Source organism: Streptomyces sp. NPDC002588, from assembly GCF_040295925.1.
Taxonomy (GTDB): Bacteria; Actinomycetota; Actinomycetes; order Streptomycetales; family Streptomycetaceae; genus Streptomyces.
This window is the reverse complement of record NZ_JBEOWF010000036.1, coordinates 30,852-87,446: the sequence shown is the minus strand read 5'-3', so window position 1 is coordinate 87,446 and position 56,595 is coordinate 30,852. Positions and strand designations below refer to the sequence as shown.

Here is a 56,595-nt window from a genome sequence, read left to right as displayed (position 1 = left end):
GAGCTGTGCTCCGAGCCCCACCCACTCGGAATCGTGGCAGAAACAAGGCGTTCAGGGGACGTCTTCGGCTCCCTGTGTCCGGTGGTTTTGATCGCACGTCCCCGAGAAGGTCCGCGGGCAACTCACCAGCACACTCGTTGCGGCCACTGCGGATCGTACGCGGCTTTCCCGTGCGGCCAAGCATGCCCACCCCCACCGCCACGCGGGACGGTGGCGATCTTCCCCGAACGTCCCAAGTGCCGTACGCCGACGAGCCGATCGTTCGGCTACCAGCGGAATGTGCGCATGCGCATCGCGTGGCGCAGCCGGGCGCTCTTGGCGCGGCGGGGCTGGACCCGGTCGCGCAGTTCGCGTGCCTCGGTCAGCTCGCGCAGGAACCTGTCGCGGCGCCGGCGGCGCTCGGCGTCGGTCTCCCTCGGCGCGCCGGACGGCTCGGTCGGCGTCGGCGCGTCGCGCTCTGGCGGGTCAGGCATAGGCTCACCACCCAGGTCCGTCCCCACCACTTTCCCTCGGTAGAGCGGTTTGATGCCAGCAAACGGCCCAACCGGACCCGCGGCAGGTTCACGGAGTGTGTGGGCGCCGGGCGGGGTGGGCCCGGTTAGTGTTGTGGACATGCGCCTCCACGTCGTCGACCACCCCCTGGTCGCCCACAAGCTCACCACGCTGCGCGACCAGCGCACGGACTCCGCGACCTTCCGCCGTCTGGCCGACGAACTGGTCACCCTGCTCGCCTACGAGGCCACGCGTGACGTGCGCACGGAGCAGGTCGACATCGTCACGCCGGTCGCCGCGACCACCGGCGTGAAGCTCTCCCATCCGCGTCCGCTGGTCGTGCCGATCCTGCGCGCGGGCCTCGGCATGCTGGACGGCATGGTCCGGCTGCTGCCGACCGCCGAGGTGGGCTTCCTCGGCATGATCCGCAACGAGAAGACGCTCGAGGCGTCCACGTACGCCACGCGCATGCCGGAGGACCTCTCCGCCCGTCAGGTGTACGTCCTGGACCCGATGCTGGCCACCGGCGGCACGCTCGTCGCGGCGATCCGGGAGCTGATCAGGCGCGGCGCCGACGACGTGACCGCGGTGGTGCTGCTGGCCGCTCCCGAGGGCGTGGAGCTCATGGAGCGGGAACTCGCGGGCACCCCGGTGACAGTCGTGACGGCCGCCGTCGACGACCACCTCAACGAGCACGGCTACATCGTCCCGGGCCTCGGCGACGCGGGCGACCGCCTGTACGGCGCGGCCGAATAGCTCTCCCGCACGGGCGGGGCTGTCAGCAGCCTTTCTTCGTGCTCGCGCTCGCCGTCGGCTTCGGCGCGGTCAGGGCCGTGAGGGCCTTGGCCGCGTCCGCCTGGGTGCTGAGCGCCTTGAACTCGTCGCCGATGATCAGATCCACCTCGGCGCCCTTGCGGGCCGCGTCGGTGCGGCGCTCCGCGCCGGTGAGCTGGGTGGCGAGGACCGGCAGCGAGGTGTTCAGCGAGGCGGCGGGGCCGAGCAGTATCCCGGTGCCGCCGACCTTCTTGTCGTACTGCTTGCTCGCGTTGCCCACCTCGCCGATCTTGAAGCCGCGCTTCTCCAGCTCGTCCGCGGTGGTCTTCGCGAGCCCGCTGCGGGTGGTGGCGTTGAGGACGTTCACGGTGATCTGCGCGGGCTTCGGGAGCGCGGCCGGTGAGGCGGAGGCCGAGGGGCTCGCCTTGGCCGACTTCACTGCGCAGGACGCGTTGGACCCGGCCGCGGAGGCCGTCCCCCCGCTCCCGGTGAAGACGTCGATGAGCTGCAGCGTGCCCCAGCCCGCCACGCCGAGCGCGGCACCGCAGGCGACGACCACGACGAACAGCCTGCCGCGCCGTCGATGGGGGCGCATACGGGGGTACTTGTCCCCCGTGATCCGGTACTTGCCGCCCATGCCGGGGGGAGTCAGCATGCTCATGGGCGCAGCGTAGTGCGCCTGGGCGGCCGTGACTAATAAAGGATCATCCGACATCGCCCTGGAGAGCGGAAAGAACCCGAAAGGGCCAACCCCGCCGCGGCGGGAGGCCTGCCTCAGTCCAGTTCGAGCACGCGCGCGTGCAGTACCTGACGCTGCTGGAGTGCCGCCCGCACCGCGCGGTGCAGCCCGTCCTCCAGGTAGAGATCGCCCTGCCACTTCACGACATGCGCGAAGAGGTCGCCGTAGAACGTCGAGTCCTCGGCGAGCAGGGTTTCCAGGTCGAGCTGCTGCTTGGTGGTCACCAGCTGATCGAGGCGGACCGGGCGCGGTGCGACGTCCGCCCACTGCCGGGTGCTTTCCCGGCCGTGGTCGGGGTACGGCCGGCCGTTTCCGATGCGCTTGAAGATCACACGGAAAGCCTACCGGCCCAGACCTTCCGGGCGCAGCCATGGCGACGGAGTGCGGCGCCGGAAAAGGCGTGATGAACGCGGGCAAAACGGAAGACGAGGGATCCGTCGAGGAGTGGTGCCTGCGAGATCGTCGCCGGGTACGCCTTCGCCGGTCCGGCCCTCGGTCCGGGCACCCTCCTCCGGGACGGTGCCGGGGATCTCGGTGCCGGGCGCGGCGAACGGCCGGGTACGGGGGAGGGCGGGCGAAGTCGGCCGGAAATGGACGGTGACCGGCCTCCCGGCGGAGTTCCCGCGGGCGGCCGCCGACGGGCGCGGAACCCTCTCGGTCCTCGAGCCGTCCGCCGCCCAGGACGAGCCGCGGCTCTTCTCCGCCGTCCTGATACGGCTGCTCGTCGATTCGCTCGAAAGCGGTAGGCGTGTTCTTCGTCACGCAGTCGTGATGGGCCCCGTCGGCGCCGCCGAACTCGGCCGGGCGGTGTCGGTCTCGCCGTTTCGCGGGCGGTATGCACAGGCTGTGGACAGAGAATCGGTGTTCGAGAGACCGACGGCCGAGCGGGAGGAACCCGGGGCCGCCGTCCGGCGGATGCGGGGCCCGCCGGTCTCCCGCCGGGCCCCGCCTCCGCCCGTCGGTCAGCGGCCTCGTCCCTCCGGCGAAGGCGAAGGCGAAGGCGAAGGCGTCGGTGTCGGCGTCTGCGTCGACGCGGACGTCTGCGTCGGCATCGGCATCTGCCGCGGCTTCGGTGTGCTGCGGACGGCCTCGGCGCGCAGGAGGGCGCGCAGGACCGCGTACGGGTCGGTGGGCATTGCTGTGCTCCTTGTGTCGTGCTGACTGGCCTGTCGTGGGGCCGGTCAGCAGCGCAGGACCACAGTGCGCAGGACCACAGAACGCAGAGTGAGCAGGGCGTACGGCGGTGTGGACGGCGCCGGTCGCGCCGGTGCGGCAGGCCCGCCGGACGCCGGGGCCGGTCTGGGTGCGGGGCGGGGAGGCGCGGCGGGCCGCGGGGCGCACGGAGCCGGTCCGGGGGCCGCCGCCGCGGCGTCGTACTCGACGGTCTCCCCGGCGACGACGGGTGCCGCGGCGAGCTCGGCGGGCGCGCCCGGCAACAGCAGGGCGAGCAGCAGCACGAGCGTCCGCAGCCAGGCGCGGCTGCGGGACGGACGTGCTGTGGTGCTCATGGAGGGTCATCTGCCCACGACACGCCCGTGGTTCAGCACGGTGGGCGCCTGATACGCCCGATCGGCGGACAAGCGGTGCGGGGGTTCACACCGTGTGGGGGACGCGGCGGGCCCGGCTCCGGATGCGCAGCGCCGTGATGGTCTCCACCACGCCGACCGCCACCAGCCAGATGCCGCCCACGAGGGTCAGCACCGTGACCGACTCGAAGGGGGAGTCGATCAGGACGATCCCCGCGACGAAGGTGACGATGCCGAGGAGGATCTGCCAGCCCCGCGCGGGCATGGCGGGGTCGTGGGCGGCGGCGAGGACCTGGGTGACGCCCCGGATCAGCCAGCCGATGCCGATCCACAGGGCGAGCAGCAGGACGGACTGCATGGGGCCGCGGAAGCAGAACAGGCCCAGCAGCAGCGACAGGGCGCCGCTGACGAAGGCGAGGACGCGCAGCGAGGTCGCCTTGTGGGTGCCGAAGGCGGCCGCCAGCTGGAAGACGCCGCTGATCACGAGGTAGAGGCCGAAGAGGATCCCGGCCGCGAGGAGCGTGGCGTCCGGCCAGGCCAGCACCAGGACGCCGAGGACCAGGGAGGCGGCTCCGGTGCACAGGACGACCTGCCAGGCGGCGCGGGACAGGGCGTGCAGGGGGCCCTCGAAGGGCGGTTCGGGCTCGTGTCCGCGGGTGGCACGCGGCGGGGTGTGGACCTTGCGGTCGTCGAAATCCGGCCCCCACGGGGAGCCGGCCGGGGGTTCGGTCATGCACCCCAGCTCAGACCGGGCGCCGGAGGCCCGCCACCCGGCACGGCCAGATGAACCACCTCCGCACTACTTCTCGGCCGTCTTCACTGTCTTCACCGTCTTCGCTGTCCTGGTCTCCTTGGCCGCCTTGGCCGCCGCCTTCATCTCCTGCTTGTGCGCCCGGACCTTGGTCAGCGAGTCCGGGCCGGTGATGTCGGCGACGGACCGGAAGGACCCCGCCTCGCCGTAGGCACCGGCGGCCTCCCGCCAGCCCGTGGGCCGCACGCCCAGCTGTTTGCCCAGCAGGGCCAGGAAGATCTGTGCCTTCTGCTTGCCGAACCCGGGCAGTTCCTCCAGCCGCTTCAGCAGCTCCTTGCCGGTGCCCGCGTCCTTCCACAGGGCCTCGGCGTCACCGTCGTAGTGCTCGACGAGGTACTGGCACAGCTGCTGGATGCGCCCCGCCATGGAGCCGGGGTAGCGGTGCACGGCCGGTTTCTCGGAGAGCAGGGCGGCGAACGACTCCGGGTCCCGGGCGGCGATGTCGTGCGCGTCGAGTTCGTCGGCGCCGAGGCGGTCGGCGATCGTGCGGGGGCCCTTGAACGCCCATTCCATCGGGACCTGCTGGTCCAGCAGCATGCCGGTCAGCGCGGCCAGCGCGGAGCGGCCGAGCAGTTCGTCGGCCTCGGGGTCCTGGGCGAGATGAAGGGTGACGTCCATGCGTCGATGATCCCGCGCGGGCTCTCGGCTCGCGCGCCGGTACCCCAGGGCGTGTGTGCGCTGCCTGGGAACGTACGATTCCCTCGACAGTTGATTAGGTAAGGCTAACCTAAAATGCAAAGGGGTCAGGGTGAGCGCCGAGGTCCACAGAGACGCGTGGGGCGTCCCCCATCTGCGCGCGGACGGGGTGCGGGAACTCGCCCGAGCCCAGGGCCTGGTGACGGCCCGCGACCGGGCCTGGCAACTGGAGGTCGAACGGCACCGCGCCCAGGGGACCTCGGCGTCGTTCCTCGGTCCCGAGGCCCTGGCCTGGGACGTCCTCGCCCGCCGGGCCCGGCTCGCCGACACGGGCCGCCGCTGCCTCGACCGGCTGGAGCGGGAGGACCCGCAGACCGCGGAGTGGATACGGGCCTACGTCGACGGCGTCAACGAAGGCCTGCACGCCACCCCGGAGTTCGGCCGGGCCGGCCTCGCCCCCGGCCGCTGGGAGCCCTGGACCCCCCTCGCCGTCTGGCTCTCGGTCCACATCCTGTTCGCCGGGTTCCCCGCCAAGCTGTGGCGCGAGGAGGCCGTCCGGCACCTCGGCCCGGACGCGGCCGGCCTGTTCGCCACCGACGGCCCCGGCACCTCCGGCAGCAACGGCTGGCTGGTCAGCGGCGCCCGGACCGTCACCGGGCAGGCGGTCATCGCCGGCGACCCGCACCGCTTCATCGAGGACCCCGGCGTCTACCAGCAGATCCGCCTCGCCTGCGACGAGTTCGACGTGGTCGGGCTCGCCGTGCCCGGCATCCCCGGCATCGCCCACTTCGGCCACACCGGCACGGTCGCCTGGGCCATCACCAACGCCATGGCCGACTACCAGGACCTCTACCGAGAACGGCTCCGCCGCACCGGCGCGGGAGTGGAGGCCCTCGGCCCCGACGGGGTCTGGCAACGCGCCGCACGGCACACCGAGACCGTCGAGGTGGCCGGGGAGGACCCGGTGGAGATCGAGGTGATCGAGACACCCCGGGGCCCGGTGATCGCCGGCGGCCCGGAGGGTCTGGAAGGCGGGGTGGTGCCGGAGGGCCCACCCCACGCCTCCGGATCCTCGGCCGTCGCCCCGGCCGCCCCTGGGGAATTCCCGCTCGCCCTCGCCCTCCGCTACCCGCCCCGGGTCACCGCGGACCTCGGCTTCGGCGCCCTCCTCCCCCTCCTCCGGGCCCGCCGGGTCGCCGATGTCGACGCCGCCTTCGACGCGTGGGCCGAACCCGTCAACGTCGTTCAGGCCGCCGACACCGAGGGCGGGCTGCTGCACCGGGTCGCGGGCCGGGTGCCCGTGCGCGCCGAGGCCAACGGCATCCGGCTGGTGCCCGCCTGGGAGCCCGGCCACGAGTGGACCGGCTGGCACGAGATGCCCCGCGCCGGCCTCACCGACGGCGTCGCCGTCATGGCCAACCAGCGCGGACCGGCCGCCGGCCTCGGTGTCGAGTTCGCCCCGCCGCACCGCGCCGACCGGATCCGCGCACTCCTCGCGGAGAAGGAGCGATGGTCCGGCGCCGGCATGGCCGCCGTCCACACGGATACCCACCTCGGATCAGCCGCCTCCCTCCTCGGCCGCCTGGCCGCCCTGGACGGCCTCACCGCCCCGGCCGCCGCCCTCCGCGACCGCCTCCTGGGCTGGGACCGGCGCATGGACGCCGACAGCGAGGACGCGGCGGGGTTCGCCGCCGTCCGCGGCGCCCTCGTCCGCCGGCTCGCCGCCCACCCCGCGCTCGCCGCCCTGGCGACCCCGCCCGCCTACCCCGAGGTACTGCTCCCCTGGCTGGCCCTCCTTCCCCGCGTCGGCTTCGCCCTCGAACACCTCCTGGCCGCCGAGGACCTGTACGGCATCGACCGCGCCGCGCTCGTGCGGGAAGCCGTCGAGGAGGCCGCCGGACGGCCCGCGGCCCGCTGGGGCGACACCCACCGCCTCGCGGCCTGGCGCGCCCTGCCCGACCCGTCGCACGAGGACGAGGGCCCGGCGCTGTCCGGCGACCACGACTGCGTGCTGTGCACCACGACCGTCCCCGGCTGGACCGACCTGGCCGCGCGCGGCCCCGCGGCCCGTTACGTCTGGGACCTGGCCCGCCGCGAGGACAGCCGGTGGATCGTCCCGCACGGCGCGTCCGGCCACCCCGACAGCCCCCACCACCACGATCAGCAGCCCCTCTGGCTCAGGGGCGAGCTGCTCCCGGTCGTCACCGACTGGGCACAGCTGACCAAGGAGAGCGATGTCTGACGTCCATGTCCACGAGGAGGTCGCCGACGGGTTCGGCACCGTCCGCCTCCGTCCGCTCGACCCCGCCGCCGACGCCGCCGTCGTCCACTCCTGGGTCCGAGAGGAACGCGCCGTCTTCTGGGGCATGAACGGCCTGACCCGGCACCAGGTCGCCGAGATCTACGCCCACCTGGCGGGCCTCGACACCCACCACGCCTACCTGGCCGAACTGGACGGCACCCCGGTGGCGCTGCTGCAGACCTACGAACCGGCCGAGGACCGGGTCTGCGAGGTGTACGAGGTCGAGCCCGGCGACATCGGCCTGCACGTCCTCATCGCGCCCCCGGGCGACCGGGGCGCGCTCCCCGGCTGGTCGGCGGCGCTGATGAGCGCCTTCGCGGCGTACGTCCTGCTGGGCCTGGACCGGCGACGGGTCGTGGTGGACCCGGACGTGCGCAACGAGAAGGCCATCGCACGCTTCCTGCGGCAGGGCTTCGAGGCCGGACCGCGGGTCACCCTCCCGGAGATCGACCTGCCGGACGTGCACCTGCCGGAGAAGCGGGCCCAACTGGCGTTCCTGAGGAGGGAGGTAGCCTTCCCGGGGTGACTCCGGATGACCTCGTCGCGCACTACGCACTCGAGCCGATCCCCCGCGAGGGCGGACTGTTCCGTCGAACCTGGGAGGGTGCCGAAGGGCCGGACGGCCGTCCCGCCGGAACCGCCATCGTCGCGCTGATCACCACCGGCGACCACTCGGCCCTGCACCGGCTGCCCAACGACGAGATCTGGCACTTCTACCTCGGCGACCCCCTGGAACTGCTGCTGCTCGCCCCCGACGGGACCTCCCGCACGGCGGTGCTCGGCCCGGACGTCCTCGGCGGGCAGCACCCGCAGCTCACGGTCCCGGCGCACACCTGGATGGGCGCGCGGACCAGGGGCGACTGGACCTTCTTCGGCTGCACCATGGCGCCCGGCTTCACCTACGAGGACTACGAACACGGGGAAGCGGCCGAACTGACGGCGCGTTACCCGGACCGGGCACGTCAGATCGCGGCACTGTGCCGTCCATGACCTTGCTGACGGGCCGGGTGGCCTTGATCACGGGCGCGGGCGGCGGCGTCGGCCGGGGCATCGCGCTGCGTTTCGCGCAGGAGGGCGCGGCGGTGGCGCTGCACTGCCGTACGGCGGTGGAGGCGGCACGCGCCCTCGCGGCGGAGATCGGGGAGACCGGTGAACGGGCCGTCGTCCTGCCCGCCGCCGATCTCACCGCCGAGGACGAGTGCCGCAGACTGGTGGCGCAGGCCGCCGAGTGGGGCGACGGACGGCTCGACGCTCTGGTGAACAACGCGGGCATCCAGCCGGTGCAGGCGCTGGAAGGGATGACGGCGGCGGACTGGCGGGCGGTCGTGGACACCAACCTGACCAGCGTGTTCGCCTGTACCCAGGCGGCGGCCGAGGTGATGAGGGGGCACGGCGGCGGGAGCATCACCCATATCGCCTCGGTCGAGGCGCGGATGCCCGCGCCGGCCCACGCCCACTACTCCGCCTCCAAGGCGGCGGTCATGATGCACGCCCGCGCGGCCGCGCAGGAGTACGGCCCGTACGGCATCCGCGTGAACACCGTCTCGCCCGGCCTGATCGAGCGGGAGGGGCTGGCGGAGGCCTGGCCCGAAGGGGTGCGGCGGTGGCGGGAGGCGGTCGCGGTCGGCCGGCTGGGCCGCCCGGAGGACGTCGGCGACGCCTGTGTGTTCCTGGCGTCGCCGCTGGCCTCCTGGGTGACCGGGCACGATCTGGTGGTCGACGGCGGGGCCACGGCACGGCCCACCTGGTGAACCGGATGCCGTGTGCATCCGTACACAACCCCGAGCACACGACTTACGAGTCTCGGGCAAGACGGAGCGGTGACGTGAGCGAAGGGCGCGATGACGGACGAGACGGCAGTGGACGACGGCGACTTCAAGGGCTGGTGCTGCTGGGCACCGTGCTGGTCCTGCTCCTCCTCGGAGGCGGGCCGGCCTCGGCGCACGCGGCCCTCCGCTCCACCGACCCTGCCGACGGAAGCGTCGTCAAAACCTCCCCACGCAGCATCACCCTCACCTTCACCGAGTCGGTAGGCCTGCTCGACGACTCCTTCCGGCTCCTCGACCCCAAGAACCAACGCGTCGAACTGGGCGGTTCGGCGCACGCGGAGGACCGTGCGGACACCGTGCGGGTCCAGGTGCCGAAGAAACTCGGCACCGGCACCTTCACGGTGGCCTGGCGGGTCGTGTCGGCCGACAGCCACCCCGTGTCCGGCGCGTTCACCTTCTCCGTCGGCAAGGCCTCCCCGACCACTGCGGTGCTGCCCAGCGGCGGGAGCGACAACCCGGCCACCGACGGCCTCTACAACATCGGCCGCTACCTCGCCTACCTGGCGGCGGCCCTCCTCGTCGGTACGGCGGCCTTCGTGGCCGTGTGCCGCCCGCCGGACACCCGGCCCCTGCGCAGGCCGCTGCTGATCGGCGGCTGGGCGCTGACCGGGTCGACCGTCTTCCTGTTCTTCCTGCGCGCCCCCTACGAGGCGGGCACCGGCCCGGCGGGGGCCCTGGACCCGTCCGGCCTGACCCGCACCCTGGACGGCCGCCCGGGCCTCGCCCTGCTCGCGCGCCTCCTGCTGGTGGCCGCCGCGGCCGCCCTCCTCCTGCGACAGCGCAAACGCCCCGAGCCGACCCCCGCGGCCCTGGTGCTGGGCACGGTCCTCGCGGTGGCCCTCGCGCTGACCTGGGCCGGCGCCGAACACGCGTCGGCCGGTATCCAGGTCCCGCTGGCGATGACCTCCTCGGTGCTGCACCTGCTGGCCATGGCGGTGTGGCTCGGCGGTCTCGTGGCCCTGATCACCCTGCTGCCCCGCGCGTCCGTCCCCTCGCGCGTGGTCACCCGCTTCTCCCGGGTGGCCGGGATCGCGGTCACCGTCCTGGTGGTGACCGGCGTCTACCAGTCCTGGCGCGGCCTCGGCTCGGTCTCGGCGCTCACCGGCACGACGTACGGCCGGGTGCTGCTCGCGAAGCTGGCGGCGGTGATCTTGTTGCTGGCGGCGGGGGCGTGGTCCCGGGCCACGGTAACCCGGCAGGTCAATCTGACGAGGGAGCGGAGGGTGACGGTGGAGGCGGCCGCACAGAAGGAGGCCAAGGTGCTGGAACCGGTACGGGTGGGCCGAGCGTCGGCCGCCGAGGAGTCGTCGGACACCGTTGTGTCGGAGACAGTGCCGGCCACCGCCGGTTCCCCCGAACCCGCGGGCGCCGCCGACGCGCCGGAGCCCGCGGCCCCGCCCGCCGGACCCGGGCCGAAGACCCCGCCCCTCACGCCCGCCGAGTCCGCCCACAGCAGGGCCCTGCGGCGCTCGGTCCTCCTCGAGGTCGCGGTCTCCGTCGTCGTCCTCGTTCTCACCACGATCCTGACGGGCACCCTGCCGGGCAGGGCGGCGGCCGAGGCGGCGACGACGCAGGCGACCGGCGGGCTGCCCGTCGCCTCCGTCACGACGATCCCCTTCGACCTCGGCAAACCCGGTCTGCGCGGCAAGGTGCAGATCACCCTCGACCCCGGCCGGGTCGGCGACAACTCCGTCCAGGCGGTCGTCTACGGGCCCGACGGCGGCTTCGTCACCATCCCCGAACTGCGGCTGTCCTTCACCCTCCCCAGCCAGGACGTCGGCCCCCTCGACGCCGAACTCACCGACCGCGGCGGCTACTGGGCCTCCGACGATCTCAACCTGCCGATCCCCGGCATCTGGGAGATGAAGGCGACGATCCGGGTCTCGGACATCGACCAGATCAGCGAGACGGCGGACGTACCCATCCAGCGCTGACCGACCGGCCCCCGACCGCGGGGGCGGGCGATCAGGCGGCCGTGGAAGACCTGGGCGGTGTGCCACGCGCGGCGGCCAGCCACGACGGGATCGGCTCCCGGTTGCGGTCCGATGAGCATCCCCACCTGCTGGATCTCGGCCCGAGCCGGGTGGACTCCCGCCCCGGCCGCACACCGAGCCGCCCCGGCTGAGGTCACCGCACGGGGAAACCGAAGGAGTAACCCTGCTGCTTCAGCCACGGCAGGATCTCGCGCAGGGCGGCCACGGTCTCGGAGCGGTCGCCGCCCGCGTCGTGGAAGAGCAGGGTCGGGCCGTTGGGGAGTTCGCTCTTGACGGTGGCGATGATGGCGTCCGTACCGGGGCGCTCGAAGTCCTTGGAGTCGACGTTCCAGCCGAGCGGACGCATGCCACGGGACGCGGCGAGCCGACGGCTGTAGGGGGTGAAGGCGCCTCCCGGGGCCCGGTAGTACATCGGGCGGACGCCCCCCGACGCCTTGGTGATCATTTCTTCGGCGTCCAGGATCTGCTGTGACTGGTAGGCCTCGGACTGCTTGTCCATGGTGACGTCGTGCGAGACCGAGTGGTCACAGAGCCGGTGCCCGGCCGCCACGACCGCCTTGACCATGTCCGGGTGGGCCTGGGCCTGCGTGCCGACCATGCAGAACGTGGCCTTCACCCCGTTCTCCCGCAGCACCTCCAGCACCTGCGGAGTCCAGGAGGGGTCCGGTCCGTCGTCGATGGTGATGTTGACGCTACGAGCGCCTCCGTCCGAGGCGTGCACTATCTCCGCCGACACAGCCTTCAGGTCCTTCGTCCCGGTGTGCGACTTGGCGGGATGGGCGGAGGCGCCCGCCCGGGCGGTCCCCGTCTCGGCGGAACTGAGCTGCGCGCCCCCCACCGAGGCGATGGCGGCCACCGCGGTCACCGCGACCGCCGTCGCGAGCACCTTGCCGTACCAACCCCGCCCGCCGCTTCGCCTCATGTCCTCTGTTCCTTTGTTCCTTGCCGCCGCTGTCGTCCGTGCATTCGACAAGACGGAGCAGGTGGGCCCCCGGATCCCGCCGTTACCGATCACGGACGATTCCGCGGGGATCTCGCGACGACCGATGGCAACCGACGACACAACGGCCCCGATCGACGACCACGTCGTTGCCGCGGGTCCAGCAGCCGCCGATCGCCGGGGCGGCGGGCGGTCAGGACGTCCCGTGACTCGGGTGAGAGCGGTGTGGGCGATGTTGCCGGCGGCGCGCGATGTCGGTGAAGGTCCGCTCCCCGCTTCCGATGGCCCGCAGAAACTCCCAGCTCATCGCCTGGGGCGGCAACTTCGCGGCCAGTGACCGCTCGGCGGAGACCAGCAGTGCCGGGATCGGGTTGTCCAGCGAGTCCCGGAGGAACTCCCGGACATCGTCGAGCAACTCCGTCAGTTCGTCCTCAGCCGTGCCACCCGCCGCGGTCTGGCGATGTCACCTGCCATCCCCCCTCTCGTTCGGGCATGACGCTCATGACGCTGTGGATGCGGGAGAGGGTGAAGACGCGCTCGGCATCCCGAAGGTGGCACCAGGCCTCGAGGTGGGGCGGGTCGAGCTCGAGGCCGCTCAGGGTGCGCACGGTCCGGTTGCCCGAGGCGGCGACGTACTCGACGGTGATGTCCTGACCGGCGTCGATGGCATGCGCGAGCTGACGGACGTCGCTGTACGGCAGGCGCTTCGCCCACCCCGCGACGATCTCCTCGGTGTCCGTGGCGAAGGGCGCACCTCCCTCGAACGGCGCCGGATCGGGAATCCGCGGCGGGGCGGCCAGCAGCCGGGCCGCCAAGGCGGCCGGGTCGACGGCGGCGGGCGCCTTCGCCGCACGCGTGGCGGCGATCCGGCCGCTGCCCGTGCCGCTGGTGCCGCGCGGAGCCGGAACGGAAGCGGCGGCCCGCCTGGGCCGGGCTCCCTCGATGCGCACCGTGCCCTCGGCCGTCTCGGCGACAGGGGCGTATCCCTCGGCCCGGAGCGCGGCGAGAGTCGTGTCGAGCGGGCTGCGGCTGATCAGCACCGTCGGCGCCAGCTGCCGCAGCCCGAGCTTGGCGAGCTTGCGGTGGGCGGCGAGTTCCGCCAGGAGCGGGGGATCGTCGCCGTGGAGGACGCAGGCGGCGGGGGCGACGCGCACGCGCCCGTGGCCGCGCGCGGTGTCGGCGATCAGGTACGACAGCGGTTGTGGCAGAGGCCCGGCGGCGACAGCGGCCAGGTCGGCTGTGATGTCGTCGGGGATGCGGCCGGCGTCCAGAGCCCGGCGGATGCTGCCCGCGCTGAACCGCCACACCACTGCCGTGCCGCCGGTCTCCCGGTCGGCGACGGAGTCCAGGAGCGCGGCCAGCCGCGCGGACGGTGTGCCGGTGACGACGGCGGTCAGGTCGGCGCCGATCCGTGCTGTCGAGGTGGCCGGGGGCAGCAGCCGTCGGCAGGTGGTGCCCAGCTCTGGGATGTCGTCGGCCCACAGGTGCGCGCCGAGCGGGGACAGGGCACCACGAGCGAGCACACCGAGCAGTTCGGCCTCACGGATCACGGCGGCGAACGGCGTTCCGTCCTGGGGCGACGAGTCGGCGAGTGGTCTGTGCCAGGCGATCAGGGGCCCCATGTCCGATGCGACCGTCAGGCCCTGCCCTGTCGGGAGCCGCGCTGCTGCGGCCAACAGCCCGTGGCGGGCCTGCACGCAGCCGCTGCAGGGCGGTGCTCCCGCGAGAACGGGAAGCGCCTTTTCGTCCTCGTCACGTGCCCGGGTGGGCGTGAGCGGCAGGTTCCGCCACGCCTGAAGCAGTACGGCGAACTGCTCCGGGGGTTCCTGTTCCGCCCAGGCGTCGTACCCCTCGGTGGGCGCCACACGATCGCCGTCCCGCTCCAGCAGCCCGGCAGCGTACGCGGTCTCCAGGACGAGGCGGACGACGGCGTCGTCGGCCCGGGCGGCTTTGCCGATCCGGGCCAGTTCCCGCGCACCGACCCCACCGGACTTCAGCCGGGCCGGCGCGGCCGCCGAGCAGGCCGACAGAACCGAGACGGCATGGGCAGCGAAAGCCGAGGCCACGGCTGACGCCTCGCGATCCACCTCCGCCAGGGTGACGGGCGCCCGTCGCGGGGAAGGCGGGACGGGTTCGAACGGTGCGTGCCAGCCGGGCCCGCGCAGCGCGAGCGCCACCTCGGCAGGCATCCGGGCCGGACCGTAGCGGTGCCGGTCCTCGATCAGGAGTCCCCGTTCCAGCGCCCACCGGGCGCCCGGTTCGAGGCCGGGGCCCGCATGCCCGAACATGATGAACCGCGGGTGCTCCCCCGGCGCAGCCCCCGCTCGGTGTTCGAGCAGTTCCCGGGCAGCCGCGGGGGCCTTGGCGACCACTGAGGCGATCTGCCCCGGGTCGCTGTGGTGCTCCACCAATACGGACAGCCGCTGCGCCTTGGTGCCCGGCGGTTTGACTCCCAGTGCCGCCAGCATGCCGCGCAGCTCGTCGGAGGTCGTGCCCTCGAGTAGTTCCTCCAGCGGGGCATCCAGCCCCAGAGGCGTGTCCCACGCCTGCCGCAGTGGTCCGGCCATGTGGAGTCTTCCCGTGCCGTCCGGCCAGACCAGAGCGTGATCGGCCAACTCCTCCAGCACAGACGCCAGTTCGCGAGCGGTTTCGTCCGTCGCTCCCAGCAGTTCCGCCAGCGCAGCGGGCGACGCGGGCGCATCCAGTGCCGCCAGCGCCTCGGCCACCTGGAGGTGCGGCAGCGTGAGCCGCGGCAGGGCCAGCGCCACCGATCCCGGGCGCTGCAGACGGTCCGCCAGTTCCCCCACCGAGCGCGGCTCCGGCGGGGACACGGCGTCCTTCCGCGTCCCGAGTACGCGTGTCAGACGGGAGGCGTCGAGGCCGCCCAGCCATGTTGCCAGCGTTGCACGGGACTTCATGCGGGTGCACCTCACCGGACCAGGGAGTGTCGCAGCGGGACCGGAGCCAGGTCCCGGGTCCAAGGATGGCGTATCCCCGTGATCCGCGTGCGCCCCAGGAGGGCAGGTCACCCCTCCTGGGGACAGCCATGAACGCCGGTGAACGGGACGGAAACCGCCCGGGATGCCGGGCGATCGGATGTGTCGTAGCGTCAGTAATGAATACCTTTGTTTCCCGGGCCGGGAGAACAGTTATGTCCGGACGCATGATGTCGCTGGCCGTGACTTCCGCCGTGGTCTTTGCCTTCACGTCCTACTGGCCATCCGTGGCGACTCCAGAACATGGCGTACCGCCCCAGTCCGTCTCGGCACTTGACCGAGGGGACCCGGAAGACCCGACCGTTCTCAAGCCGATGAGCGAGGACATATTCGGTCGCTGGTGCAAGGATCAAGGCTACGCAGGAGCGACACTGGCCACCGACAGGCAGCCGGTAGACGCGTATTCGATCCGTTGCCAAGAGAACGACGGGACTCCCTACCCCCGGGAAGTCACCGACTGGGGAGAAATCAACCGCATGGTGGAAGATGCCTGCGGATGGCAGTACACAGGGTTCTTCGGTCAGAGATACACCGATCGACTGACCAATATGTACGGGACGTTCTCCGTTTGGCAGTGCGCCAAATACGGATCCAATGCCGGAGCCCCGGACTTCGAGAAATGGTGTCAGTCGACGAACGCTTTCCCCCGGCTCGTCAATCGCGGACCATCGAGCAGCCGGTACCCCGCGTACAGATGGGCCTGTGCCCGCCCGTCCGGAGCCAGGCCACAGCCCATCTCGGTGGACGCGGTGTGCGAGCAGCAATACGGCGAGGACTCCCTCGCCGACCTCGACGACGCGTACGGCCGAGAAGTGGACGAAGCCTGGGGGTGCTTCTACTACCAGTGAGGAACGGGCTTCGCCCCCCTCGTGCCGACATCATCGAGACGTAGTCGGACACTCACGGGGACTGCTGGAGTCGACGGTGAGGACGAGCTTGCCCTGGAGGTGACCGCCGTCGAGCAGCCGGTGGGCGTCGGCGACGCGCTCGAACGGGAACGTCTCCTGCACATGGACCCGGAGCCTGCCCTGTTCGACCAGATCGACGAGACCGCGCAGGCCGACCGGATCGGGATCGACCGCGATGCCGCTGAAGCGCATGCCGGCCGCCTCGCACTTGGCGATGAGCTCCGAATCCTCCTCGGCGACCGCCGTCACCAGGTGACCGCCCGGGCGGAGCACGCCGATCGACCGCTCGACGGTGTCGCCGCCGATCGTGTCGAGCACGACATCGATGTCGCGGACCGCCTCGGTGAAGTCGACCGCCGTGTAGTCGATCACCTCGTCGGCGCCGAACCCCTCGACGAGCTTCCGCTTGCTCCCGCCGGCGGTCGCGATCACGTACGCGCCGAACGCCTTCGCGATCTGGATCGCGACGTGACCGACCCCGCCACCACCGCCGTGGACCAGAACACGGTCGCCCTCGGTCACGCCGCCGAGGTCGACGAGGCCCTGCCACGCCGTCAGCCCGACGAGCGGCAGCGCCGCCGCCTCGACGTGCGAGAGCGACGCCGGCTTGCGCACCAGGTGCAACGCCGGCGCCGACACGACCTCGGCGTACGCGCTCGCCGCCCGCGGGAAGAGCGGCATCCCGAACACCTCGTCGCCGGGCCTGAACCGCCACGTCTGCGGCGACTCCCCGACCACGCCGCTGATGTCCCAGCCGAGGACGAACGGCGGCCGGCCGATCAGCGGGAACTCGCCCGCGCGCAGACGCGCCTCCAACGGGTTCAGCCCGATCGCCTTGACGCGGACGAGAACCTCGGTCGGAAGGGGCTGAGGCTCGGGCGCGTCCACGACGGTGAGCACATCGGGACCGCCGAGCGTCTCCTGGGTGATGACTCGCATGACTCTCCTGGCTTTCCTTGGAGGGGAGGAGAGAACCCAGGCTAGGATTTTGACAGGAACCGGCAGGTACCTTTGGCGCCATGAGCGGTTTTGGTCCCGGGGATCCCTTTCTCGCCGACTGCCCGGCGCGTCTGGCGGTCGAGCTCATCGCCGACAAGTGGACGGTGGTCGTGCTCTACGGCCTCAGCAAGGGCCCGGTGCGCCATGGCGAGCTGATCGAGCTGATCGGCGGCATCTCCCGCAAGATGCTCACCCAGACGCTCCGACGGCTCGAGGCGCACGGACTCGTCCGCCGCCACGCCTACGCCGAGGTGCCGCCCCGCGTCGAGTACGAGCTCACCCCGCTCGGGGCGACGCTGATCGATCCGATCCACACGCTGACCGAGTGGGCGAGGGAGAACGGCGACGCGGTGCTCGATGCGCTCGACGCCGATCCCGAGCCGGCCGCCCAAAGCGACTGACCGCCGGCGCGCCATCACTGTTGACGCGGTTGACCTTGCGTGCCGCGAACTCCTGGTGCGTGAACGGCTTTGCAACGGCGAGGTGCCCACCTACAAGGTGCCACCAGGCGATCAGCTCACGGTGGCCGGGCGCGAGGTGGCGTGGAAGACCTGCTCGGCGTGCCAGACGCGGTGAGCCGCCGTGACGGGTCGGGTACCCGGCTGAGGGCCGAGCAGCGGGCAGCCGACGAGCGCTGTCACGTGTTCGCGTGATCGTTTGCTCCCTGCTCCCTGCTCCCTGTGGTTTTCCGCCCGCGTCAGAGGCGGCGCATTCCGTTCCGGCAGGGCACCGTAGGGGCGGTTCTTGTGGATTTCTTGTGGGCGGAACGGCCGGTTCGCCGGGTGTGCGCGTCCCGTAGCATCGCGGCCGTGGACCGGCTCTCCCTGGTGGCGAGGACGGGGTAAGGAGGCGCGGATGGCGGCTGCGAACGGGCAGGTATTGGTGGTCGACGACGACCCTGCCATCCGGCGTTCACTGGAGCGGGGACTGCGTCTCAACGGCTTTTCCGTGGCCTTGGCGGACGGTGGCCGGACGGCTCTGGCCGAGGTGCGCGACCGGCCGCCGGACGTGGTGGTGCTGGACATCTCCATGCCCGGTCTGACCGGGATCGAGGTGTGCCGGACGCTGCGGGAGGACGGGAACGACGTGCCAGTGCTGATGCTGTCGGCTCTCGACGAGGTGTCCGACCGGGTCGCCGGGCTGCAGGCCGGCGGCGACGACTACCTCGTCAAGCCCTTCGCGCTGCAGGAACTGGTCCTGCGGCTGCACGCCCTGCTGCGGCGCCGTCCACCGACGACCACCGACCGGGTGCGGGCCGGCGGTCTGGTTCTCGAACCCGCCACCCGTGAAGTGCACCTGGACGGCGAGCAGTTGACGCTCACCCGCCGCGAGTTCGAACTGCTGGAGGTCCTGGCCCGCAACGCGGGCATCGTGCTCAGCCGCGACCAGTTGCTGGACCGCGTCTGGGGCTACGACTTCGAGGTGCGCACCGACGCCGTGGACACTTTCGTCAGCTATCTGCGGCGCAAGCTGGAGGCCGACGGCCGGCCCCGGATCCTGCACACCGTGCGCGGCATCGGCTTCGTCCTGCGGGACTGCCGTGACGAAGGGGCCTCATGAGGCTGTCCACCCGGATCGCCCTCGCGGTCGGCGCCACCGTTCCGCTGCTGGTGCTCGCCTGCGGTGCGCTGCTGCTCCGGCTGGTCACCGGCGACCTGCACCAGGAGCAGGACACCCAGCTGCGGGAACGCGCGGCGGCGGTGACGAAGGACGCGCGGGCGCTGCTGCGGGCCACCGCGGCCGACCGGCCGGACGCGGTGGAACAGGCCCGGCAGCGGCGGCTGTTCACCTCCGCCCTGGACGTGGGCATCCGGCTGACCGGCCCCGGCGGCACGGTCTCCGGCGGACCCCAGCCCGATCCGTCGGTGCCCCTGCCGGACGACGCGGACGCGCCCGTCACGGTACGTACCGGCGGCGCGAGCTGGCGGGTGCTGGCGGTGCCCGTCGTCGTACGCCTGCCCGCGGCTCACGGCACCTTGTGGCTGTTCTCCCCGGACACCGCGAGCCAGGCCCAGCTCCGACTGGTCCGCAGACGTGTGATGAGCGTGGCGCTGATCGCCGCACCGCTCTCGGGCGCCCTCGTCTGGGCCGTGGCGGCCGGTGCCGCCCGGCCGCTGCGGCGCCTCCAGCTCCGTACCAGCGGCCTTGACCCCCGCACCAGCACCGCCCGCCTGGACCACACGCCCTCCGGGATCGCCGAAGTCGACGACCTCGCGGGCACCCTGCAGACGGTGCTGGCCCGGTACGACCAGCAGGTCGCACGCACCACCGAGGCGCTGGAGACCGCCCGCTCCTTCTCCGCAGCCGCCTCGCACGAACTGCGCACTCCGCTGATGAGCATGCGCACCAATCTGGACATCCTCGCCGACTACCCCGACCTGGCGGACGCCGAACGGTCCGAGGTGCTGGAGGACCTGCGGCGCGAGCACGCACGGCTGCTGGGTCAGCTGGTGATGCTCAGGGCCCTTGCCCAGGGGGACCTGGTCGAAGCGGACGCATTCGGACCGGTCGATCTCATGGAGGTGGTGGACGCGTCGGTCGCGGACCTGCGCCGCAGGCACTCCGACGCGAAGATCGCGGTGCACGGCACCCTGGGGCTGCGGGTGTACGGATGGGAGCAGGGGCTGCGCTCCGTGGTGGACAACCTCCTGGCCAACGCATGGGCGCATGGCCGGTCCGACGGCGAACCGGCCCGGATCGAGGTGACCCTGCGCCCCTCGCGCCCGCCGGGTCTGCCGGTTGCGGTGATCACGGTCGAGGACCGGGGGCCGGGTATCGCCCCCGCGCTGCGGGACGCCGTCCTGCGGCGCTACCACCGCCGCCCGGACAGCCCCGGGTCGGGCCTCGGCCTCACCCTGATCGACCAGCAGGTCGCCCTGCACCGCGGCAGCATCGCCATCCTCGACCGCTCCGACGGTCAGCGCGGCGCCCGTTTCGAGGTACGCCTCCCCGCGTTGGGATCCGGCACCGCGGACGCGGAGACCACCCTGCCGATGCTGCGCAGGGACTGGCTGGCCGGGGCCGCAGCCCCACAAGAATCCCACAAGGACGACTCCTAGCTTCCTCCCCGACAGGCACCATGCCTGACCGGAAGGAAGCACACCATGCAGCGCACGAAGACCGTTGCCGTGGCGCTCACCGCCACGGCCGCCCTGCTCACCGCGGCAGGCACCGCCACGGCCGACGACACAACCCCGACCCCGAGTGCGACGGTGCAGGGGGACGGCGCCCAGGTGTTGTGCAAACGCGCCCCGAAGATCGACAAGCGGATCGACCGAGCCCTGAACAGGCTGAACGGGCCGGCCGACGCCCGTGGCTCCATCGCACGGCTCGAACAGCGCGTCGCAGCCGCCAGGACGGCCGGCCACGACCAGATCGAGACCTACCTCAACGACAGGCTCACGTTCCGCAAATCCCTCGTCCCCATGCTCCAGCAGCGCAAGAAGGACCTGGCCCAGGTCACGACCTGGTGCGCCGCCAACAACGACGGAGCCTCGGCATGACCCGCCGGATCCGGCCTCGGGTCCTGGTCACGGCAACGCTGCTCTGCGCCGTCCTCGCCACCGGCTGCGCCGGACATGCCGGCACAAGCGGCACCGCCCAGCCGCCCACCGGCTCCTCACCGTCGGCCACCACCACCCCGGCACCCTCGTCCTCCGAACTCGCCCGGCTCACCCACCTCGTGGACACCGCGGAGTCCGCCGCGAACGCCGCGGACTCCGACGCCGCAGCGAATGGATGACCCCGCCGCCGACGAAGTCGCACATCCGCGGGACATGACCCTCCCCAGCGGCGGCCTTCCGGTGCCGCGCTGGTCACGGCCGACCAGACGAGTCATCTCGTGCAGTGTTGCCGGCCAAGTCGCGCCCCGCGACCGCGATGCTCAGCGGGCGTGCCGAGATGTCAGGTTCAACGGCGTGCCAGTCGGTCTCCGGGTGGTCGGGCGGCGCTGTCGCGCGGCAGCCGGATGACCATCCGTGTCCCTCCGGCGAGGCTCCGAGAGGGCCGTGCCGCTGCCGCCGCGGCCGGCTCCGGCTCGGTCGCGAAGACGACATCCTCGCCGAGCTCCACCGCCCGGCAGCGGTCGGGAGGACCACGGGAGGTAGATTTCCCGGTCCACCGCCGCATGGCCTCGGGTACCCGCGTAGACGAGGTGGACGGCGACCTGGGAGTTCTCGATCCGTGTGGGGAACCTGCTGGAAGCGGAACGCGCCTTCCGCACGATGAAGTCGACCTTGGCCCTTCGGCCGGTCTACCACCGCCTGGACGAGGGCATACCGCCCACGTGCTGCTGTGCCGGAGGACAACGTCGAAGGGCCCCACCGCGAGGTGGGGCCCTTCGACGTATTGCCCGGTGAGAGCAATGGCGGAGGATACGAGATTCGAACTCGTGAGGGGTTGCCCCCAACACGCTTTCCAAGCGTGCGCCCTAGGCCTCTAGGCGAATCCTCCGCCGGAAACATTACATGACCGAGAGGAGTGCTCGCGAACTCGTTCCCGCCGGTCGGGATCGGGTACTGTTTGGGCAGCCCCTCACGCGGCGCTATCTGACTGAACTCCCCCAGGGCCGGAAGGCAGCAAGGGTAGGTCGGCTCTGGCGGGTGCGTGGGGGGCGCTTGCGTTCCCCCGGCCGGACCGGGCCCGTGCGGGGGCCTCGGTTGTCAGTGGGCGCCTATAACCTCGTATGCGTGTCGTCTCTCGCGCTGTACCGCCGCTATCGCCCGGAGTCGTTCGCCGAGGTCATCGGGCAGGAGCATGTCACCGACCCGCTGCAGCAGGCGCTGCGGAACAACCGGGTCAATCACGCGTACCTGTTCAGCGGCCCGCGCGGATGCGGCAAGACGACCAGTGCCCGTATCCTCGCCCGCTGCCTGAACTGCGACAACGGCCCGACACCGACCCCCTGCGGCGAGTGCCACTCCTGCCGTGACCTGGCGAGGAACGGCCCGGGTTCCATCGACGTCATCGAGATCGACGCCGCTTCGCACGGCGGTGTGGACGACGCCCGCGACCTGCGGGAGAAGGCCTTCTTCGGCCCCGCCCGCAGCCGCTACAAGATCTACATCATCGACGAGGCCCACATGGTCACGTCGGCCGGTTTCAACGCGCTCCTCAAGGTCGTCGAGGAACCGCCGGAGCATCTGAAGTTCATCTTCGCCACCACCGAGCCCGAGAAGGTCATCGGGACCATCCGGTCGCGCACCCACCACTATCCGTTCCGGCTCGTCCCCCCGGGCACGCTCCGTGACTACCTGGGTGAGGTGTGCGGGAAGGAGAACATCCCCGTCGCGGACGGCGTTCTTCCGCTCGTGGTGCGGGCGGGCGCAGGTTCCGTCCGTGACTCCATGTCCGTCATGGACCAGCTGCTCGCCAGCGCGACCGACGCCGGCGTGACGTACGCCATGGCCACCTCCCTCCTCGGGTACACGGACGGCTCGCTGCTCGACTCCGTCGTCGAGGCCTTCGCCACGGGCGACGGAGCGGCCGCCTTCGAGGTCGTGGACCGGATCATCGAGGGCGGCAACGACCCTCGGAGGTTCGTCGCCGATCTGCTGGAGCGGCTGCGGGACCTCGTGATCCTCGCCGCCGTCCCGGACGCGGCCGAGAAGGGACTCATCGACGCTCCCGCCGACGTCATCGAGCGGATGCAGGCCCAGGCCGGCGTCTTCGGCGCCGCCGAGCTCAGCCGCGCCGCCGACCTCGTCAACGAGGGGCTCACCGAGATGCGTGGCGCCACCTCCCCGCGCCTCCAGCTCGAGCTGATCTGCGCCCGCGTCATGCTCCCGGCCGCCTACGGCGACGAGCGTTCCGTCATGGCCCGCCTCGACCGCATCGAGCGCGGCGTGAACTTCTCCACGGGCGGCGGTACGGCGGCCATGCCCGCGGCGCCGTCCATGTCCATGGGGTACGTCCCGGGCCCCGAGGCCCACGGCGGTGGCGTCGCCCCCCAGGCCGATGACACCCCCATTCCGCCGGGTGGCGGGGCCGCCGCAGCCCGTGCGGCCGTACGGGGCCCGGCAGGCGGTACGCCCACACCGGCCCCCACTCCCACCCCTGCTCCCACTCCCACCCCTGCTCCCACGCCCACGCCTGCCCCCGCTCCCGCCGCGGCCCAGGCCCCCGCCCCCCAGGCACAACCACCCGCCGCTCCCGCCCCCGCTCCCGGTGCCTGGCCCACGCCCACCGCCGCCGGCAGCGGGCGTCGGCCCGGCGGCTGGCCCACGGCCGCACCCGCGGGCGGGGGAGCGGCACGGCCCCCCGCGGCACCCGCCCCCTCCCCCGCCGCTCCGGCCGCCCCCGCCGCTCCTCCCGCCCAGGCGCCCGGGGCCTCCGCCCCCTCCGCCTATGCGCCCCCCGCCGGTGGTGTCGATCCCCGCATGCTCTGGCCCAACATCCTGGAGGCGGTCAAGAACCGCCGCCGTTTCACCTGGATCCTCCTCAGCCAGAACGCCCATGTCGCCGGCTTCGACGGCACCACCCTCCAGCTCGGCTTCGTCAACGCCGGTGCCCGTGACAACTTCGCGAGCAGTGGCAGCGAGGAAGTGCTGCGGCAGGCGCTGGGCGAGCAGTTCAACGTCCAGTGGAAGATCGAGGCCGTGATCGACCCCTCCGGCGGTTCGGCTCCCGCGCCGGCCGGCGGCTTCGGCGGCGGTGCGGGCGGCGGCGGGCCACAGGGCGGATACGGCGCCACGGGCGGGTACGGCAACGCAGGCGGCGGCAGCACCGGCGGATATGGCGGCGGCGCCCCCGCCAGTCACCAGGCCTCCGGCCCCGCGAGCCCCTCACCCGCCTCCAGCCCCGCGTCCGGCCCCGCCTCGGCCCCCGCACCCGCGGCCCCGTCCCGGCCCCCCGCCCCGGAACCGGTCGCCCCTGAGGACGACATCCCCGAGGACGACGACCCCGACCTCAACGAGTCGGCCCTGTCCGGCCACGAACTGATCGTGCGCGAGCTGGGAGCGACGGTCGTGGACGAGTTCACCAACGAGTAGCGCCCGCAGGCCGGCAGAGCGCGCCGGTGAGCAGAGATCGCGCCGGCGGGCGCAACCGGCAGGCGGGCGGCGCGGGCAGGGTGAGGGGACATCCAGGTGTCGGGGGCGTGCAGCGGTCCACAGGCGTGCCCCGTCTCGGAGGAACCTACGAACACCCGGCGCCCCGACCTTCGGAAGCCCGCACAAACCACCCCGGCCCGCGCCCGTTAGGCTGACCCCCGTGAACGTCCTCGTCATCGGCAGCGGCGCCCGCGAACACGCCCTGTGCCGCTCACTGTCCCTCGACCCCGCCGTCACCGCGCTGCACTGCGCTCCCGGCAACGCCGGCATCGCCGAGGTCGCCGAGCTGCACGGGGTCGACGCCCTGGACGGCGGGGCCGTGGCCGCGCTGGCCGTGGAACTCGGCGCCGAGCTGGTCGTCGTAGGCCCGGAGGCTCCGCTGGTCGCCGGGGTCGCCGACGCGGTGCGGGAGGCCGGTGTCCCGGTCTTCGGGCCGTCCAAGGAGGCCGCGCAGCTCGAGGGGTCGAAGGCCTTCGCGAAGGATGTCATGGCGGGGGCCGGTGTCCCGACCGCCCGTTCGTACGTCTGCACGACGGCCGAGGAGGCCGCCGAGGCGCTGGACGCCTTCGGCGCGCCGTACGTCGTGAAGGACGACGGTCTCGCCGCCGGCAAGGGCGTCGTCGTGACGGACGACCTCGACGCGGCCAAGGCGCACGCGGCCGGCTGCGAGCGCGTGGTCATCGAGGAGTTCCTCGACGGCCCGGAGGTCTCCCTCTTCGCGATCACCGACGGCGAGACGGTCCTCCCGCTCCAGCCCGCCCAGGACTTCAAGCGCGCGCTCGACGGCGACGAGGGCCCGAACACCGGCGGCATGGGCGCGTACTCGCCGCTGCCGTGGGCCGACCCGAAGCTGGTGGAGGAGGTCCTGGAGACCGTTCTGCAGCCGACGGTCGACGAGCTGCGCCGCCGTGGCACCCCGTTCTCCGGGCTGCTCTACGCGGGCCTCGCCATCACCTCCCGCGGTGTCCGCGTCATCGAGTTCAACGCCCGGTTCGGCGACCCGGAGACCCAGGTCGTCCTGGCCCGTCTGCAGACCCCGCTGGCCGGTGTGCTGATGGCCGCGGCGACCGCCAACCTCGCCGACCTGGAGCCGTTGCGCTGGAGCGACGACGCGGCCGTCACCGTCGTCATCGCCTCGCACAACTACCCCGCGACCCCGCGCACCGGCGACCCGATCACCGGCCTCGGCGAGGTGTCCGCCGAGGACGCCCCGCACGCGTACGTGCTGCACGCCGGGACCAGGCAGGATGGCGAGGCGGTCGTCAGCGCGGGCGGCCGCGTCCTGTCCGTCACCGCGACCGGCCCCGACCTCACCCGGGCCCGCGAACGGGCGTACCGGGCCGTCGCGCGCATCGGTCTCGACGGCTCCCAGCACCGAACGGACATCGCCGCGAAGGCGGCGGCGGGCGCGTAACCCGCCGGAGAACGGGCACCGAGCAGGCAATATCTCCCAGGCCCCGGGCACGACGGGAGTCCCTCGCGGACTCCCCCGGAACCCGGGGCCTGATCATTGCCCACCGTCATCCACCTTTCCCCAAAGCCATTCCATCGAGTGAGCGCTGCCCCATCCGGCTGACGGGGGCCGGAGTGCCAACTAGGGTGCGGCGCAAGCATTCCGGCACTTGGCCCACCGGCATTGCGATGTCAGTGGCGGGTGCCACAGTGGGGGAGTGAGCAAGAGCAGGAGAGCCAGGAGTCCGAGACGGGGAGGGGGTGAGGACCGGTAGTGACCGGCATCGGTGTGGAGGTGGGCGCGCAGGCCGCGCGGGCCCGGGCGCTGGCGGTGCTGCGCATTCGCAGCCGGGCGCTCGCGGCCGCGCTGCTGCCCGCGGCCGCCGCGGTGATCCTGCTGGCGGGCGGTTCCACCGGCCACCTCGTGGGCTCCGGGTGGTACACGGCCCGCTGGGCGGTGTCCGCGGTGGCGCTGCTCGTCCTGCTCGCCGCGGCCGTCGTCGCCCTGGTCGTCGTCCGCTCCCGCCCGGCCTTCAGTCCCACGGTCGCCATCGCCGAGGAGGCGGCACCGGACCTGTACCGGCTGGTGCGCGACCTCGCCGACCGTCTCGACGTCCCCGCGCCCTCCGCCATAGCGCTCACCCCGGACTGCGACAGCTGGCTGGAGGACCGCACCCACCCGGCCCACGGCGCGCCCGAGCCCCGTGCGAGGGACGAGATAGCAGGCTCCGGCCGCCACCACCTCTCGCGTCGTACGACGGCCGCACCCGTCCTCGTCATCGGCTCCCCGTTCCTGTGGTGGATGCGCGTCGGCGAGCTGCGGGCCGTCCTTGCCCCGGTCGTCGCCGGCACGGGCCCTTCGGCGCACCCCGACATAGCTGCGGCCCGGCGCTTCGTGCGCGGGCTGGACGCCGCCGTGGCCGTCGCCGCCGAAAGGCGGGCGCGCTGTCCCGGCGTCCGGCTGGTCTGCTCGGGCATCGGCTGGGCGGCACGGCTGATGCTGCGCGGCTGCCAGGTGCATGCCGCCGAGATGGAGCGCGGGGTGGCGGCGGCCGCCGCCGAGCGCGCACAGGCTGTGGACTACGGTCTGCGGATCGTCGCCCAGGAGCAGGTGGGCCTGGCCTACGCGGGCTGGGACCGGCTGCTGACCAGGGTCGCGCTGCCCGCCTGGCGGATGGGCCGCTGGCCCTCCCGGCTGGACGCGGGTGTCGTCGCGGCCCTCACCGAGCTGTCCCGGCGCGACCGGCTGGCCGAGGGGTTCGCCTCCCGCCTCGGCGAGCGCCCCGCCTGTGACCTGCTGGAAGAGCCCGGTGTCGTCGACGAGGCGGCGTCCCTGCTCGCCGCCCGCCTCTTCCACGGCGGCCCCGCGGAGCCCGGCCCGGACTGGTCCCCGGTGGACTGGCAGGAGTATCCGGAGGAGGTCGTCGACCGCAAATGGCGCACGGACGCGGCCCGCCTCCACCGAGTCCTCGACACCCTCGGCGCCGCCCCCGTCCCCCTGCACCCCGCCCTGCACCCCACCGGCCCCGCACCGTCCGGCCCGACCCTGGCCCGTGTACTGGACCACCTGGCGGACCGCGGGACGACCGGCAATCCCCACCCGGCCGACACCCCGCACATTCCACCCGTCACCGAGACGACAACCCCACCCCCCGCCCAAGCCGACGACGGCGATCACGGCGGCGGCGAGGCAGAGGGGCTCTCCGCTCCCAACCCCCGCAGCACCGCTCTGGGCGCCCGGCTCGGTACGGAGGTGGCCCGTGAGGAGGCGGCGACGCCGCCGGCGCCCGGCGTCGGCCAGGGTGGCCCCGACGGCCCGCTCTGGGAGGACGGCGCGCTCCCCCTCTTCCCGCTCCAGCCGCCCCGCACCGACCGTGAACTCCTCGCCGACCACGTCACCGCGATGGTCTGCTGCGCGGCGATGGACACCGTCGGCGCGATGCCCGGCCTCGACTGGCTCGACGGCCCCACCCTCCTCGTCGACGGCGAGCGCGTGGCCGACCTCGCGCCCCGCGTCCTCAGCCTCGTCGAGGACGGTGACGCGGCCCCGCTGCGGGCCTGGCTGGTGGAACTGGGCATACGGCCGGAGAAACCGGTACGGCTCGGCTGACCCCCACCCCCGCCCCATGGTTCGCCCGGAGCGGTACCCGTCGGAGCCGTCGCCGCCCGGAACGGACCCCCTGGTTCCACTTTCGGTCAATTCGCAACGAATAGTGACTGTCTGCGCGCGTTATGTGATGTGCTGGGACCGATAGCGCCCATGGCATGGGCGCGCGACATAGGACACGACCTCGGCACCGGCACCGCATCGAGCGACCGCACCAGAACCGCACCGACGACCACGGGGCACCAGGGAGGGAGCGCCATGGCACCGGGACCTGAGCACATCCGCCGATGGGAGTCGGGAGCACTTGCCCACGCCGTTTCGGACCCCTTCGGCCAGGGCCCCCTCCCCTGGCTGCGCGGCACCGAGACGTACTTCGACGACACCGGTCAGGTCGTCCCCTGGTACGTCGACCAGAGCCCCGCCCCCACCTCGGGCGCCCCCCGTGTCCCCGCCCCCCGCACCGCGTCCGGCGGTCCCCGCTCCGCCGACGACGTCCGCCGCCAGATCAAGGGGTTCACCTCCACCGGCGCGGTCGCCCCCGGCGAGGCCGTCGACTTCCACATCACGGTCGACCCGCCCCAGGAATTCAGCGTCGACATCTACCGCATCGGCCACTACGACGGCGACGGCGCCGCCAAGATCACCACCAGCCCGCGTCTGTCCGGCATCGTCCAGCCCCCGCCGCTGACCGCCGACCGCACGGTCTCCTGCCACCACTGGTGGCTCTCCTGGCGCCTGCAGATCCCGTCGTACTGGAACGTCGGCGCGTACGTCGCCGTCCTCACCACCGTCGACGGCCACCGCTCCCACGTCCCCTTCACCGTCCGCGACAACCGCCTCGCCGACCTGCTCCTGCTGCTGCCCGACGTCACCTGGCAGGCGTACAACCTCTACCCCGAGGACGGCCGCACCGGCGCCAGCCTCTACCACGCCTGGGACGAGAGGGGCCGTCTCCTCGGCGAGGCCGACGCCGCGACCACGGTCTCCTTCGACCGGCCGTACGCGGGCGCCGGCCTCCCCCTCCACGTCGGCCACGCCTACGACGTCATCCGCTGGGCCGAGCGCTACGGCTACGACCTCGCCTACGCCGACGCCCGCGACCTGCACTCCGGGCGGGTCGACCCCACCCGCTACCGCGGCCTGGTCTTCCCCGGCCACGACGAGTACTGGTCCCAGGCCATGCGCCGCACCGTCGAACTCGCCCGCGACACCGGCACCTCCCTCGTCTTCCTCTCCGCCAACACCCTCTACTGGCAGGTGGAGCTGGGCCCCTCCCCGTCCGGTGTCCCCGGACGCCTCCTCACCTGCCGCAAACGCAAGGGACCCGGCAAGTCCCTGCTCTGGCGGGACACCGACCGTGCCGAGCAGCAGCTGATCGGCATCCAGTACGCGGGCCGTGTCCCCGAACCGCAGCCGCTGATCGTGCGCAACGCCGGCCACTGGCTGTGGGAGGCGACCGGCGCCCACGAGGGCGAGGGCATCGAAGGCCTGGTCGCGGGCGAGGCCGACCGTTACCACCCCCGCACCCCCCTCCCGCCCCACGAGGAGCGCATCCTGCTCGCCCACTCCCCGTACACGGACGGCAAGGGTGTCCTGCGCCACCAGGAGACGTCCCTCTACCGCGCCCCCTCCGGCGCCCTCGTCTTCGCGTCCGGCACCTTCGCCTGGTCCCCGGCCCTGGACCGCCCCGGCCATGTCGACCCCCGTATCCAGCGCGCCACGGCCAACCTCCTGGACCGCATCTGCAAGCGCGACTGAGCGGTTCACCTCGCCCGACCGCCCCACTGCCCGTGCCCGGCCCCCCATACGGGACAATCGAGCCGATAGGACAGAACCACGGGGAGGAACCGTGTCCGGATTCGTAGAAAAGCCCGAGCCGCTTCAGGTTCCGGGCCTGGTGCATCTGCACACCGGCAAGGTGCGCGAGCTGTACCGGAACGAGGCGGGCGACCTCGTGATGGTCGCCAGCGACCGCACCTCCGCCTTCGACTGGGTGCTGCCCACCGAGATCCCCGACAAGGGCCGAGTCCTCACCCAGCTCTCCCTGTGGTGGTTCGACCAGCTCGCCGACCTGGTCCCGAACCACGTCCTCAGCACCGAACTGCCCGCGGGCGCCCCCGCCGACTGGGCCGGCCGCACCCTGGTCTGCAAGTCCCTCCGGATGGTGCCGGTCGAGTGCGTGGCCCGCGGCTACCTCACCGGCTCCGGCCTCCTCGAGTACGACGAGTCCCGCACGGTCTGCGGCCTCGCCCTCCCCGAGGGCCTGGTCGACGGCAGCGAACTGCCCGCCCCGATCTTCACCCCGGCCACCAAGGCCGCCGTCGGCGAGCACGACGAGAACGTCACCTACGAGGAGGTGGCCCGCCAAGTCGGCGCCGACACCGCCGCGCAGCTGCGGCAGGCCACCCTCGCCGTCTACGGCCGTGCCCGCGACATCGCCCGCGACCGCGGCATCATCCTCGCCGACACCAAGTTCGAGTTCGGCTTCGAGGGCGAGACCCTGGTCATCGCCGACGAGGTCCTCACCCCGGACTCCTCCCGCTTCTGGCCGGCCGACCAGTGGCAGCCGGGCCGCGCGCAGGCGTCGTACGACAAGCAGTTCGTCCGCGACTGGCTGACCTCGGCCGAGTCCGGCTGGGACCGGAAGAGCGAGCAGCCCCCGCCGCCGCTGCCCCAGCAGATCGTCGACGCGACCCGTGCCAAGTACGTCGAGGCGTACGAGCGCCTGACGGGCACCCGCTGGAGCTGAGAGCACGACGAAGGCCCCGGTCCAGTGGACCGGGGCCTTCACACGAGCGGACGACGAGGCTCGAACTCGCGACCTCAACCTTGGCAAGGTTGCGCTCTACCAACTGAGCTACGTCCGCACTGCGCCGTGGCGCGAGGCCAACTATACCCAACCCCGCTCGCGGGCGAGACGTACCGCCGCGTGCCGGTTCTCCGCCCCGAGCTTGGACACGGCGGACGACAGGTAGTTGCGTACGGTCCCCGGTGACAGCGCGGCCCGCTCGGCGATCTCCGTGACGGGCGCCCCGTCGGCGGCGAGTTCGAGGACCTCGGCCTCGCGCGAGGTCAGCGGCGAGTCCCCGGCGGCGATCGCGTCGGCGGCCAACTCCGGGTCGACGTGGCGGTTTCCCGCGTGCACGGTCCGGATGATCTCCGCGAGCCGCTGGGCGCTCACCGTCTTCGGGACGAATCCGCGCACACCCGCCGCGAGCGCCCGCTTCAGATGTCCGGGCCGGCCGTGACTGGTGACGATCAGCACCCGGCAGCCCGGCAGTTCGGTCCGCAGGGATGTGGCGACCTTCACACCGTCGGCGCCCGGCATCTGCAGATCGAGCACGGCCACGTCCGGCTCGTGCGCCAGTGCCATCGTCAGCGCCTCCGGTCCGGTGGCCGCCTCGGCGACGATCACCAGGTCGTCCTCCAGGGAGAGCAGCGCGGCCAGCGCTCCCCGGATGAGGTGCTCGTCGTCGGCGAGCAACACCCGCACCGTCATGAAGTGACCTCGCTCACAGCATTTTTCCCGTCTGCCGCCCCTTGGGCCCCACTCACCGCACCCGTCTTGCTCAGGGGCACCTCCGCCACCACCCGGAAGACCCCCGCCCCCGCGAACCCGGCCTCCAGCGTCCCGTCCACCTGCCGCAGCCGCTCCCGCAGCCCGGCGAGCCCCGATCCGCGGCTTCCTTCCTCGCTCTCCTTCGCCCCGTCGTTCTCCACCGTCAGGACCACCCGCCCCTCCGTCACCCGCAACCCCACCGAGCACCGGCCGGCGTCACCGTGCCGCAGCACGTTCGTCGTCGTCTCCCGCACCACCCACCCGAGCGCCGACTGCACCTCACCGGGCAGCGTCCCGGCCTCCCCACACACCTCGCAGTCGATCCCGGCTGCCTTCAACACCCCCTTCGCGCCCGCGAGTTCGACCGCGAGATCCGCCTCCCGATAGCCCCGTACGACATCCCGCACCTCCCGCTGCGACTCCTGCGCTATCCGCTGCACCTCGACCATCTGCTCGACCGCCTCCGGCCGCCCCCGCCGCGCGAGCTGCACCGCCAGTTCGGCCTTCAGGGCGATCACCGCGAGGTTGCGCCCCATCACGTCGTGCAGATCCCGCCCGAACCGCAGCCGTTCCTCCGCGACGGCGAGCCGGGCACGCGTCTCACGCGCCTCGTCGAGGGCGTAGACGGCGTCCAGCAGCCAGACGGAGAAGATCGCGGTGAAGGCGAGCAGCCCGCTTCCGAGGAGGACGCCCGCCATGCCGAGCACGGTGGCCGGCGCGGGCACGTCGAGCAGCAACGAGGCCGCTCCGGTGCCGAGGGCGAAGCCGCCCACGATCGCGTACACCCGCCGCCGGTCCCGTACGCCGAGCGCGATGACCCCGGCCCCGATGATCACGACGACTCCGAAGACCCCGCTCGCGGCGGCGTCGACGCTGTCGCCGTCCGGACCGCGCTGGGCGATCCCGACGGCCGCCACGGCGATCACCGCGGTGAGGACGCCGAGCGTCCACAGCAGCCGCACGGGCTGCGCCCGCCGTCCCCGGGTCCAGTCCACCGCCCGGGACACCGTCAGCATGCAGGCGCCGCAGTGCAGCGTCACGAGCGCCAGCAGCGTTCCGCCCAGCCCAGGCCCCAGGGAGCCGAGGGCGGGCAGACCGATCGCCACCACCTCGCTCACCCCGAAGAAGTGGAACGACCATCGCGTGTACGTCTCGAACTTCGCCGGCGTGCTCTTCCGCCGCCACCAGCCCCCCGGCCCGCGCATGTCCGTCGCCCCCGTCCTCAGCGCCGCGGCTCCCACCGGAACCACCGCCGTACAGCAAACACGGCCGGCAGGGTCCAGGCCAGTGCGGTGCCGACGGCGCCCAGGGCGCCGAGCCCGCTCAACTCGCCGGTCCAGCCGCCGCGCACGAGTGTGATCACCGGTGTCAGCGGCAGCAGTTCGAACATCGAGGCGAGCCGGTCGGGCAGCAGTTCCAGCGGTACGGTCACCCCGGAGCCGATCATCGAGACCAGCACCATCGGCATGGTGGTGACCTGCGTGCTCTCCACCGTCCGGGTCACGGCCGCGGTGACCGCCGCCAGCGCCGCACACATCACCAGGCCCAGAAGCAGCCCCAGGACGGCGAGATGGGGCGCCTTCGGTGCCGGTATGTCCAACAGGACGGTGGAGCCCACGACCAGCACCACGGACTGCACCAGCCCGGTCGTCAGGACCGGCAGCGCGGAGCCGCCCAGGATCTCGGTGTCCCGCAACTCCCCGGTGCGCAGCCGCTTCAGCACCAGTTCCTCGCGCCGGGCGGTGTAGATCGCGGTCAGCGCCGAGTACACCCCGAACAACAGGGAGAAGCCGATCGCCGCGGGCAGCAGCACCAGGCCGGTGGTGAGGCCGGCGTCCTCCACGTCCATGTCGTCGACCACCGACACGAGACTGACCGGCAGCACGAGCGGCAACAGCACCGCCGCGACGACCGTGCCCCTGCTGCGCCCGAGCAGGGTCAGTTCGGCCCGCGCGAGGGCGGCCATCCGGCTCACCGGCGTGGTCACCGGACCCCTGCCCGGACTCCGCACCGCATCCCCGCTCATGCCCTGACCCCTTCCGCATCCGCACGCTCCGAGGCCTCCCGGGCGATCCCGAGGAACGCCTCCTCCAGTGAGGCCGACCGCACGTCCAGCCCACGCAGTTCGACCCCGGCCCGCTCGGCCCACACCAGCAGCCCGGTGGCCGCCCGCTGCAGCTCCCGGGTCCGCAGCCGGAGAACACGCCCGTCGACCTCGTGACCGCACACGCCCAGTTCGCCCAGCGGCGGCAGATCGCCGACGAAGTACCCCTCGGGCAGCTCGAACGCGATCCGGGACGGCTGCGCCGCGGTGACCTCGCCGGGTGTCCCGGCGGCCGCGATACGCCCTCGGTGCAGGATGGCCAGCCGGTCGGCGAGCTGCTCGGCCTCCTCCAGATAGTGCGTGGTCAGCAACACCGTCGTACCGGACTCGCGCAGCGCGCGGACCAGATCCCAGGTGTCGCGGCGGCCCTCGGCGTCGAGGCCGGTCGACGGTTCGTCCAGGAACAGCACCTCGGGGTCGCCGAGCAGGGCGAGCGCCAGGTCGAGGCGGCGCCGCTCACCGCCCGACAGCTGTTTGACCCGTACGTCCGTGCGCCCCGCGAGTCCGACCAGGGCCAGCGCCTCGCCGACGGGACGGGCGCCGCTGACGCAGCCGGCCCACATCCGCCCGGTCTCGGCGACGGTCAGTTCGGAGGGGAAGCCGCCCTCCTGGAGCATCACCCCGGTGCGCGGCCGCACCACGGCCCTTTCGGTGTACGGATCGTGCCCGAGGACGCGGACGTGTCCGCCGTCGGGGCGCGCGAGGCCCTCCAGGAGTTCGACGGTGGATGTCTTGCCGGCGCCGTTGGTGCCGAGCAGTGCGAAGATCTCGCCGCGACCGACGTGGAAGGAGATTCCACGGACCGCCTCGAACCCGCCCCCGTACACACGCCGGAGGCCGGTGACCTCAATCACGTGTTCATTCGTGTCCATGCCTCGAGCTTCCCGGCGGACGGCGGCCGACGGCAGTGCGAGGTGTCATCACTCCCCATGACAAATGTCAGACGGACAGCGGCACATACGAAAAACCCCGGTCCGATGGACCGGGGTTTTCGATGGAGCGGACGACGAGGCTCGAACTCGCGACCTCAACCTTGGCAAGGTTGCGCTCTACCAACTGAGCTACGTCCGCATTGCCTTCGACCGGCTCTCACCGATCGGCGCGAGCACCACCCTACCCGATCCACATCAGTGGTCGGGACGGCGATGCAGAGCGGGTGACAGGAATCGCACACTGCGCCTTCCCCCTGGAAGGGGGATGTTCTGCTACTGAACTACACCCGCGTGGCCTCCGTGAGCTGGGCTTTCGGCCCTGCCCGGCGGCGTGCTCCAGACATTAGCCGACCATGTGGGGGGTAGCGCAAGTCGGTTGTCCCCAGGGCGCGCTGAGGCGCCCCGGGGACAATCGCTCAGCCCCTACGGGTCACCGCGCCTCGGCGAACGCCTCGTAGACCCTCTTGGGGATGCGGCCGCGGGCGGGCACCTCCATCTTGTTCGCCTGGGCCCAGGCGCGGACGGCCGCCGGGTCGGGGGCGACCTCCGTCTGCTTGTACGCCTTGCCGGACCGCGACCGCTTGCGGCCGGCCTCCACGTACGGCGCGAGCGCCTTACGCAGTTTCTTGGCATTGGCTTGATTCAGGTCGATCTCGTACGACTTGCCGTCGAGTCCGAAGGCGATCGTTTCCGCCGCTTCCGAGCCGTCGATGTCGTCAAAGAGAGTGACCACGACCTTCTGCGCCACGAATATCGGTCCCTTCGTGCGACAGCTCTGCGATGACGTGCCAAGACGTCACGGAGATGTCGGCTGTCCGCCTGTTATGGGGCAAAGTATCGGCTATTGCCAATTCATTTGTACAGTGCCCGGCAATCAAATGTGAAGCCCGACTAAATCTCCCCGCGTGTCTCCGCGCAATAGGGAAGGTCGGTGCACCCCGGATCTTTCCCTGAACTTTTCGTGAAGGCACTGGTCCGATACCTGATCGTGATGGCCCTCACGTAGTTTCCTACAACTCTACCCGCGTAGAAATTTCGTACGGGTAGTCTGAAGGTGCCTGTCGGAGACACCCGCAGGAACCTGCTCAGCACCACACCACCGGGAGTGCCAGTGGCGCGCGTCGTAGTCGACGTCATGCTCAAGCCGGAGATCCTCGACCCCCAGGGCCAGGCGGTCCAGCGCGCACTGCCGCGGCTGGGTTTCGAAGGGATCTCCGACGTACGTCAGGGAAAGCGATTCGAACTGGAAGTGGACGGCCCCGTGGACGAGGCCGCCCTCGCCCGCATCCATGATCTTGCGGAATCCTTCCTCGCCAACACCGTGATCGAGGACTTCACCGTCAAGGTGGAGGAAGTCGCGGAGGCGGCGAAGTGACCGCTCGTATTGGCGTCGTCACATTCCCGGGCAGCCTCGACGACCGGGACACGCAGCGCGCGATCCGCCTCGCGGGCGCCGAGCCGGTCGCTCTCTGGCACAAGGACAAGAACCTCCACCAGGTCGACGCGGTCGTCCTCCCCGGAGGTTTCTCCTACGGCGACTATCTGCGCGCCGGTGCGATCTCCCGCTTCTCGCCGGTGATGGAGACCGTCATCGAGCAGGCGAAGGCCGGTCTGCCGGTCCTCGGCATCTGCAACGGCTTCCAGATCCTCACCGAGGCCCACCTCCTCCCCGGCGGCATGCTCGGCAACGACCACCTCCACTTCATCTGCCGCGACCAGAAGCTGCGGGTGGAGAACGCGGAGACCGCCTGGACCGCCGACTACGAGTCCGGCCAGGAGATCCACATCCCGCTGAAGAACATGGACGGCCGGTACGTCGCCGACCAGTACACGCTGGACGAGCTGGAGGCCGAGGGCCGCGTCGCCTTCCGCTATGTCGACTTCAATCCGAACGGCTCGCTCAACGACATCGCCGGCATCACCAACGAGGCCGGCAACGTCGTAGGCCTCATGCCGCACCCGGAGCACGCCGTCGAGCCCCTCATCGGGTCGGGCCGCACCGACGGCCTCCCGTTCTTCACGTCGATCCTCAAGAAGCTGGTCAAAGCATGAGCCGGACGCCTCTGGACACGGTCGAGCACGCGGCCGCGACCCCCGACGTCGAGCTGCCCTGGGCCGAACTCGGTCTGAAGAAGGACGAGTACGAGCGGGTGGTGGAGATCCTCGGCCGCCGCCCGACCGGCGCCGAGCTCGCCATGTACTCCGTCATGTGGTCCGAGCACTGCTCCTACAAGTCCTCGAAGGTCCACCTCCGCCAGTTCGGCGAGAAGGCCCCCCGGTCCGACGCCCTCCTCGTCGGCATCGGCGAGAACGCGGGCGTCGTCGACGTCGGCCAGGGCTACGCCGTCACCTTCAAGGTCGAGTCGCACAACCACCCCTCCTACGTCGAGCCCTACCAGGGCGCGGCCACGGGTGTCGGCGGCATCGTCCGCGACATCATCGCGATGGGCGCCCGCCCGGTCGCGGTCGTCGACCCGCTGCGTTTCGGCGCGCCCGACCACCCCGACACCAAGCGCGTCCTGCCGGGAGTCGTCGCCGGCATCGGCGGCTACGGCAACTGCCTCGGCCTGCCCAACATCGGCGGCGAGGTCGTCTTCGACGCCTGCTACCAGGGCAACCCGCTGGTCAACGCCGGTGCCATCGGCGTCATGCGGCACGAGGACATCCACCTCGCGAAGGCCTCCGGCGCCGGCAACAAGGTCATCCTGTACGGCGCCCGCACCGGCGGCGACGGCATCGGCGGAGCCTCCATCCTGGCCTCCGAGACCTTCGACGACGCCAAGCCCTCCAAGCGCCCCGCCGTCCAGGTCGGCGACCCCTTCCAGGAGAAGCTGCTCATCGAGTGCACCCTGGAGGCCTTCAAGGAGAAGCTGGTCGTCGGCATCCAGGACCTCGGCGCTGCCGGTCTGTCCTGCGCGACGTCCGAGCTCGCCTCCAACGGCTCCGGCGGCATGCGCGTCACCCTCGACGACGTCCCGCTGCGCGACTCCACCCTCTCGCCCGAGGAAATCCTCATGAGCGAGTCGCAGGAACGCATGTGCGCGGTCGTCGAGCCCGAGAAGGTCGACCGTTTCCTCGAGATCTGCGACAAGTGGGACGTCATCGCCACCGTCATCGGTGAGGTCACCGACGGCGACCGCCTGGAGATCTTCTGGCACGGCGGCAAGATCGTCGACGTCGACCCGCGCACCGTCGCCCACGACGGCCCGGTCTACGAGCGCCCGTACGCCCGCCCGGACTGGCAGGACGCCCTCCAGGCCGACGACGCGAACAAGCTGCCCCGGCCGGCGACGAGCGACGAGCTGAAGGACCAGGTCCTGAAGCTGGTGGCCTCTCCCAACCAGGCCTCCAAGAAGTGGATCACCTCGCAGTACGACCACTTCGTGCAGGGCAACACGGTCCTCGCCCAGCCCGAGGACTCCGGCATGATCCGGATCGACGAGGAGACCGGCCTCGGCGTCGCCATCGCGACCGACGGCAACGGCCGGTACGCCAAGCTCGACCCGTACCACGGCGCCCAGCTGGCCCTCGCCGAGGCCTACCGCAACGTCGCCACGACCGGCGCCAAGCCGCTCGCCGTCTCCGACTGCCTCAACTTCGGCTCGCCCGAGGACCCGGCCGTCATGTGGCAGTTCGCGGAGGCCATCCGCGGTCTCGCCGACGCCTGCCAGCAGCTCGGCACCCCGGTGACCGGTGGCAACGTCTCCCTCTACAACCAGACGGGCGAGGTGGCCATCCACCCCACGCCGGTGGTCGCCGTCCTCGGCGTCATCGACGACGTCGCCCGCCGTACCCCGGTCGCCTTCCAGGAGGAGGGCCAGCTGCTGTACCTCCTCGGCGACACCCGTGAGGAGTTCGGCGGCTCGGCCTGGTCGCAGGTCGTCCACGACCACCTCGGCGGTCTGCCCCCGAAGGTCGATCTGGAGCGCGAGCGCCTGCTGGCCGAGATCCTGATCTCCGCCTCCCGCGACGGCATGATCGACTCCGCGCACGACCTGTCCGACGGCGGTCTGGTCCAGGCGGTCGTCGAGTCGGCGCTGCTCGGCGGCAAGGGCGCGCGTCTGGTCGTACCGGACGGGCTCGACGCCTTCACCTTCCTCCTCTCCGAGTCGGCCGGCCGCGCCGTCGTCGCCGTCCCCCGCTCGGAGGAGGTCCGCTTCAACGACATGTGCGGCGCCCGGGGTCTCCCCGTCACCCGCATCGGTGTCGTCGACGGGGACACGGTGGACGTCCAGGGCGAGTTCACCCTCACCATGGAGGAGCTGCGCAAGGCCCACGAGGAGACCATCCCGGCCCTCCTCGCCTGAGCGACAGCGACCGTACGGACTCGTGCGGATCGTGCTCGTTCGTCCAGGCAGTACGGGTGGTACGCGTAGGACGACGGTGAAGGTCCCGGCCGCCTCGGCGGCCGGGACCCTCGTCCGGGGCCCGTCGGCCGGTGTCCGCCGGACAGGTCATAGGCTCACCGCCATGTCACCGGCGAAGAAGCGTGCCCGTACCTACGACCCCGCCAGGACCCGCGCGGCCGTCCTGGCCCAGCTCGGGAACGTCCGGGAGGCCGTCGCCGGCCTCACGCCCCAACAGCTCGCGCTTCCCACCCGGCTCGGGAAATGGACCGTACGGGAGCTGGTCGCGCACATCGGCATGGCGGTCACCGCCATCGAGCGCGCCCTCGACCTGCCGGAGCCGCCGAAGCAGGACGCCACGCTCCTCGACTGGCCGTTCGCGACCTCCGCCAGTGCCACGGCCATCGACGACTTCACCCGGCGGCTGGCCGAGCGACACCCCGGCCTCGACACCTACCTCGCCGACATCGCGCGCAACCTGGGCGAGCAGCTCGACGCCCACCCCGGCACCCGGCTGCTGGCCACCAACGCGGGCGCGCTGCCCCTCGCCGACTACCTCGTCACCCGCGCCGTGGAACTCGTCGTCCACACCGACGACCTCAACGCCGCGGTTCCCGGCCCTGACATCCCCCTCGACCGGCAGGCCCTCGCCGCCGCCACCCGGCTGCTCGCCGACGCCCTCGCCGCCAGGGCGCCCGGCGGCGCGACGGAGGTGCGGATCCCGCCGTACGCCGTCGTGCAGTGCATCGAGGGGCCGCGGCACACCCGGGGCACCCCGCCCAACGTCGTCGAGACCGATCCGCTGACCTGGATCCGGCTGGCGACCGGACGCCTGACGTGGCAGGAGGCCATGGCCGAGGCGAAGGTGAGCGCCAGCGGCGAACGAGCCGATCTGGGACCGCTCCTCCCGCTCATGAGCTGACCCGGACCCGCACCCGCCCCGCCCCTGGAGCCGTCTCACCGACGCGACCCCGGCCCGCGCGACGCAGAATGATGTGCGACACCTCACTCATGCATACGGAACGCGACGGCGCACCCCCGTCCCCGTTGCCGCCGCGTGAACCAGTCGATCACCGTATCTCCGGCCTGACCTGCGAAAAGCACTCAATCACGGGCGGGTGGGCCGATCCAAGATCCAGTTACCGGCAGGTATCCCCAATTCGGACCAGTGGTCGATCTCGCCTACACTCGGTGGCGTGCCACGTGGTGACGGTCGACTCAGTCATGATCTGCTCCCCGGCGAGAAGGGCCCCCAGGACGCTTGCGGCGTCTTCGGAGTCTGGGCTCCCGGTGAAGAGGTCGCCAAGCTCACTTACTTCGGGCTGTACGCCCTCCAGCATCGGGGCCAGGAATCCGCGGGAATCGCGGTCAGCAACGGCTCCCAGATCCTCGTCTTCAAGGACATGGGTCTCGTCTCCCAGGTCTTCGACGAGACCTCGCTCGGTTCGCTCCAGGGTCACATCGCGGTCGGACACGCCCGCTACTCGACCACCGGCGCCTCCGTGTGGGAGAACGCCCAGCCGACGTTCCGCGCCACCGCGCACGGTTCGATCGCGCTCGGCCACAACGGCAATCTCGTCAACACCGCCCAGCTCGCCGAGATGGTCGCCGACCTGCCCAAGCAGGAGGGCGGCCGTACGCCGCGCGTGGCGGCCACCAACGACACCGACCTGCTCACCGCGCTGCTCGCGGCGCAGGCCGACGAGGACGGCAGGCCGCTGACCATCGAGGAGGCCGCACACACGATCCTCCCGCAGGTCAAGGGCGCCTTCTCGCTCGTCTTCATGGACGAGCACACCCTCTATGCCGCCCGCGACCCGCAGGGCATCCGCCCGCTGGTCCTCGGCCGCCTGGAGCGTGGCTGGGTCGTCGCCTCCGAGTCCGCCGCCCTGGACATCTGCGGCGCCGCATACGTCCGCGAGATCGAGCCGGGCGAGTTCGTGGCCATCGACGAGAACGGCCTCCGTACCTCGCGATTCGCGGAAGCGAAGCCCAAGGGCTGTGTCTTCGAGTACGTGTACCTGGCCCGCCCGGACACCGACATCGCCGGCCGGAACGTGTACCTCTCCCGCGTGGAGATGGGTCGCAAGCTCGCCAAGGAAGCCCCGGTTGAGGCCGATCTGGTCATAGCGACTCCGGAGTCCGGCACCCCGGCCGCCATCGGCTACGCGGAGGCCTCCGGCATCCCCTTCGGCGCGGGTCTCGTGAAGAACGCGTACGTCGGCCGTACGTTCATCCAGCCCTCGCAGACCATCCGCCAGCTGGGTATCCGCCTGAAGCTGAACCCGCTGAAGGAAGTCATCAAGGGCAAGCGTCTGGTCGTCGTCGACGACTCGATCGTGCGCGGCAACACCCAGCGGGCGCTGGTGCGGATGCTCCGCGAGGCGGGTGCCGCCGAGGTCCACATCCGGATCTCCTCGCCGCCCGTGAAGTGGCCCTGCTTCTTCGGCATCGACTTCGCCACGCGCGCGGAGCTCATCGCCAACGGCATGACCATCGACGAGATCGGCACCTCGCTGGGCGCCGACTCCCTGGCGTACATCTCCATCGACGGCATGATCGAGGCGACCACCATCGCCAAGCCGAACCTCTGCCGCGCCTGCTTCGACGGCGAGTACCCGATGGAGCTTCCGGACCCGGAGCTGCTCGGCAAGCAGCTCCTGGAGACCGAGCTGGCGGCCGGTCCGGCGGCCACGGCCGCGGCCGACGCGATCCGTCGCCCGTAAGCCCCGATCACCAACCCGAAAGATCCCAGGCAATGTCTGAGACGAATTCCGGTGCTTCCTACGCGGCTGCCGGTGTCGACATCGAAGCGGGCGACCGCGCGGTAGAGCTCATGAAGGAGTGGGTGAAGAAGGCTCAGCGTCCCGAGGTCCTCGGCGGCCTCGGCGGATTCGCCGGCCTCTTCGACGCCTCCGCCCTCAAGCGCTACGAGCGCCCCCTGCTCGCCTCCGCCACGGACGGTGTCGGTACGAAGGTCGACATCGCCCGGCAGCTCGGCGTGTACGACACCATCGGCCACGACCTGGTCGCGATGGTCATGGACGACATCGTGGTGTGCGGCGCCGAACCGCTGTTCATGACCGACTACATCTGCGTCGGCAAGGTGCACCCCGAGCGGGTCGCCTCGATCGTCAAGGGCATCGCCGAGGGCTGTGTCCTGGCCGGCTGCGCCCTGGTCGGCGGCGAGACGGCCGAACACCCCGGCCTGCTCGGCGCGGACGACTTCGACGTCGCCGGCGCCGGTACGGGCGTCGTGGAGGCCGACCGGCTGCTCGGCGCGGATCGTATCCGCACGGGTGACGCGGTGATCGCCATGGCGTCCTCCGGCCTTCACTCGAACGGGTACTCGCTGGTTCGGCACGTGCTGCTGAACCAGGCGGGCCTGTCCCTGGACGCGCGGATCGACGGCCTCGGCCGCACCCTCGGCGAGGAGCTCCTGGAGCCCACCAAGATCTACTCGCTGGACTGCCTGGCCCTCACCCGGACGACGGACGTGCACGCCTTCTCACACGTCACCGGCGGCGGACTCGCGGCCAACCTGGCCCGCGTCATCCCGGACGGACTCCACGCGACCGTGGACCGCGCCACCTGGACCCCGGCCCCGATCTTCGACCTGGTCGGCAGGACCGGCTCGGTCGAGCGGCTGGAGCTGGAGAAGACGCTGAACATGGGCGTCGGCATGATCGCGATCGTGCCCGAGGAGTCGGCGGACGTCGCCCTGGCGACCCTGGCCGACCGCGGCGTCGAGGCATGGGTGGCCGGCGAGATCACCGAGCGCGGCGAGCACACCACCGGAGCCGCGCTGGTCGGGGACTACGCCGGTTGACCCCCGCGGCCGCCGACAACGGCGGACAGCACAAGACCCGGTCGGTGACCGAAGTCATCGACCGGGTGAGTGCTCAGAGCAACGCTCCGTGCGAGGTCAAGCGCCGCGACGGTGTTGTTGGTGCGAGGAGTCGTCGTCCTCGTCATCGTCCCCGTACAACTCGGCGTACCGAGCGTACGGGTCGTCGTCTTGCTCATCGTCATCGTCCTCGAATGGTTCACCATTCGGCGGAATGTTCGATGGCGATGCGCCCAGCTCTTCGGCCAGGCGTGAGAGATCAGTCCCGCCGCTGTTGTACTTCAGCTGGCGGGCGACCTTCGCTTGCTTGGCCTTGGCCCGGCCGCGCCCCATGGCTCGACCCCCTCAACGACGGGGCTCGCTGGCCCCAGGTTGACACGCGTTCATGATCCAGAACGGTCTCTCCTGAGAGAGCCCGCCGTAGGGCTCCCACGGTACCTGAGCCCACGCCCGTACGGTACGTCGCCCGTAGGACGCGCGTGTGCGCAGAACCCTGGAGGCGCCCCGTCCTCGCTGGTCAGTGGCGATTTTAACCACTTATCGGCGGACGACCCGCCGGGAAGAGTGAGAGTTCTCTCTAACTTTCCACCCGGCGGTACCGACCAAACCCTCGGAGCACCCGCACCGATCCCTCGGTGGAGTGTCACCACCCGCGCGCGCGGGCCGCCTCGTGCATGCGCTGTTCGGCGATCCGGTCGGCCGCCGCGGCCGGTGGAATCCCGTCCTCCTTCGCACGTGCGAAGATGGCGAGAGTGGTGTCGAAGATCTTCGCCGCCTGGGCCCGGCACCGCTCGAAGTCGAACCCGTGCAGTTCGTCGGCCACCTGGATGACCCCGCCGGCGTTCACCACGTAGTCCGGCGCGTAGAGGATCCCGCGGTCGGCGAGGTCCTTCTCGACGCCCGGGTGGGCGAGCTGGTTGTTGGCCGCCCCGCACACGATGGCCGCGGTCAGCATCCGTACCGAGTCGTCGTGCAGCGCCCCGCCGAGCGCACAGGGGGCGTAGATGTCGAGTCCCTCGAGCCGGATCAGCGTCTCGGTGTCCGCGACGGCGGTCACACCCCGCGGATGCCGGTCGAGTACTCGGCGTACGGCGTCCTCGCGCACGTCCGTGACGACGACCTCGGCGCCCTCGGCGAGCAGGTGTCCCACCAGGTGGTGGCCGACCTTGCCGACGCCGGCGACGCCGATCCTGCGGCCGCGCAGCGAAGGGTCGCCCCACAGGTGCTGTGCCGAGGCGCGCATGCCCTGGTAGACGCCGAAGGCGGTGAGGACCGAGGAGTCGCCCGCGCCGCCGTTCTCCGGGGACCGGCCGGTCGTCCAGCGGCACTCGCGGGCCACGACGTCCATGTCGGCGACATAGGTGCCGACATCGCAGGCGGTCACGTACCGGCCGCCGAGAGAGGCCACGAAACGGCCGTAGGCAAGCAACAGCTGGTCGGTCTTGATCACATCGGGATCCCCGATGATCACAGCTTTCCCGCCGCCGTGCTCGAGCCCGGCCATGGCGTTCTTGTACGACATCCCGCGCGCGAGGTTCAGCGCGTCGGCGACGGCCTCCGCCTCGGTCGCGTAGGGGTAGAAGCGGGTGCCGCCGAGCGCGGGGCCCAGTGCGGTGGAGTGGAGGGCGATGACGGCCTTGAGGCCGCTGGCACGGTCCTGGCAGAGCACGACTTGCTCATGACCCCCCTGCTCCGACTGGAACAGGGTGTGCAGGACGCCGTTGTCTACGTCGGTCACGGTGGTGACTCCTGGGTAACTGGCGGCGGTCGGGACGCAGGCGCCCAAGGGGTGGCGGGGCCTGTGGGACGAGCGTAGAGCCTGCGCGGCCCGCGGAGGGCCAGGTGTTCGGGATCACCTCCTCCCGGAGTACGCGCGTGCGACGATTTGCATGGTTTTCCCGTGTCGCGAGCCGTACCGAGGCCGTGCCGATCGCCGTGTCGCGCGCGCGGGCCGATCAGGTTTCCCGGCCGGGTGGCGGGGGAGGGAGCAGGCGTGCCCAAGGTGTCCTCGGTGATCGTCCCCTACGCGTCGTACCTGCGCGTCTACGAGCCGCTGGCCGCCTTCCCCGAGCCCGAGCGCAGCCACTGGGCGCGCTACGCCCGCCGCCCCGACCACCCCTCCTACCAGGACGAACTGCGCCGCTCGCTGGCCGACCTGCTGCCCGTCCCGCCGGTCGCGGTGCCTGTGCACGAGAGCAGCGACGCGTTCGTGCTCGACGCGGACGGGGTGCTGCACGTGTGCCCGTGGCGCACCCGGCTGCGCGGCTGGCAGGCGCTCGCGGAACTGGACGAGGAGCTGCCCCGGCCGGTCCTGGAGGCGGTGCTCCCCGAGGTCGTACGGCTGCAGGCGGCGAAGGACTACGAGCGCTGGCGGGAGCGCAACCCCGACGCGCGTCCCTGGATCCGCACGGCGACCTGGCAGGTACCGCTGGACTGGTTCGTGCTGGTGGCGGACGAGGAGCGGGCGTACGAGAAGGGGACGGCCGAGGTGGCGCCCGCGCTGCGCTACCGCACGCCGATGGTGCAGGCGCGCCGCCGGGTGGCCCGGGGGCTGCGCACGCTCCGGGAGGCGATGGACGAGGGACCGCTCATCGACGGGCTGCTGGACGTGGGGCGCTGGCTGGAGGAGTTCCATCCGCGTTCGCTGGTGGAACTGGATTACGGCGGTCTGGTCCACACCCTTCCGGCCGGCGATCTGGAGGACGACCACTCGGCGGCCGACGTGGCCGCGGGCATCGAGGCGCTGCGGGTGGGCGACGGGGCGGCGGCGGGTGAGGCGTACGAACGCCTGGTGGAGCGGTGGCGGGCGGTCCGGGACCGGCGCTCGGCCAACTGAGGAGGGGGCGGCTTCGGCCGCACAGCCGACCCGTGCATCCTGTGATCTGACGATGTGACAGACGCGACAGCGCTTTCATAAGTGACGTGCGTCACGGCCGAAATGGGTCGAACAGCGTACGGTCGGCGGGACTTCACGGAACTGACGGGACGTAGGTCCCGATCCGGGCTTATGTCGCAAGGGTGACGGACCGCACGTACACGGCCCTTGCGCCGCTTGCCCCTCCTCGTGCCAAAATAGGACAAGGAGTCCGGGGAGGGCTCCATCCACCTACTTATGTTCCACTGTGGGGGGATTCTTCGGTATTGCACGCTATGGGGGGTCCTGATGACTCCTGATCGCCCTGTGACTGATCGTCACAGTGGCGTGACTGTCCGCTATGGGCTGGTCCATCGGCTTCCGTCGCCGATGAACACCTGGGGGGCAATTCCATCGGTTTGGCCGACGCGGCTGGACAGATGGTGTAGTTGTAGTGCCGAGGACAAGCCGTTCGTCCTATAACCGACTCGACTCGCGTCCGCCATTTCGGGCAACGCGGGTCAAGGTGCAGAATTTAGAGGAAAGAACCGAGAAGGTTCGGTTCTCCCGAGGAGGCCGCTCATGACCGCTCGCACCCCTGATGCTGAGCCGCTGCTGACCCCGGCTGAGGTCGCCACCATGTTCCGCGTCGACCCCAAGACGGTCACGCGGTGGGCGAAGGCCGGCAAGCTCACGTCGATCCGCACGCTCGGCGGGCACCGCCGTTACCGCGAGGCCGAGGTCCGCGCCCTGCTTGCGGGTATTCCGCAGCAGCGCAGCGAGGCCTGAACAACTGAATAACCGGGCAAAACGCCAGGTCCCCCAATCTGTGCGGACGTCCGGAACCTAGCTCCAAGCGACGTGGGTCCTGCCCCAACAGGCCCCTCGCCCACTGGGAACGTCGTCGATCGCGCTGGACTCCGCCGGGTCCAGCGCGATCTTTTTTGTGCGTTCGGGTCCGCTCCCCGGCGCCGTATCGGGCCGTATCAGACGGCTGTGTGCGCGGGCTTGTCGGCATCTGGGGGAGGCTGTGGAGAGGGTCTCGGGAGGGTTCTGGGGGCTTCCTGTGGACAACCTCCGGACATCCTCCACAGTGGTGCAATTGCACATATTAAATTGACCAGTTGTAGGAAGCTGGTAAGAAGGCCCGGATCCAAAACTTATGCAGTGACTCCCGTCACATGCCACTGGCCTTGTTGCGGAGGCCGGGTCTCCGCTAATGCGGGTGCGGTCGGGCGGGCCGAAGTGGTCGCGCGGGCCGGAGTGGCCGCACGGCCGTACGGGTCAGGAGTTCGAGGCGCTCTCGTCCTGCGGAGCCCCCTCAGGGGTCTGTGTACCCCGTGGAGCGCCGTCCATCGCCAGCCGCAGCAAGCGATGGCAGATCGGGCAGTGGCGGGTCAGATGCCGATACGACGACGCGGCCGACAGGTGCGCGCGGAGCAACGCCCGCGTCTCGTGCCTAGCCGATGCCGCCATACGCCACCTCCAGGAGGGCCACGCGGGAACGTGCCCCGACTTCTGGGGTACCGAGGGAATGTGACGCCGTCAAGGGAGCCGGGGAGTATGCGGACACCCGGTGGCAGGCCGCCGGACATGCGAGAAGGCCCGGATCCGAGGATCCGGGCCTTCTCTTACTGCGGTCCTGACGGGATTTGAACCCGCGGCCTCCACCTTGACAGGGTGGCGAGCACTCCAAACTGCTCCACAGGACCAGGCTTTGCGGCACTTTGTGCTGCGCTGTGCTGCGAGAAGGACTGTACAGGAGGGTGAGCCCCCTGGTCGAACTCACCCTCAGTACGCGGACCGTCACGGAGCGGCCGCGTCGATCGCCTTCACGATCCGCTTGTCCGACACCGGGTACGCCGTTCCCAGGGCGTGGGCGAAGTAGCTGACCCGCAGCTCCTCGATCATCCACCGGATGTCCAGGACCGAGGAGGGGACCGGCCGGCCCTGCGGCAGCTGCTCCAGGAGCCAGGCGTACTCGTCCTGCATCTCGTGGACCTTCTCCATCCGCGCCGTGTCCCGCGGCACCCCCGTCGGCATCTGCTGCAGACGCCGGTCGGCGGCCACCAGGTAGCGCATCAGGTCGGGCAGACGCCGCAGCCCCGCCCACGTCACGAAGCCCGGCTTCACAAGGGCGTCCAGCTGCTTGCGCACGTCCGTCAGATTCGCCAGCAGCACAGGGCTGCGCGTGTCCTTCAGGCGGCGTTCGCACGCCTGCCAGGCGGCGAGAACCTGCTGTACCTGCCCGACCGCACGCACCGTCGTGTCGACGATCTCCGCCCGCACCTTGTCGTACAGCTTCCGGTACGACTCCTCGTCCCACACCGGCCCGCCGAAGTCACCGATCAGCTTGTCCGCGGCCGCCATCGCGCAGTCGTCGAACAGCGCCTGTATCGAACCGTGCGGATTCGCCGACAGCGCGAGCTTCTGGGCGTTCGTCAACTTCTCGGACGCGAACTTTGCGGGGTTCACCGGGATGTTCCGCAGGATCAGCCGCCGCGTGCCCTTCCACATAGCCTCCGCCTGCTCCGCCTCCGTGTCGAACAGCCGGACGGAGACCGTGTCGCCGTCGTCGACCAGGGCGGGGAACGCCCGGACCGGCTGGCCGGCCCGACGCGTCTCGAAGACCCGCGTGAGCGAGCCGATCGTCCAGTCCGTCAGCCCCGACCGCTCCAGCGACTCACCGCCCTCCCGCTCCGCCGTCGCGGCCGCCGCCTGGGAGATCGCCTGCCGCGCCTTGGGCTTCAGCCGCAGCTTCAGCGCCTGAAGGTCCTTGTCCTCGGCCAGCTTGCGACGCCGCTCGTCGACGATCCGGAAGGTGATCTTCAGGTGGTCGGGGAGCCTCGACCAGTCGAAGTCCTCCGCCTCGAAGGGGACGCCGACCATCCGCTTCAGGTCGCGTGCCATGGCCGTCGTCAGCGGTTCCTGGAGCGGGACGGCCTGGTCGAGGAAGCGCTTGGCGAAGTTCGGCGCCGGCACGTAGTTGCGGCGGACCGGCTTCGGGAGGGAACGGATCAGCTCCGTGACGACCTCCTCCCTGAGGCCAGGGATCTGCCAGTCGAAGCCGTCGTCCGTGACCTGGTTCAGCACCTGGAGCGGAATGTGGACCGTCACGCCGTCCGCGTCCGCCCCCGGCTCGAACTGGTACGTCACCCGGAACTTCAGCTGCCCCTGCCGCCACGAGTCCGGATAGTCGGCCTTCGTGACCGCCTCCGCCGACTCCCGGATCAGCATCTCCCGCTCGAAGTCCAGGTACTCGGGCTGCTCGTGCCGCTTGTGCTTCCACCAGGAGTCGAAGTGGGCGCCGGACACCACGTGTTCGGGGACCCGCTGGTCGTAGAAGTCGAAGAGCGTCTCGTCGTCGACGACGATGTCCCGGCGCCGGGCCCGGTTCTCCAGCTCCTCGACCTCGCTCAGCAGCCTGCGGTTGTCCGAGAAGAACTTGTGGTGCGTACGCCAGTCGCCCTCCACCAGGGCGTTGCGGATGAAAAGCTCGCGGGAGACCTCGGGGTCGATCCGGCCGTAGTTCACCTTCCGCTGGGCGATGATCGGGACGCCGTACAGCGTCACCTTCTCCAGCGCCATGACCGCCGCCTGGTCCTTCTCCCAGTGCGGTTCGCTGTACGTCCGCTTCAGGAGGTGCTCGGCGAGGGGCTCCACCCACTCGGGCTCGATCTTCGCGTTGACGCGCGCCCAGAGCCGGGACGTCTCCACCAGCTCGGCCGACATGACGAAACGGGGCGTCTTCTTGAACAGCGCCGAACCGGGGAAGATCGCGAACTTGGCGCTCCGCGCACCCAGGTACTCGTTCTTCGCGCCGTCCTTCACGTCCTTCATGCCGATGTGCGAGAGCAGGCCCGCGAGGAGCGAGAGGTGGATGCTGTCGCCGGAGGCGTCCTGCTCGTTGAGGTGGATGCCCATCTGCTTGGCGACGGTTCGCAGCTGCGTATAGATGTCCTGCCACTCGCGGATGCGCAGGAAGTTCAGATACTCCTGCTTGCACATCCGGCGGAACGACGACGAGCCGCGCTCGCGCTGCTGCTCGCGGATGTACCGCCACAGGTTGAGGTACGCGAGGAAGTCGCTGGTCTCGTCCTTGAAGCGGGCATGCTGCTGGTCGGCCTGGGTCTGCTTGTCGGACGGCCGCTCCCGCGGGTCCTGGATGGACAGCGCGGCGGCTATGACCATGACCTCACGGGCACAGCCGTTCTTGTCCGCCTCCAGGACCATCCGGGCCAGCCGCGGGTCGACCGGCAGCTGGGCCAGCTTGCGGCCGGTCTGCGTGAGCCGCTTGCGCGGATCCTTCTGGGCCGGGTCGAGGGCGTTCAGCTCCTGGAGCAGCTGCACGCCGTCACGGATGTTGCGGTGATCCGGCGGGTCGATGAAGGGAAACTTCTCGATGTCACCGAGACCGGCCGCGGTCATCTGCAGGATGACGGAGGCCAGGTTCGTACGGAGGATCTCGGCGTCCGTGAACTCCGGGCGGGCGGTGAAGTCGTCCTCGCTGTACAGCCGGATGCAGATGCCGTCCGACGTACGGCCACAGCGGCCCTTGCGCTGGTTCGCGCTGGCCTGGCTGACGGGCTCGATCGGCAGCCGCTGCACCTTGGTGCGGTGGCTGTAGCGGCTGATACGGGCGAACCCGGGGTCGATGACGTACTTGATGCCCGGGACGGTCAGCGAGGTCTCCGCCACGTTCGTCGCCAGGACGATCCTGCGGCCGGTGTGCTGCTGGAAGACACGGTGCTGCTCGGCGTGCGAGAGCCGCGCGTAGAGGGGGAGAACCTCCGTGAAGCGGTAGCTCTTCTTCTCCAGCGCGTCCGCCGTGTCCCGGATCTCCCGCTCGCCGGAGAGGAAGACGAGGATGTCGCCCTGCCCCTCGCCCACCAACTCCTCGACGGCATCGCAGATCGCGGTGATCTGATCCCGGTCGGAGTCCTCGCCGTCCTCCTCGAGGAGGGGGCGGTAGCGCACCTCGACCGGATACGTCCGCCCGCTGACCTCGACGATCGGGGCGTCCCCGAAGTGCCGGGAGAAACGCTCGGGATCGATGGTCGCGGACGTGATGACGACCTTGAGATCAGGGCGCCGTGGCAGCAGCTGCGCCAGATACCCCAACAGGAAGTCGATGTTGAGGGACCGCTCGTGGGCCTCGTCGATGATGATCGTGTCGTAGGCGCGCAGCTCGCGGTCCGTCTGGATCTCGGCGAGCAGGATGCCGTCCGTCATCAGCTTCACGAACGTGGCGTCCGGGTTCACCTGGTCGGTGAACCGGACCTTCCAGCCGACGGCCTCACCGAGCGGCGTGCGCAGCTCCTCCGCCACCCGCTCGGCGACGGTCCGGGCCGCGATCCGCCTCGGCTGCGTGTGCCCGATCATGCCGCGGACGCCACGCCCCAGCTCCAGACAGATCTTCGGGATCTGCGTGGTCTTGCCGGAGCCGGTCTCACCGGCGACGATCACGACCTGGTGATCACGGATGGCGGCCGCGATCTCGTCCTTCTTCTGACTGACCGGGAGCTGCTGGGGGTAGCTGACGGCGGGCACACGGCCGCGCCGGAGGATCATGCGCTCCTCGACCTGTGCGACCTCCGCCTCGATCTCGGCGAGGACGGCGGCACGGGCCTCCGGCTTGCGGATCTTGCGGGCGCCTTCGAGCCGGCGTCCGAGCCGGTGCGCATCGCGCAGGGACAACTCGGCCAGCCGGGGGGCGAGGGCGCCGAGGGCGGGGGCAGGGTGCGTAGACATACGGGAACCAGGATCTCACCTCGGTGAAATTCGTGGCGAACCCTTTTGCCCGTGAATCCCCGGGCCGGTCCCGCCGGCCCCTCGGCCCCTACTCCTGGGGCGGAGTGCCCCGCATCGCCATGGTCTTCGCCGTGTTCGACACGGCCTTGATGCCCAGATAGGCCGTGGTCGTGCTGCTGACCGCGGTGAAGGCCGCGCTCAGCACACCGACGATCACCGCCTTGTCCCCGCCCAGCCGCCACACCCCGAAGATCGCGACCCCGGCGATCGCCAGATTGCTCAGCACGACGGCCATCAGTCCGTACCGCGCCCGATACCGCTCGAGATCCAACTCCCGCATCGGCCTTGCCCCGCCCTCACGCGTCACCATCGGATCTCCCCGACCCATACGACATAGCCCGCAGAACTTAGCGCCATGAACAGGCCATGCCAAGCGTGATCCACTGAGGCATGCAAAAGGCCCCGATCCGGAGATCGGGGCCTGCGCTGTGGCTGGGGCCGGGGTCGAACCGGCGACCTATCGCTTTTCAGGCGATCGCTCGTACCAACTGAGCTACCCAGCCACGAGGTTTCACGTGAAACCTCAGCGGTCCTGACGGGATTTGAACCCGCGGCCTCCACCTTGACAGGGTGGCGAGCACTCCAAACTGCTCCACAGGACCAAGCTGTTGCGTACGACAGTGTCGCACACGGTGTTGCGTGCCCCCAACGGGATTCGAACCCGTGCTACCGCCTTGAAAGGGCGGCGTCCTAGGCCGCTAGACGATGAGGGCTATCGGCCCGCCTGGGCGCTTCTCAGCGCGTCGGGGACGTGAGAAGCATATGGGATGGCGGGAGGGATCGCCAAAACGGTTTACGGGGAGGCCGTGGACGGGGTGGACGGGGTGGGCGACGAGGGGGTCGGGGGCAGGGTCGGGATCGGGGTGGAGGTCGTGGAGGGCGCGGGGGAGGCTCCCGGCTGGTTCTCCTTCGGGAGGTGGCGGCTGACCTCCGCTGTCGTCAGGCCCAGACCGCCCAGCTTGATCTCGTCCCAGGCCTGGAGGCGGTGGCTGTCGCGGTCGAGGTAGAGGATCGACGCCTCGATGGGGTCGGGGTATTTGCCCTCGACGGCCCGTAGGCCGCTGCCGCCCGTCGAGCCCTCGATGCGCAGGCGTGTGCCGTTCTTCATGACCTCCGTGTCTTCGTGGTGGAGGTGGCCGGAGAGGACCAGGGGGACCGTGCCGTCCGTGCGGCGGGCTGCGGACGGTTCGTGGACGACGGCCACGTCGGCGGGGGTGCCGGCGGCTGTCTGGGCGCGGAGCGCCGCCGCCAGCCGGTCGCCCGCCGCCTCCTGGGTGGCCCCGGCGCCCGGCACGGAGGAGCGGTCGGGGGTGAACTGCGGATCGCCGATGCCCGCGAACCGCAGGCCGGCGACGGTCACGGCCCGGCCGTCGTCCAGCACGTGCACGTTCTTCATGCGTTCCAGGTACCGCTGGGTGGCCTGGGAGTCGTGGTTGCCCCGCACCCAGACGTACGGCGCGCCCAGGTCGGCGACGGGGTCCAGGAAGCCGTTCTCGGCGGTCGTGCCGTGGTCCATGGTGTCGCCGGAGTCGACGATCACGTCGACCTTGTACTGCTCCACCAGCGAGGCGATGATCTTCCAGCTCGCCGGGTTCAGATGGATGTCGGAGACGTGCAGGACGCGGACGGTGGTGGGGTCCGGCTGGTAGGCGGGGAGGGTGGAGGTGACGTCGTAGAGCTTGGTCACGTTGGTGACCAGGCGGGCCAGTTCCTGCTGGTAGACGTCGAACTCGGTGACGATGCTGCGTGCGTTGCCGACGAGGGAGGGCGCCGAGGAGAGCAGACCCGAGAAGCGGGGTTCCAGGACCGATTCGGGGTTCCAGGTGGCGTACGCGGTGGCGCCCGACGCGGTGAGGAGGGCGAGGGCGAGCCCGCCGGCGGCGAGGGCGGGGCGGGGGCGGCGGTAGACGGCGAGGCCGAGGGCGGTGGCGCCGGAGACGACGGCGACGCCGGAGCGGACGGCCAGATCGAGGGTGCCGTGCTGGACGTCCTGGGCGACCTCGTCCTGGAGGCCGGAGAGGCGTTCGGGGTGGTCGACGAGGGCCTGGGAGCGCTCGGGGTCGAGCTGGTCGACGTTGACGTCGAGGCGGACCGGTGCGGTGTGGCTGTCCAGGCTGAGGGCGCCGAGCGGGGAGATGTTGATCTTCGTGCCGCCGGTGAGGGAGGGACGCAGCGTCATCGTCGTGTTCATGGGGCCGACCGGTACGCGTACGTTCCCGACGATCAGCAGGCCCAGCCAGGCGCCGAAAAGGACGACGGCGGTGAGGCCGAGGGCCGCGGTCCAGGGGTGGGGGCGGCGGGTGAGTTCGAGGGCGGTGGGGCGCGCGCGGTCCGGACGCCACGAACGGGGGGTGAGGGAGGTGAGGGACCAGCGGGATCGGTGGGAGGAGCGGGTGGCGGGAGGCGTACGGGGGACGCGGACGCGAGCCATTGGTGCCGTATGCCCGGGTGTGCGCCCGGGTATGCGGGCGGAGCGAGCCCGGACGCGGGCGGCCTTGCCCTTCCGGTGGCGGTGGTGTGCCGGACAATGGGTCTGTGCTGGAGATGACGCGCGAGGAGTTCGAGGAACTGGTCGCCGAGGCGCTGGACCGGATTCCGCCGGAGTTGACGCGGCTGATGGACAACGTCGCGGTGTTCGTCGAGGACGAGCCCCCGGCGGACGATCCCGAGTTGCTCGGGCTGTACGAGGGGACTCCGCTGACCGATCGCGGTGAGTGGTACGCGGGGGTGCTGCCGGACCGGATCACGATCTACCGGGGGCCGACGCTGCGGATGTGCTCGTCGCGGGAGGAGGTCGTCGCGGAGACGGAGGTGACGGTGGTGCACGAGATCGCGCACCACTTCGGCATCGACGACGCGCGGCTGCACTCGCTCGGTTACGGCTGACCGGTGCGACCTCCTCCGCCCCGCTCGTGGCGGAATCCCCCGGTGGCGGCGGTCGATCCCGGGGCCGGGTGCGTGTCCTCCTGCGGGCGGCGGGAGTTGGGCAGGTCGACTCATTGCGCCTGCACCGGAGGTGGCCCCGTGCGCCCCATCCACGTTCCCGTTCGCCTGGCCGTCACCGTTCTGGCCGTCGCGGCAACCGCCGGCTGCATGAGTGTGGGGGAGGACGAGGGGGGCCCGGCGAAGCCGTCGCACTCGATGGGGCACCGGGGCGGTGAGGCGCCGGACGGGGGTCCGGCGGGTGTGGGCAGCGGTTACATGGGCGCGGCCGGCGGGGACGGCAAGCACCGGCACGGCAAGGGCGGGGGCGGGCCGAGGCCGACGGCGTCCGGGGCGGCCTCGCCGTCGGCGGGCGGGAGCGCGTCGGCGTCCGCGGGGCCCGTGCAGCCGCGCCGGACCGAGAAGCCGGGGGTGCCGACCCCCACGAAGGCGCCGTCGCCGGCGCCCACCCGTTCGCCCGATCCGGAGCCGCCCGCCCCGACGCCTGAGCCGCCGTCCCCCACGCCGGAGCCGACGGTCGCCGAGCCGTCCTCGTCGGCCCACGAGGGTGACAACGGCGGCGGGACGGGGCCGCAGTTGACGCAGCGTGAGCCGGCGCTGGAGGCGGGATCGCCGGCGTAGAGCGCGTCGGCGCGGGGGCGTGACGGGTGTCTCGGGGGCCGGATTTGCCTTCAGTGGGTCAGGGTGCGTATGGTGGTAGATCGTTTGATCCCATTTGCCCGGCGCCACCGCAGAGCGCGCCGTGTGGCGCGTACTCTCCCTTGCCGTGGCTGACCGCATTGAGGCGGTCGTAATGCGAACACGGAGTTGACGGGCGCGTGCCGACGAGACTCCGGAAGGTTTCGCTTACGCATGTCCATTTCCAGTACTGATCACGCCGTCCTGCCCGAGAACAACGAGGTCAGCGACGTCGACGCGGTCAACGACGACATCATCGAGGCCGTCGAGGCCGAGGAGATCGTCGAGGAGACCGTGGAGGCCGACGCGGCCGACGAGACTCCCGAGATCACCTTCGCCTCCCTGGGGCTGCCCGAGGGTGTCGTGCGCAAGCTCGCGCAGAACGGTGTGACGGTCCCCTTCCCGATCCAGGCCGCGACCATCCCGGACGCCCTGGCCGGCAAGGACATCCTCGGCCGTGGCCGCACCGGCTCCGGCAAGACCCTCTCCTTCGGTCTGCCGGCCCTGGCCACGCTGGCCGGCGGCCGCACCGAGAAGAAGAAGCCCCGCGCCGTCATCCTCACCCCCACCCGTGAGCTCGCGATGCAGGTCGCGGACGCGCTCCAGCCGTACGGCGACGTGCTCGGCCTGAAGATGAAGGTCGTCTGCGGCGGTACGTCGATGGGCAACCAGATCTACGCCCTGGAGCGCGGCGTCGACATCCTCGTCGCCACCCCGGGCCGGCTGCGCGACATCATCAACCGCGGCGCCTGCTCCCTCGAGGACGTGCAGATCGCCGTCCTCGACGAGGCCGACCAGATGTCCGACCTGGGCTTCCTGCCCGAGGTCACCGAGCTGCTCGACCAGGTCCCGGCCGGCGGCCAGCGCATGCTGTTCTCGGCCACGATGGAGAACGAGATCTCCACGCTGGTCAAGCGCTACCTGAGCAACCCGGTCACGCACGAGGTCGACAGCGCCCAGGGCAACGTCACGACGATGTCCCACCACATCCTCATCGTGAAGCCCAAGGACAAGGCGCCGGTCACGGCCGCGATCGCCTCCCGCAAGGGCCGCACGATCATCTTCGTCCGCACCCAGCTCGGCGCCGACCGTATCGCCGAGCAGCTGCGCGAAGCGGGTGTGAAGGCGGACGCGCTGCACGGCGGTATGACGCAGGGCGCGCGCACCCGGACGCTGGCCGACTTCAAGGACGGTTACGTCAACGCGCTCGTCGCGACCGACGTCGCCGCCCGCGGTATCCACGTCGACGGCATCGACCTGGTCCTGAACGTGGACCCGGCCGGCGACCACAAGGACTACCTGCACCGCGCCGGCCGCACGGCGCGCGCCGGCCGCACCGGCACGGTCGTGTCGCTCTCCCTGCCGCACCAGCGCCGTCAGATCTTCCGTCTGATGGAGGACGCGGGCGTCGACGCGGGGCGTCACATCATCCAGGGCGGCGCCGCCTTCGAGCCCGAGGTCGCCGAGATCACCGGCGCCCGGTCGATGACGGAGGTCCAGGCCGAGTCCGCGGGCAACGCGGCACAGCAGGCCGAGCGTGAGGTCGCTCACCTCACCAAGCAGCTGGAGCGCGCGCAGCGTCGTGCGAGCGAGCTGCGCGAGGAGGCCGACCGGCTGGTCGCCCGGGTCGCCCGCGAGCGTGGCGAGGACCCGGAGGCCGCGGTGGCCGAGGCGCAGGAGCAGGCCGAGGCCGAGGTCCAGGCAGCGGTCGAGGCGGCTTCCGTTCCGGAGCAGCCGGCCGCGCGGGACATCGACAGCCGTGACAGCCGGGGCGCGCGCGAGGAGCGCACGTCGTCCACTCCGTCGTACGAGCGCCGCGAGCGTCGTGACGACCGTGGTGGCCGTTCCTTCGAGCGTCGTGACGACCGTGGCGGTTTCCGTCGGGACGACCGTGACAACCGTGGTGGGTTCAACCGCGACAACCGTGAGAACCGTGACAGCCGTGACGGCGGCCGTTCCTTCGAGCG

49 protein-coding genes, 8 tRNA genes, 1 other RNA gene and 3 pseudogenes are annotated in these 56,595 nt (G+C 71.3%); 30 read left to right on the top strand and 31 right to left on the bottom strand.

Annotation, left to right across the window (positions count from 1 at the left end; translation table 11 throughout):
* Window positions 1–266 precede the first annotated feature (266 nt).
* Entirely contained in the window at window positions 267–473 is a 207-nt protein-coding gene (locus ABT057_RS34035; protein WP_352347537.1) for a hypothetical protein, read from the bottom strand.
* Between the two features lie 139 nt (window positions 474–612).
* Between ABT057_RS34035 and upp the strand changes: the two genes are divergently transcribed.
* On the top strand, window positions 613–1,248 hold the full coding sequence (upp, locus tag ABT057_RS34030) for a uracil phosphoribosyltransferase (protein WP_352347535.1): 636 nt from the start codon (window positions 613–615) through the stop codon (window positions 1,246–1,248).
* A 22-nt stretch (window positions 1,249–1,270) separates the two neighbouring features.
* Here the strand turns inward: upp and ABT057_RS34025 are convergent, their stop codons facing one another.
* Both ABT057_RS34025 and ABT057_RS34020 read right to left on the bottom strand, forming a co-directional pair.
* Window positions 1,271–1,927 carry a LytR C-terminal domain-containing protein gene (locus tag ABT057_RS34025; protein WP_352347533.1) on the bottom strand — a complete coding sequence of 219 codons (657 nt, stop codon included), beginning with the start codon at window positions 1,925–1,927 and terminating at the stop codon, window positions 1,271–1,273.
* Window positions 1,928–2,040: 113 nt separating this feature from the next.
* Window positions 2,041–2,337: a type II toxin-antitoxin system VapB family antitoxin gene (locus tag ABT057_RS34020; RefSeq protein ID WP_004943146.1), complete on the bottom strand. Its 297-nt coding sequence runs from the start codon at window positions 2,335–2,337 to the stop codon at window positions 2,041–2,043.
* A 265-nt stretch (window positions 2,338–2,602) separates the two neighbouring features.
* Here ABT057_RS34020 and ABT057_RS34015 point away from each other — a divergent pair, with 265 nt between their 5' ends.
* Window positions 2,603–3,166 (top strand): hypothetical protein, encoded by a 564-nt coding sequence (locus ABT057_RS34015; RefSeq protein WP_352347531.1) that lies wholly within the window; start codon window positions 2,603–2,605, stop codon window positions 3,164–3,166.
* A 20-nt stretch (window positions 3,167–3,186) separates the two neighbouring features.
* Here the strand turns inward: ABT057_RS34015 and ABT057_RS34010 are convergent, their stop codons facing one another.
* The 3 genes from ABT057_RS34010 to ABT057_RS34000 form a co-directional block, all read right to left on the bottom strand.
* The gene (locus ABT057_RS34010) at window positions 3,187–3,513 is read right to left on the bottom strand and encodes a hypothetical protein (protein WP_352347529.1); all 327 of its coding nucleotides are present in this window, start codon (window positions 3,511–3,513) and stop codon (window positions 3,187–3,189) included.
* A gap of 85 nt (window positions 3,514–3,598) precedes the next feature.
* On the bottom strand, window positions 3,599–4,264 hold the full coding sequence (locus tag ABT057_RS34005) for an HdeD family acid-resistance protein (RefSeq protein WP_352347527.1): 666 nt from the start codon (window positions 4,262–4,264) through the stop codon (window positions 3,599–3,601).
* A 66-nt stretch (window positions 4,265–4,330) separates the two neighbouring features.
* A complete protein-coding gene (locus ABT057_RS34000) occupies window positions 4,331–4,960 on the bottom strand; it encodes an HhH-GPD-type base excision DNA repair protein (RefSeq protein ID WP_352347525.1) in 630 nt (209 codons plus the stop codon).
* Window positions 4,961–5,090: 130 nt separating this feature from the next.
* Between ABT057_RS34000 and ABT057_RS33995 the strand changes: the two genes are divergently transcribed.
* From ABT057_RS33995 to ABT057_RS33975, 5 genes are all read left to right on the top strand, one after another.
* Window positions 5,091–7,220 (top strand): penicillin acylase family protein, encoded by a 2,130-nt coding sequence (locus ABT057_RS33995; protein ID WP_352347523.1) that lies wholly within the window; start codon window positions 5,091–5,093, stop codon window positions 7,218–7,220.
* Window positions 7,213–7,806: a GNAT family N-acetyltransferase gene (locus ABT057_RS33990; protein WP_352347521.1), complete on the top strand. Its 594-nt coding sequence runs from the start codon at window positions 7,213–7,215 to the stop codon at window positions 7,804–7,806. Before ABT057_RS33995 ends, ABT057_RS33990 begins: the two co-directional genes overlap by 8 nt.
* Entirely contained in the window at window positions 7,803–8,270 is a 468-nt protein-coding gene (locus tag ABT057_RS33985) for a cupin domain-containing protein (protein WP_352347519.1), read from the top strand. The genes ABT057_RS33990 and ABT057_RS33985 overlap by 4 nt, the downstream gene beginning before the upstream one ends.
* Window positions 8,267–9,031 carry an SDR family NAD(P)-dependent oxidoreductase gene (locus tag ABT057_RS33980; protein ID WP_352347517.1) on the top strand — a complete coding sequence of 255 codons (765 nt, stop codon included), beginning with the start codon at window positions 8,267–8,269 and terminating at the stop codon, window positions 9,029–9,031. Before ABT057_RS33985 ends, ABT057_RS33980 begins: the two co-directional genes overlap by 4 nt.
* 134 nt (window positions 9,032–9,165) lie before the next feature.
* A complete protein-coding gene (locus tag ABT057_RS33975) occupies window positions 9,166–11,043 on the top strand; it encodes a copper resistance CopC/CopD family protein (protein ID WP_352347606.1) in 1,878 nt (625 codons plus the stop codon).
* 193 nt (window positions 11,044–11,236) lie between these two features.
* Here the strand turns inward: ABT057_RS33975 and ABT057_RS33970 are convergent, their stop codons facing one another.
* The 3 genes and pseudogenes from ABT057_RS33970 to ABT057_RS33960 form a co-directional block, all read right to left on the bottom strand.
* Window positions 11,237–12,025 carry a polysaccharide deacetylase family protein gene (locus ABT057_RS33970; protein WP_352347604.1) on the bottom strand — a complete coding sequence of 263 codons (789 nt, stop codon included), beginning with the start codon at window positions 12,023–12,025 and terminating at the stop codon, window positions 11,237–11,239.
* 134 nt (window positions 12,026–12,159) lie between these two features.
* Window positions 12,160–12,449, bottom strand: a pseudogene (locus ABT057_RS33965) (ATP-binding protein); the annotation flags it as partial.
* 25 nt (window positions 12,450–12,474) lie between these two features.
* Complete coding sequence (locus tag ABT057_RS33960) at window positions 12,475–14,961, bottom strand: helicase-associated domain-containing protein (protein ID WP_352347516.1); 2,487 nt, start codon at window positions 14,959–14,961, stop codon at window positions 12,475–12,477.
* Between the two features lie 233 nt (window positions 14,962–15,194).
* Between ABT057_RS33960 and ABT057_RS33955 the strand changes: the two genes are divergently transcribed.
* Window positions 15,195–15,887: a hypothetical protein gene (locus ABT057_RS33955; RefSeq protein ID WP_352347514.1), complete on the top strand. Its 693-nt coding sequence runs from the start codon at window positions 15,195–15,197 to the stop codon at window positions 15,885–15,887.
* Window positions 15,888–15,917: 30 nt separating this feature from the next.
* Here ABT057_RS33955 and ABT057_RS33950 read toward each other — a convergent pair whose 3' ends face one another.
* Window positions 15,918–16,886, bottom strand: a complete 969-nt coding sequence (locus ABT057_RS33950; protein WP_352347512.1) for an NADP-dependent oxidoreductase — start codon at window positions 16,884–16,886, stop codon at window positions 15,918–15,920.
* Between the two features lie 80 nt (window positions 16,887–16,966).
* Here ABT057_RS33950 and ABT057_RS33945 point away from each other — a divergent pair, with 80 nt between their 5' ends.
* A complete protein-coding gene (locus ABT057_RS33945) occupies window positions 16,967–17,347 on the top strand; it encodes a winged helix-turn-helix transcriptional regulator (protein ID WP_352347510.1) in 381 nt (126 codons plus the stop codon).
* A 111-nt stretch (window positions 17,348–17,458) separates the two neighbouring features.
* On the opposite strand, the pseudogene ABT057_RS33940 reads toward ABT057_RS33945, so the two are convergent.
* Window positions 17,459–17,608 (bottom strand): annotated as a pseudogene (locus ABT057_RS33940) (phosphorothioated DNA-binding restriction endonuclease); the annotation flags it as partial.
* A gap of 193 nt (window positions 17,609–17,801) precedes the next feature.
* On the opposite strand from ABT057_RS33940, the gene ABT057_RS33935 reads away from it, so the two are divergent.
* Genes ABT057_RS33935 through ABT057_RS33920 form a run of 4 tightly spaced genes read left to right on the top strand, consistent with a single transcriptional unit; the run spans window position 17,802 to window position 20,688 of the window.
* A complete protein-coding gene (locus ABT057_RS33935; protein WP_352347508.1) occupies window positions 17,802–18,506 on the top strand; it encodes a response regulator transcription factor in 705 nt (234 codons plus the stop codon).
* A complete protein-coding gene (locus ABT057_RS33930) occupies window positions 18,503–20,005 on the top strand; it encodes a sensor histidine kinase (protein ID WP_352347506.1) in 1,503 nt (500 codons plus the stop codon). The genes ABT057_RS33935 and ABT057_RS33930 overlap by 4 nt, the downstream gene beginning before the upstream one ends.
* 45 nt (window positions 20,006–20,050) lie before the next feature.
* The gene (locus tag ABT057_RS33925) at window positions 20,051–20,449 is read left to right on the top strand and encodes a hypothetical protein (protein WP_352347504.1); all 399 of its coding nucleotides are present in this window, start codon (window positions 20,051–20,053) and stop codon (window positions 20,447–20,449) included.
* Window positions 20,446–20,688: a hypothetical protein gene (locus ABT057_RS33920; protein ID WP_352347502.1), complete on the top strand. Its 243-nt coding sequence runs from the start codon at window positions 20,446–20,448 to the stop codon at window positions 20,686–20,688. The genes ABT057_RS33925 and ABT057_RS33920 overlap by 4 nt, the downstream gene beginning before the upstream one ends.
* A 263-nt stretch (window positions 20,689–20,951) precedes the next feature.
* On the opposite strand, the pseudogene ABT057_RS33915 reads toward ABT057_RS33920, so the two are convergent.
* Window positions 20,952–21,129: pseudogene (locus ABT057_RS33915) on the bottom strand (IS701 family transposase); the annotation flags it as partial.
* Between the two features lie 181 nt (window positions 21,130–21,310).
* Window positions 21,311–21,398 (bottom strand) — tRNA-Ser (locus ABT057_RS33910).
* A gap of 72 nt (window positions 21,399–21,470) precedes the next feature.
* Here ABT057_RS33910 and ffs point away from each other — a divergent pair.
* The 6 genes from ffs to ABT057_RS33880 all read left to right on the top strand — a co-directional run bounded on the left by ffs (window position 21,471) and on the right by ABT057_RS33880 (window position 30,303).
* Window positions 21,471–21,569: signal recognition particle sRNA small type (gene ffs, locus ABT057_RS33905), an RNA gene on the top strand.
* 65 nt (window positions 21,570–21,634) lie between these two features.
* The gene (locus ABT057_RS33900) at window positions 21,635–23,935 is read left to right on the top strand and encodes a DNA polymerase III subunit gamma and tau (RefSeq protein ID WP_352347500.1); all 2,301 of its coding nucleotides are present in this window, start codon (window positions 21,635–21,637) and stop codon (window positions 23,933–23,935) included.
* Between the two features lie 220 nt (window positions 23,936–24,155).
* Window positions 24,156–25,409, top strand: a complete 1,254-nt coding sequence (gene purD, locus ABT057_RS33895) for a phosphoribosylamine--glycine ligase (protein WP_352347498.1) — start codon at window positions 24,156–24,158, stop codon at window positions 25,407–25,409.
* A gap of 312 nt (window positions 25,410–25,721) precedes the next feature.
* Window positions 25,722–27,557: a M48 family metalloprotease gene (locus ABT057_RS33890; protein ID WP_352347496.1), complete on the top strand. Its 1,836-nt coding sequence runs from the start codon at window positions 25,722–25,724 to the stop codon at window positions 27,555–27,557.
* Window positions 27,558–27,812: 255 nt separating this feature from the next.
* Window positions 27,813–29,312 carry a N,N-dimethylformamidase beta subunit family domain-containing protein gene (locus ABT057_RS33885; RefSeq protein ID WP_352347494.1) on the top strand — a complete coding sequence of 500 codons (1,500 nt, stop codon included), beginning with the start codon at window positions 27,813–27,815 and terminating at the stop codon, window positions 29,310–29,312.
* A 91-nt stretch (window positions 29,313–29,403) separates the two neighbouring features.
* Window positions 29,404–30,303: a phosphoribosylaminoimidazolesuccinocarboxamide synthase gene (locus ABT057_RS33880; RefSeq protein WP_352347492.1), complete on the top strand. Its 900-nt coding sequence runs from the start codon at window positions 29,404–29,406 to the stop codon at window positions 30,301–30,303.
* A 45-nt stretch (window positions 30,304–30,348) separates the two neighbouring features.
* On the opposite strand, the gene ABT057_RS33875 is transcribed toward ABT057_RS33880, so the two are convergent.
* The 8 genes from ABT057_RS33875 to ABT057_RS33840 form a co-directional block, all read right to left on the bottom strand.
* Window positions 30,349–30,421: transfer RNA gene (locus ABT057_RS33875), tRNA-Gly, on the bottom strand.
* 23 nt (window positions 30,422–30,444) lie between these two features.
* Window positions 30,445–31,053, bottom strand: a complete 609-nt coding sequence (locus ABT057_RS33870; RefSeq protein ID WP_352347490.1) for a response regulator — start codon at window positions 31,051–31,053, stop codon at window positions 30,445–30,447.
* Window positions 31,050–32,318 carry a sensor histidine kinase gene (locus ABT057_RS33865; protein WP_352347488.1) on the bottom strand — a complete coding sequence of 423 codons (1,269 nt, stop codon included), beginning with the start codon at window positions 32,316–32,318 and terminating at the stop codon, window positions 31,050–31,052. The genes ABT057_RS33870 and ABT057_RS33865 overlap by 4 nt, the downstream gene beginning before the upstream one ends.
* A gap of 17 nt (window positions 32,319–32,335) precedes the next feature.
* A complete protein-coding gene (locus tag ABT057_RS33860; protein ID WP_352347487.1) occupies window positions 32,336–33,139 on the bottom strand; it encodes an ABC transporter permease in 804 nt (267 codons plus the stop codon).
* A complete protein-coding gene (locus tag ABT057_RS33855; protein ID WP_352347485.1) occupies window positions 33,136–34,089 on the bottom strand; it encodes an ABC transporter ATP-binding protein in 954 nt (317 codons plus the stop codon). Before ABT057_RS33855 ends, ABT057_RS33860 begins: the two co-directional genes overlap by 4 nt.
* Window positions 34,090–34,212: 123 nt before the next feature.
* A tRNA-Gly gene (locus tag ABT057_RS33850) sits at window positions 34,213–34,288 on the bottom strand.
* 80 nt (window positions 34,289–34,368) lie between these two features.
* Window positions 34,369–34,440, bottom strand: a tRNA-Gly gene (locus ABT057_RS33845).
* A 139-nt stretch (window positions 34,441–34,579) separates the two neighbouring features.
* The gene (locus tag ABT057_RS33840) at window positions 34,580–34,897 is read right to left on the bottom strand and encodes a histone-like nucleoid-structuring protein Lsr2 (RefSeq protein WP_352347483.1); all 318 of its coding nucleotides are present in this window, start codon (window positions 34,895–34,897) and stop codon (window positions 34,580–34,582) included.
* 363 nt (window positions 34,898–35,260) lie between these two features.
* On the opposite strand from ABT057_RS33840, the gene purS reads away from it, so the two are divergent.
* The 6 genes from purS (at window position 35,261) to purM (ending at window position 42,324) form a co-directional block, all read left to right on the top strand.
* Complete coding sequence (gene purS, locus ABT057_RS33835; RefSeq protein ID WP_015659417.1) at window positions 35,261–35,524, top strand: phosphoribosylformylglycinamidine synthase subunit PurS; 264 nt, start codon at window positions 35,261–35,263, stop codon at window positions 35,522–35,524.
* Window positions 35,521–36,201 carry a phosphoribosylformylglycinamidine synthase subunit PurQ gene (purQ, locus tag ABT057_RS33830; protein WP_352347481.1) on the top strand — a complete coding sequence of 227 codons (681 nt, stop codon included), beginning with the start codon at window positions 35,521–35,523 and terminating at the stop codon, window positions 36,199–36,201. The genes purS and purQ overlap by 4 nt, the downstream gene beginning before the upstream one ends.
* The gene (purL, locus tag ABT057_RS33825; RefSeq protein ID WP_352347479.1) at window positions 36,198–38,456 is read left to right on the top strand and encodes a phosphoribosylformylglycinamidine synthase subunit PurL; all 2,259 of its coding nucleotides are present in this window, start codon (window positions 36,198–36,200) and stop codon (window positions 38,454–38,456) included. The genes purQ and purL overlap by 4 nt, the downstream gene beginning before the upstream one ends.
* 163 nt (window positions 38,457–38,619) lie before the next feature.
* On the top strand, window positions 38,620–39,417 hold the full coding sequence (locus tag ABT057_RS33820) for a maleylpyruvate isomerase family mycothiol-dependent enzyme (RefSeq protein WP_352347477.1): 798 nt from the start codon (window positions 38,620–38,622) through the stop codon (window positions 39,415–39,417).
* Window positions 39,418–39,691: 274 nt separating this feature from the next.
* The gene (gene purF, locus ABT057_RS33815) at window positions 39,692–41,221 is read left to right on the top strand and encodes an amidophosphoribosyltransferase (RefSeq protein WP_352347475.1); all 1,530 of its coding nucleotides are present in this window, start codon (window positions 39,692–39,694) and stop codon (window positions 41,219–41,221) included.
* 32 nt (window positions 41,222–41,253) lie between these two features.
* A complete protein-coding gene (gene purM / locus ABT057_RS33810) occupies window positions 41,254–42,324 on the top strand; it encodes a phosphoribosylformylglycinamidine cyclo-ligase (protein ID WP_352347473.1) in 1,071 nt (356 codons plus the stop codon).
* Window positions 42,325–42,420: 96 nt separating this feature from the next.
* Here purM and ABT057_RS33805 read toward each other — a convergent pair whose 3' ends face one another.
* The gene (locus ABT057_RS33805; protein ID WP_352347471.1) at window positions 42,421–42,675 is read right to left on the bottom strand and encodes a DUF3073 domain-containing protein; all 255 of its coding nucleotides are present in this window, start codon (window positions 42,673–42,675) and stop codon (window positions 42,421–42,423) included.
* 310 nt (window positions 42,676–42,985) lie between these two features.
* Window positions 42,986–44,080 carry a Leu/Phe/Val dehydrogenase gene (locus ABT057_RS33800; protein WP_352347469.1) on the bottom strand — a complete coding sequence of 365 codons (1,095 nt, stop codon included), beginning with the start codon at window positions 44,078–44,080 and terminating at the stop codon, window positions 42,986–42,988.
* 255 nt (window positions 44,081–44,335) lie between these two features.
* Between ABT057_RS33800 and ABT057_RS33795 the strand changes: the two genes are divergently transcribed.
* Both ABT057_RS33795 and bldC read left to right on the top strand, forming a co-directional pair.
* Window positions 44,336–45,178: a DUF8083 family protein gene (locus ABT057_RS33795; RefSeq protein ID WP_352347467.1), complete on the top strand. Its 843-nt coding sequence runs from the start codon at window positions 44,336–44,338 to the stop codon at window positions 45,176–45,178.
* Window positions 45,179–45,778: 600 nt separating this feature from the next.
* Entirely contained in the window at window positions 45,779–45,985 is a 207-nt protein-coding gene (gene bldC / locus ABT057_RS33790; RefSeq protein ID WP_003949541.1) for a developmental transcriptional regulator BldC, read from the top strand.
* A 495-nt stretch (window positions 45,986–46,480) separates the two neighbouring features.
* Here bldC and ABT057_RS33785 read toward each other — a convergent pair whose 3' ends face one another.
* The 8 genes from ABT057_RS33785 to ABT057_RS33750 all read right to left on the bottom strand — a co-directional run bounded on the left by ABT057_RS33785 (window position 46,481) and on the right by ABT057_RS33750 (window position 53,438).
* On the bottom strand, window positions 46,481–46,672 hold the full coding sequence (locus tag ABT057_RS33785; protein ID WP_352347465.1) for a DUF6274 family protein: 192 nt from the start codon (window positions 46,670–46,672) through the stop codon (window positions 46,481–46,483).
* Window positions 46,673–46,833: 161 nt separating this feature from the next.
* Window positions 46,834–46,908, bottom strand: a tRNA-Asp gene (locus ABT057_RS33780).
* A gap of 94 nt (window positions 46,909–47,002) precedes the next feature.
* A complete protein-coding gene (gene hrpA, locus ABT057_RS33775) occupies window positions 47,003–50,947 on the bottom strand; it encodes an ATP-dependent RNA helicase HrpA (RefSeq protein ID WP_352347463.1) in 3,945 nt (1,314 codons plus the stop codon).
* Between the two features lie 88 nt (window positions 50,948–51,035).
* Complete coding sequence (locus ABT057_RS33770) at window positions 51,036–51,317, bottom strand: hypothetical protein (RefSeq protein ID WP_352347461.1); 282 nt, start codon at window positions 51,315–51,317, stop codon at window positions 51,036–51,038.
* A gap of 119 nt (window positions 51,318–51,436) precedes the next feature.
* A tRNA-Phe gene (locus tag ABT057_RS33765) sits at window positions 51,437–51,510 on the bottom strand.
* 24 nt (window positions 51,511–51,534) lie between these two features.
* Window positions 51,535–51,609 (bottom strand) — tRNA-Asp (locus ABT057_RS33760).
* Window positions 51,610–51,647: 38 nt separating this feature from the next.
* Window positions 51,648–51,720 (bottom strand) — tRNA-Glu (locus ABT057_RS33755).
* Window positions 51,721–51,800: 80 nt separating this feature from the next.
* Window positions 51,801–53,438: a metallophosphoesterase family protein gene (locus ABT057_RS33750; protein WP_352347459.1), complete on the bottom strand. Its 1,638-nt coding sequence runs from the start codon at window positions 53,436–53,438 to the stop codon at window positions 51,801–51,803.
* A 104-nt stretch (window positions 53,439–53,542) separates the two neighbouring features.
* On the opposite strand from ABT057_RS33750, the gene ABT057_RS33745 reads away from it, so the two are divergent.
* The 3 genes from ABT057_RS33745 to ABT057_RS33735 form a co-directional block, all read left to right on the top strand.
* On the top strand, window positions 53,543–53,893 hold the full coding sequence (locus ABT057_RS33745; protein WP_352347457.1) for a metallopeptidase family protein: 351 nt from the start codon (window positions 53,543–53,545) through the stop codon (window positions 53,891–53,893).
* A 138-nt stretch (window positions 53,894–54,031) separates the two neighbouring features.
* On the top strand, window positions 54,032–54,571 hold the full coding sequence (locus ABT057_RS33740) for a hypothetical protein (RefSeq protein WP_352347455.1): 540 nt from the start codon (window positions 54,032–54,034) through the stop codon (window positions 54,569–54,571).
* 231 nt (window positions 54,572–54,802) lie between these two features.
* Window positions 54,803–56,595 (top strand): DEAD/DEAH box helicase (locus tag ABT057_RS33735; protein ID WP_352347453.1); only part of this gene is annotated, 1,793 nt, incomplete at its 3' end.

Coding starts and splice junctions, on each gene's coding strand:
- ABT057_RS34035 (WP_352347537.1), bottom strand. CDS start 473: ATGCCTGACCCGCCAGAGCGCGACGCGCCGACGCCGACCGAGCCGTCC.
- upp (WP_352347535.1), top strand. CDS start 613: ATGCGCCTCCACGTCGTCGACCACCCCCTGGTCGCCCACAAGCTCACC.
- ABT057_RS34025 (WP_352347533.1), bottom strand. CDS start 1,927: ATGAGCATGCTGACTCCCCCCGGCATGGGCGGCAAGTACCGGATCACG.
- ABT057_RS34010 (WP_352347529.1), bottom strand. CDS start 3,513: ATGAGCACCACAGCACGTCCGTCCCGCAGCCGCGCCTGGCTGCGGACG.
- ABT057_RS34005 (WP_352347527.1), bottom strand. CDS start 4,264: ATGACCGAACCCCCGGCCGGCTCCCCGTGGGGGCCGGATTTCGACGAC.
- ABT057_RS34000 (WP_352347525.1), bottom strand. CDS start 4,960: ATGGACGTCACCCTTCATCTCGCCCAGGACCCCGAGGCCGACGAACTG.
- ABT057_RS33990 (WP_352347521.1), top strand. CDS start 7,213: ATGTCTGACGTCCATGTCCACGAGGAGGTCGCCGACGGGTTCGGCACC.
- ABT057_RS33980 (WP_352347517.1), top strand. CDS start 8,267: ATGACCTTGCTGACGGGCCGGGTGGCCTTGATCACGGGCGCGGGCGGC.
- ABT057_RS33970 (WP_352347604.1), bottom strand. CDS start 12,025: ATGAGGCGAAGCGGCGGGCGGGGTTGGTACGGCAAGGTGCTCGCGACG.
- ABT057_RS33960 (WP_352347516.1), bottom strand. CDS start 14,961: ATGAAGTCCCGTGCAACGCTGGCAACATGGCTGGGCGGCCTCGACGCC.
- ABT057_RS33955 (WP_352347514.1), top strand. CDS start 15,195: ATGTCCGGACGCATGATGTCGCTGGCCGTGACTTCCGCCGTGGTCTTT.
- ABT057_RS33950 (WP_352347512.1), bottom strand. CDS start 16,886: ATGCGAGTCATCACCCAGGAGACGCTCGGCGGTCCCGATGTGCTCACC.
- ABT057_RS33945 (WP_352347510.1), top strand. CDS start 16,967: ATGAGCGGTTTTGGTCCCGGGGATCCCTTTCTCGCCGACTGCCCGGCG.
- ABT057_RS33935 (WP_352347508.1), top strand. CDS start 17,802: ATGGCGGCTGCGAACGGGCAGGTATTGGTGGTCGACGACGACCCTGCC.
- ABT057_RS33930 (WP_352347506.1), top strand. CDS start 18,503: ATGAGGCTGTCCACCCGGATCGCCCTCGCGGTCGGCGCCACCGTTCCG.
- ABT057_RS33925 (WP_352347504.1), top strand. CDS start 20,051: ATGCAGCGCACGAAGACCGTTGCCGTGGCGCTCACCGCCACGGCCGCC.
- ABT057_RS33920 (WP_352347502.1), top strand. CDS start 20,446: ATGACCCGCCGGATCCGGCCTCGGGTCCTGGTCACGGCAACGCTGCTC.
- ABT057_RS33885 (WP_352347494.1), top strand. CDS start 27,813: ATGGCACCGGGACCTGAGCACATCCGCCGATGGGAGTCGGGAGCACTT.
- ABT057_RS33870 (WP_352347490.1), bottom strand. CDS start 31,053: ATGACGGTGCGGGTGTTGCTCGCCGACGACGAGCACCTCATCCGGGGA.
- ABT057_RS33865 (WP_352347488.1), bottom strand. CDS start 32,318: ATGCGCGGGCCGGGGGGCTGGTGGCGGCGGAAGAGCACGCCGGCGAAG.
- ABT057_RS33860 (WP_352347487.1), bottom strand. CDS start 33,139: ATGAGCGGGGATGCGGTGCGGAGTCCGGGCAGGGGTCCGGTGACCACG.
- ABT057_RS33855 (WP_352347485.1), bottom strand. CDS start 34,089: ATGGACACGAATGAACACGTGATTGAGGTCACCGGCCTCCGGCGTGTG.
- purL (WP_352347479.1), top strand. CDS start 36,198: ATGAGCCGGACGCCTCTGGACACGGTCGAGCACGCGGCCGCGACCCCC.
- ABT057_RS33820 (WP_352347477.1), top strand. CDS start 38,620: ATGTCACCGGCGAAGAAGCGTGCCCGTACCTACGACCCCGCCAGGACC.
- purM (WP_352347473.1), top strand. CDS start 41,254: ATGTCTGAGACGAATTCCGGTGCTTCCTACGCGGCTGCCGGTGTCGAC.
- ABT057_RS33805 (WP_352347471.1), bottom strand. CDS start 42,675: ATGGGGCGCGGCCGGGCCAAGGCCAAGCAAGCGAAGGTCGCCCGCCAG.
- bldC (WP_003949541.1), top strand. CDS start 45,779: ATGACCGCTCGCACCCCTGATGCTGAGCCGCTGCTGACCCCGGCTGAG.
- ABT057_RS33785 (WP_352347465.1), bottom strand. CDS start 46,672: ATGGCGGCATCGGCTAGGCACGAGACGCGGGCGTTGCTCCGCGCGCAC.
- hrpA (WP_352347463.1), bottom strand. CDS start 50,947: ATGTCTACGCACCCTGCCCCCGCCCTCGGCGCCCTCGCCCCCCGGCTG.
- ABT057_RS33770 (WP_352347461.1), bottom strand. CDS start 51,317: ATGGTGACGCGTGAGGGCGGGGCAAGGCCGATGCGGGAGTTGGATCTC.
- ABT057_RS33750 (WP_352347459.1), bottom strand. CDS start 53,438: ATGGCTCGCGTCCGCGTCCCCCGTACGCCTCCCGCCACCCGCTCCTCC.